We start from the raw sequence: 57189 nt of genomic DNA on the forward strand, positions 1-57189 counted from the left end.
TTGCGCGGGTCGTGAGGGGAACCTTCAGGGACTCAGAGTCCCTGAAGGTTCCCCTCACGGAATGTCGTCAGCGGGTGGTGGGGCGGCGAGGGGGTTCGCAGCAGGCGACTGCGCAGGGGGCGCCGTTGACGGTGCAGCCAGCCGCAGGGAACTGTGAGAGTTTTCGCGCGGGGGCGTCCGTTAGGTGTTCGCGGATCAGTTCGACGACCATTTCCGCGAACCTTGGGTCCGAGTCCGGTGTTGCGGCGCGGGCGAAGGCCATGCCGTGTTCTGCGGCTCGGTCTGCGGCTTCGTTGTCCAGGTCCCAGATCACCTCGAGGTGGTCTGCGACGAAGCCGATCGGGCTCACCACTACCGAAGCCACGCCTTGGGCGTGCAGGGCGTCGATGTGGTCGACGATGTCCGGTTCCAGCCACGGGATCTGCGGTGGGCCGGACCGGGATTGCCAGACGACGTCGTACTCGGCGATTCCGGCTTCGGCGGCCACCAGGCGGGCGGCTTCGGCGATCTGGCTCGAGTAGCGGCGGCCGCCCTCGGAAGGCGGGCCGGAGGCCAGGTCGGCGCTTTCCGGGATCGAGTGGGCGGTGAAGACCGTGCGCGTGCCGGGGCGGTCGCCGAGTTTCGCGTGGGCCGCGCGGACTGCGTCGGCGATCGTCGCGATGAACAGCGGGTGGTCGAAGAATTGGCGCAGCTTGACCAACTCCGGCGCGCCATCGCCGACGGCGGCGCGGGCTCGTTCGATGTCCTCGTCGTACTGGCGGCACGCGGAGTAGCCGCCGTACGCGCTCGTCGGGAACACCAAAGCGCGGCGGACGCCCGCGTCCTTCATTCCGGCCAGCGTGTCTTCGACCATCGGCGTCCAGTTGCGGTTGCCGAAGTGCACCGGAAGTTCGATGTTCTCGGCCGCCAACTGCTTCTCGACCGCAGCGATCGCCGCCCGGTTCAGCCGGTTGATCGGCGAGACCCCGCCGAAATGCTGGTAATGCTCGGCGACCTCAAGCAACCGCTCCCGCGGCACGCCCCGGCCCCTGGTGACGTTCTCCAGGAACGGCATCACCTCGTCGGGCCCCTCCGGACCGCCGAACGAAAGCCATAGCAACGCGTCGTAACCCACGGTGCTTCATCCTGCCCCTGTGGCCCTCCACACGCCTCGGCGACCCAGTTATGTACCGGTCTATCTAAAATGTGCTAGCGTGATCAGCATGCCGAGGCCACGCGAATTCGACGAGACCGAAGCGCTCGAAGGCGCCATGAACGCCTTCTGGGCGCGCGGATACGAATCCACGTCGACCGAGGAACTGTGCGCCGCCACCGGGCTAGGGCGCAGCAGCATCTACAACACGTTCACCAGCAAGCACGAACTCTTCCGCCGCGTACTAGACCACTACTCGCACCGCGGCATCCGACTGCGAGAAACCCTGCTCGACAACGCCCCCGACGGACTAGGCGCCATCCGCCTGCTCCTAACCTCCACAATCGAAGACGAACTAGAAAACGGCAGACGCGGCTGTCTGATGGTCAACGCCATCGCCGAATTCGGCACCACCGACCCAGAAGTCGCCGCGCAGGTGAACGCAGACACCGAAGCACACCTGTCAGCGTTGACCCACTTCGCCCGCACCGGCCAGGCAGACGGCAGCATCACCCGCGACCGAGACGCCACCGAAATCGCGAACTTCATCCACGCCACCATCTCCGGAATCCGCACAATGTCCCGCCGCGGAGCAGAACAAAAAGCACTGACCTCAGTAGCAGAACTAGCGACGAGCGCAGTCTCCCGCCGCTAACCCGCTACCCGCAGCCCGCAGCCGGACACGCCCAATGTGGCATCCGATGCATCCCACGCACCCAATGCCACATTGGGTGCATCTGACGCACCCAATGCCACATTGGGGCGCTAGCCCCACTCAACAAACCGCAGCCGACGCACCCAACAATCGAGGCACCCAGCCCCTCCCCCGCACCCCGATACGAAGCGTCCCTGCGGTCTGAAGGTGCTTGTCAAGGCATCTTTCCCGCCTTGACAAGCACCTTCAGACCGTCAGCACAATCAAGCTTCGGGGTGCCCCACGCAACCACCACGGCAATGTCGCCGCCAGGCGACGAGCCGAACCCCAATTTTGTACTACCGATTCCAGAAAGAGACCCCCGTGCCCCCAGCCGTCTTCGTACTAGGCCTAAGCATCTTCGCCCTAGGCACCTCCGAATTCATGATCACTGGCCTCCTCCCCGGAATGGCCGCCGACCTCGGCGTAACCATCCCAGACGCAGGCCTCCTGATCTCCGCCTTCGCCGTAGGCATGGTCATCGGCGCCCCGCTGCTGGCAGTAGGCACAATCCGCCTCCCCCGCCGAACCACCCTCCTAGCCCTACTCATCGTCTTCAGCGCCTCCCACGTAATAGGCGCAATCGCCGACGGCTACGCCATCCTCTTCGCCACCCGCATCATCAGCGCAGTAGCCTGCGCCGGCTTCTGGGCCGTAGCCGCCGCAACCACCGTCAACCTCGTCCCGGAAGCCCGACGCGGACAAGCCCTCGCAGTCCTAGTCGGCGGCCTAACAGTCGCCAACGTCGTGGGCGTCCCAGCAGGCACTCTGCTCGGACAGCACGCAGGCTGGCGAAGCGCATTCTGGGCAGTAGCCGCACTAACCGTCATCGCCGCCATCGCAGTACTACTGTCGGTCCCCCACACCGCCAAGGAAACCGAAGCTCCACGAATCGCCGAAGAACTACGCGTCTTCCGCCGCAGCCGCCTATGGCTCGCACTAGGCGTGATCGCACTGCTGCAGGCAATGGTCTTCGCGACGTTCAGCTACCTAGCTCCCCTGCTGGTCTCCGTCGCAGGACTCCCCGAATCCGCCGTGCCGGTGGTGCTAGCGCTCTTCGGCGGCGGCGCAGTAATCGGCATCTTCGCCGGCGGCAAACTCGCTGACACGTATCCGTTCGCGACGCTTTACGGCAGCCTAGCCATCGCCGTAGCCGCTCTAGTCGCACTCGCCTTCGCCACCGACGCCGTAGTCGCAGTAGCCGCCGTCTTAGTCCTCGGCGCAGCCGGGTTCGCGGCGAACCCAGCGCTCAACGTCCGTGCCTACGCCGCGGCAGGCGGCACCTCGACACTCGTCGGCGCGAGCACGACATCCGCGTTCAATGTCGGCAACACCGTGGGCCCGTGGCTGGGCGGAACGACGATCAGCGCCGGGCTCGGCTTCTCGAGCGTGGCATGGGTGAGCGTCGCGCTCGGAGCACTCGCGTTGGCGGCCCTGACCTTCGCACTGCGCTTGCACCACCGCGACACCGCACCGCAACTGGTGACGGCGTAAAAGAAAACGGCCCCGCGGGAATGTTCCCGCGGGGCCGTTCCTGCAACAAGCTCAGATCCCGAGCGCGTGCACCCCACCGTCGACCATGATCATCGACCCGGTGGTAGCCGGCAGCCAATCCGACAGCACAGCGCACACAGTCTTGGCAGTAGGCTCCGGATCCGCGGAATCCCAGCCGAGCGGCGCACGGTCGCCCCACCCGGCCTCGAGCTCGCCGAAACCGGGAATGGACTTGGCGGCCATCGTCTTCATCGGACCCGCGCTGACCAGGTTGACCCGGATGCCCCGCGGGCCGAGTTCCTTGGCCAGGTACCGGTTCACCGACTCCAGCGCGGCCTTCGCGACGCCCATCCAGTTGTAGACCGGCCACGCGACGCGCGCGTCGAAGTCCATGCCGACGATCGACGCGCCGGAGCTGAGCAGCGGCAACGTCGCCACCGCGAGCGACTTGAACGAGAACGCCGAGACGTCCACCGCGACCTTGACGTCGTCGCTGGGAGCGTCCAGGAACGGCGCGCCGAGGCAGCTCTGCGGCGCGAAGCCGATCGAGTGCAGCACGCCGTCGAGGCCGTCGACGTGCTCGCGGACCCGGTCGGCGAGCGAGTCGAGGTGCTCCTGGTTCGTGACGTCCAGTTCGAGCACCGGGGCGGGCTCGGGCAGCCGCTTGGCGATGCGCTCCACGAGCGACAAGCGCCCGAAGCCGGTGAGCACGACCTTCGCGCCCTCCTGCTGGGCGATGCGGGCCGCGTGGAACGCGAGCGAGGCGTCGGTGATGACGCCGGTGATCAGCAGCCGCTTGCCTTCGAGCAATCCGGGCAACACGTCCTCCAGGTCGTGGGTGTTCTTCTCGGGAAGGTCAGTGTCCGAGGCCGAGGCCGCCGTCGACGGGCAGCACCGCGCCGTTGACGTAGCCCGCCTCGTCCGAGGACAGGTACCGCACGGCGGCGGCGATCTCGGCCGGTTCGGCGTAGCGGCCGGACGGGACGCTGGCGAGGATCTCCTTGCGCCGGTCCTCGGGCAGCTTGTCGGTCATGTCGGTGTGCACGAAGCCCGGCGCGACCACGTTCGCGGTGATGTTGCGCGAGCCCAGCTCCCGCGCGAGCGAACGCGCGAAGCCGACCAGGCCCGCCTTCGACGCGGCGTAGTTCGCCTGCCCGGCCGAGCCGGAGAGGCCCACCACGGACGAGATGAACACGAACCGGCCCCAGCGGGCGCGCAGCATGCCGCGCGAGGCCCGCTTGGCGACGCGGAACGCCCCGGTGAGGTTCGCGTTGAGCACCCGCTCGAACTGCTCCTCCGACATCCGCATGAGCAGGGTGTCGTCGGTGAGCCCGGCGTTGGACACCAGGACCTCGACCGGCCCCTGGTGCTCCTCCACGAGCTTGAACGCCGTGTCCACCTGCTCGGCGTCGGTGACGTCGGCCCGCACGCCGAAAAGCCCCTCCGGCGCGCCGGACCCGCGGTGCGTCACCGCGACCCGGTGGCCCTGCTCGGCGAGGTCCCGGGCGATCGCCAGCCCGATGCCCCGGTTGCCGCCGGTGACCAAGACCGACCGTCCCACTGCGTTCTCCTCGTCGTCTAAGCGGTTGCGCCCGCCTGAGGCTATCGGCTGCGCTGACCGGCGGCGCACCCGGCACTCCCGTCCTAAGCGACGGTAAGGAACCGCGCCTCGACCTTGATGGTTACTCCCCGGTTGGTCACCGTGAGTCGCGACACAGGAGGTCAAGGATGACTACCCGGATCCAGGACGCCGGCTCGGCGCGGGACGAGCGGCGCGTGGTCGGCAACGTGCTGCGCGGCTCGATCGGAAATCTCGTCGAGTGGTACGACTGGTACGCCTATTCGGCGTTCACCGTCTACTTCGCGAAGGCGTTCTTCCCCGGCGGCGATGCCACGGCGCAGTTCCTCAACACCGCGGCGGTGTTCGCCGTCGGATTCCTCATGCGCCCGCTCGGGGGCTGGCTGCTCGGCCGGTTCGCCGACCGCTACGGCCGCCGGTCCGCGCTCGTGCTCTCAGTTTCGATGATGGCGTGCGGTTCGCTGCTCATCGCGGTGACCCCGGCGTACTCGGCGATCGGCATCGCGGCCCCGATCCTGCTGGTGTTCTCGCGGCTGCTGCAAGGGCTTTCGGTCGGCGGCGAGTACTCCACCTCGGCGACGTATCTGTCCGAAGTGGCCACTCCCGGCAAGCGCGGGTTCTACTCCAGCTTCCAGTACGTGACCCTCGTCGGCGGGCAGCTGCTCGCGCTCGGTCTGCAGCTGATCCTGCAGAGCGTGCTCACCGACAAGCAGATGGGCGACTGGGGCTGGCGGATCGCGTTCGTGGTCGGCGCGCTCGCGGCGGTGATCGTGATGGCGCTGCGGCGGTCGATGGACGAGTCCGAGAGCTACCAGCGGGTCAAGGAAAATACTGCGAACGCGGCAGGTAAAGACAACGAGCGCGGCACGCTGCGTCAGCTCGTCAAGTACCCGCGGGAGATCCTGCTCGTCGTCGGCCTGACGCTCGGCGGCACGGTCGCGTTCTACACCTACGCCACCTACACGCAGAAGTTCCTGGAGAACACCGCGCACATCCCGCGGCGCACGGTCACCGTGATCATGTTCCTGGCCCTGCTGGTCTTCGCGATCCTGCAGCCGCTGGCCGGGAAGCTGTCGGACAAGATCGGCCGGCGGAAGCTGCTGATGTTCTTCGGCATCGCGGGCACCCTGCTGACCGTGCCGATCATGACCCTGATGGCGCGCACCAGCCAGCCGTTCCTCGCGTTCCTGCTGCTGCTCGGCGCGCTGGTGATCGTGACCGGCTACACCTCGATCAACGCGATCGTGAAGGCGGAGCTGTTCCCGACGCGGATCCGCGCGATCGGCGTCGGCCTCCCGTATGCGCTTACCGTCGCGATCTTCGGCGGGACCGCCGAGCTGATCGCGCAGGCGCTGAAGAAGGCCGGTCACGAATCGCTCTTCTTCTGGTACGTCGCGGGCTGCGTCCTCGTGTCGCTGATCGTGTACGCGACAATGCGGGAAACTTCGCGTTCGTCCGCTCTCGAGCGCGGCGAGGACTGATCAGGAGGACGGCCGTGCGCGTGCTGCTCGTCGAGGACGACACCGGGGTCGCCCGGGCACTCGCCGAAACGCTGCACGCGCACGGCCACCCGGTCACCGCGGTCGGCCGCGGGTCGGACGCCCTCACCCGGCACCGGGACGCGGACCTGCTGCTGCTCGACCTCGGCCTGCCGGATCTCGACGGGCTGGACGTGCTGCGCAAGATCCGCCAGGTCTCGCCGGTTCCGGTGATCGTGCTGACCGCGCGCGACGACGAGCGTTCGGTGGTCCGTGCACTGCGCTTCGGTGCGGACGACTATCTGGCGAAACCCGTCCGGATGGCCGAATTGCTGGCCCGGATGGACGCCGTGGCGCGGCGGGCAAGCAACTCCTCCCCAGCTCCGAAAGACCCGGTCGTGCACGTCGAGGACGTCGAGATCGACCTCGGCGCGCGCCGGGTCGTGGTCGACGGCCGGGACATCGGGCTGACCACGAAGGAATTCGCGGTACTGGCGGTGCTCGCCGCCCGGCCCGGCACCGCGGTGAGCCGGCAGCAGCTGATGGACGAGGTGTGGGGCGACGCGTACCTCGCTGTCTCGCGCTCGCTCGATGTCCACATGACGCAGCTGCGCGCGAAACTCGACCGGCCCGGCCTGCTCACCACGATCCGCGGCTTCGGCTACCGGCTCGGCCGGAGCTGATCGGTGCGCACTCGCCTGCTGGCCGTTCTCGTCACGCTCGCGCTCGCCGTCGTGGCGGCGTTCGCGGTGCCGTTGCTGTCCGCGACGGCCGATCAGCGGACGCAGCAGCTGGTGATTTCGCGCAGCAGCGACGTCGACCGCTTCGTGGTGCTCGCGCAACAGGCGGTCGATTCCGGCGACGCGACGGCGCTGAACGCCGACGCGCGAGTGTATTCGTCGTTATACAGCGAAGGCGTGCTGATCGTCGACGCGCAGCGGCAGCCGCTCGTCGAGACCGGTGGCCTGACCAGCAGCGATCCCGCCGCGCGGGCCGTTATCGAGGCGACTCTGCGGAACGAGCCGGAAGCGCCGGTCGAGCGGATCCGGCCGTGGTCGGACGCTCCGGTGCTCTTCGCCCGCCCGGTCGGCACCGGGACGCGAGTGTCCGGGGTGGTCCTGCTGCGGGCTTCGGTGACCGCTGCGGCGGCGGACGTCGGAGCCGCGTGGAGCGCCATCGCGGCCGGGGCGATGGTGGTCGCGGCGTTGTTCGTGCTGCTGGCGGTTCTGCTGTCGCGGTGGATGGTGCGACCGCTGGTGGAGCTGGAAACCGGCGTGCTGGCAGTGGCGGGCGGGCGACGGGCGCAGGTGCCAGAACGGTCCGGGCCGCGCGAGCTTCGGTCGCTCGCGGCGTCGGTGAACCGGATGTCCGACGCCGTCGAGGAGTCGGCGAACCAGCAGCAGCGGCTCGTCGCGGACACCTCGCATCAGCTGCGCAACCCGATGGCCGCGCTGCGCCTCCGGCTCGACCTGCTCGGCACCGAGGTCGAAAACCGCCCGGCTTACGACGCCACGGTCGCGGAAGTCGAACGGCTGGAACGGATTCTCGACGGCCTGCTCGCCCTCGCCACCGCGGAAAGCACCGCGACCCGGCTGGCCGCGCGCGCCGACGACGAGCCCGCTGACCTGGCCGCTGTCGTGGCGGAACGGGTCGACGCGTGGCGGTTGTCCGCCGACGAAGCAGGCGCGACCCTCGTGCCGTGCGCCGGCCACACCGAGCCGCTGCTGGTGCGCACACCGGAAAGCGAACTCGCGCAGATTCTCGACGTATTGCTGGACAACGCCGTCCACCACGCCGGTCAGGGAGCCACCATCACCGCCGCTTGGGAGTCCACTTCGGACACTGTCACGCTGATCGTCACCGACGACGGCCCCGGCCTCCCGCCGGAGGATCTCGCCCGCGCCACCGAACGATTCTGGCGCGCCGGCGGCGACGGCGCTCCGCGCGGAACCGGCCTCGGGCTCGCCATCGCGCGTGAGCAAACCCGTGCCCGGGGCGGGATTCTGGAGCTGCGCTCGGTCGAACCGCACGGCCTCCAAGTCCGGATCACGCTGCCCGCCGAGGCGACGCCATGACCGTCACCCGCCGCGCCGCGCTCCTGGGCAGCCTCGCACTCGCACTCGCCGCCTGCGACGACACCTACCGCGGCCCGGAGCGGCAGATCACCATCGCGTCCGGCGAACCCGGCGGCTTCTACCTGGCCTTCGCCGAGGTGCTGGCCGCCGAACTGTCGCGCGCCGAACCGCGGCTGCACTGCAGCGCGATCCCCACCGAGGCGAGCGTCGAGAACGTCCAACGGGTCAGCGACGGCACCGCCGACTTCGGCCTGACACTCGCCGACGTGGCGCAATCCGCGATCACCGGCGGCACGCCGTTCGGGAAACCCGTTCCGCTGCAAGCACTCGGCCGCGTCTACGAGAACTACCTGCAGCTGGTCGTCCGCGCGGAAGACCACCTCACCGACCTCCGCGCGCTCGCCGGACGCCCCGTCTCGGTCGGCGCGAGCCGCTCCGGCGCCGCGCAACTGGGCGAACGGGTCTTCGCCGCGAACGGCGTCCCGGTCCAGGCACAGCACCTGCCGTTGAACGACGCGGTCGCCGCCCTGCACGACCGCCGGATCGACGCGTTCCTGTGGTCCGGCGGGATCCCGACGCCCGCGCTCGCCGACCTCAACCGCACGACGCCGCTCGCCCTGCTTCCGCTGACGTCGGTGCTACCCCAGCTGCGGAAGGCGTACGGGCCGCTGTACGAGCAGGTGCAAGTGCCTGCTGGGGCGTACCGCGGGGTGGGTTCGCTGCCGACGATCGGCGTCGCGAACCTGCTGGTCTGCTCGCCGAAGCTGCCGTTCGACGTGGCTGCGGCGGTGGTGCGGGTGCTTGTCGAGCGCGCCGCCGAACTCGTGCCCGCGCAGGCCGTCGGGACACAGTTCCTGGACGTCCGCACGCTCATCGGCACCCAGCCCGTCCCGCTGCACCGCGGTGCCGCCGACACCTACCGCGCACTGCACGGGTGATCGCTAGATTGGTCGGGTGACCGAACGCCGACCTCTCGCCGAAATGCCCCTCCGCGTGCGCTACCACGAATGCGATGCGCAGGGCATCGTCTTCAACGCGCACTACCTGGCCTACGCGGACATGGCGGCGTTCGAGGTCGAGAGAGCGCTCTTCGGCTCCCACGACGCGCTGCTCGCGACCGGGGTCGACGTGGTGGTCGCCGAGTCGAACCTGCGGTACTTCGCGCCGTGCCGTTTCGACGACGAGCTGGTCGTCGCGGTGTATCTCGTGCACCTGGGCACCACGTCGATGCAGTTCGAGCTGGAAGTCCGCCGCGGCGACACGGTGACGACCGAGATCCGGCTGCGGTACGTGTTCGTCGACACCGAGAACTACCGCAAGGCCGAACCGCCGCCGGAGGTGCGCGGGGCCTACGCGCAGTACCTCCCCGAGGCGGCGTGATGTTCCGAGTGCTCTTCTACCGCCCCGAAATCCCGCCCAACACCGGCAACGCCATCCGGCTCGCCGCGAACACCGGGTGCGAGCTGCATCTGGTGGAGCCGCTGGGATTCACCTTGGAGGACAAGCAGCTTCGCCGCGCCGGGCTCGATTACCACGACCTCGCGCGGGTCCATGTGCATGCTGATCTGGCTGCCGCGTGGGAAGCCTTGCTGCCGGCGAAGGTGTATGCGTTCAGTGCTACCGCGACGCGGCTTTACACCGAGGTGTCTTACGCGCCTGGGGATGTGCTGATGTTCGGGCCGGAGTCCGCCGGGTTGCCGGACGAGGTTCAGCACGCGCCGGAGGTCACTGACCGGCTGCGGTTGCCGATGCTGCCGAACAACCGGTCGCTGAACCTGGCCAACACAGCCGCCATCGCCGTCTACGAGGGGTGGCGCCAGAACGGCTTCGCCACGCCGTGAAGGGCTCCTTGAGGGAATCTGATTCCCTCAAGGAGCCCTTCACGGACTTACGGAAGTCTCTGGCCGAACACCAGCGCAGTCGCGGCTCCAGCCATCAGGATGATCGTGCCCAGCACCACCCACGGCTTGCTCGCGTCCGCGTTCTTCAGCTCGTACCCGATCTGCTCGCCCAAGTCGGCGTACACGCGTTTCAGCTCGTCCGCGCTCGCCGCCTTGTAGAACTCGCCTCCGGACAGCCGGGCGATCTCGCGCAGCGATTCGTCGTCCACGCGGACGTCCTGCTGCTTGCCCTCGATGTCCACCGACCCGTGCTCGGTGCCGAACGAGATCGACGAGATCGGCATCTGCGCCTGCTTCGCCGCCTGCGCCGCCGTGTACGCGCCGCGCGGGGCGTACAGGTCTTCCGGCACCGTCTGCTTGCCGTCGCTCATCAGCACGATTCGCGCGGGCGGAGGGCCGTCCGCGCCGCCGACTACCGCCGAGAAGCTCTGGATCGACTGCATCGCCGCGTAGATGCCCTCGCCGGTGGCGGTGGACTGGGCGAGCTTCAGGTTGTCGATCGCCTTCGACACGCCTGCCCGATCCGTGGTCGGGTTGACGAGCACGGTCGCGGTTCCGGCGAACGAGATCAGGCCCAGATTGACGCCCGGCGTCATGTTCTGCGCGAACTGTTTCGCCGCGTCCTGCGCCGCCTTCAGCCGCGTCGGGGCGACGTCGGTGGCTTCCATCGACAGCGACACGTCGATCACCAGCATGACCGTCGCCCGGTTGCGCGGCACCTTCTGCTCGGCCGTCGGCCCTGCCAGCGAAACCGTCAGGAACAGCAGCGACAGCACGATCAGCACCGCGGGCACGTGCCGGATCCAGCCCTGCGCTTTGGGCGCGACCTTCTCCAGCAGCTCGAGGTTCGCGAACCGCATCACCCGGCGGCGGCGCTGCCGCTGCGACAGCACGTACGCGCCAGCCACCGCGGCGACCGCGAGCAGCAGCAGGAACCACCACGGCGAACTGAAACCGGCGAGGCTCATGCCGTCGCCTCCTTACTGGTTGCCCGGGCGGTCGCGTGAAGGGCGGTCATGCGACACCCCCGGACCAGCGACGCTTGCGGGCGACCACGAACCGCACCATGTCCGCGATCCAGTCCGAATCCGTGCGCAGCACCAGATGCGCGGCCCCGGCCCGGCGCAAACCGGACGCGACCGCCTGCCGGTGCGCGTTCGCCGCCGCGCCGAATTCCTTGCGCAGCAACGCCGAAGCGTGCACCTCGCGCTGCCGTCCGGTCTCCGGGTCCGCCAGCACGACAGTGCCGACCTCCGGCAGGTCCACGTCGCGCGGGTCGACGATCTCGATGGCGATCAGCTCGTGCCTTCCACCGAGCGCGCGCAACGGGCGCTCCCAATCCAGCGGGCCGAGGAAGTCTGAAATCGCCACCGCCAAGCCGCGCCGGCGCGGAGGACGTCGCAACTGTTCCAGCGCACCAGCGAAATCACCCCGGACGCCCTCGGCGGCCCGAGGCGTTTCGGCCAGCCGCCGGACGAGCCCGCGGGCATGCGGAAGCCCGCCGCGCGCCGGAAGCCGGGTGGTGCCTTCGCCGTTGGACACGAGCGCGCCGATCCGGTTTCCGCCGCCGCCGGTCAGGTGCGCGACCGCTGCGGTCGCGCAGACCACCAGGTCGCGCTTCTCGCACAGCGCGGTGCCGAAGTCGAGGCTCGCCGACATGTCCGCGACGACCCACGTCTCCAGCTCGCGGTCCGCCACCGTTTCGCGGATGTGCGGCGTCGTCGTGCGCGCGGTGACCGCCCAGTCCATCCGGCGCACGTCGTCGCCCGGCTGGTACGGCCGCGCCTCGCCGGGCTCCGAACCCGGGCCCGGAACGAGACCGAGGTGGTTGCCCTGGAGCAAACCGTCGAGGCGGCGGCGCACTTCGAGTTCGAGGGTCCGCAGTCCCGCTTCCATCCGGTCGCCGCGCAGGACCGGCGGCGCCCAGCCGGGACGTCCGCCCGGATCTTTCTCAGAGGTGCCAGCCACGCCGCTACCTGACGGGCGCGCCCGCCGGCACCGGGCCGGCGCCGCCCTGCGGCCGGGCCGAAACCTGCGGCAGCGGCACGGTCTGCAGCACGCGGGTGACGATGTGGTCCACCGGCACGCCGTCGGCCAGCGCGTCGTAGGACAGCACGAGCCGGTGGCGCAGCACGTCCGGCACGACGTCGACGACGTCCTGCGGGAGCACGTAGTCCCGGCCGCGCACGAGCGCCAGCGCCCGCGCCGCGGCGATGATGCCGAGGCTCGCGCGCGGCGAGGCGCCGTAGGACACCCAGCCCGCGACGTCGGACAGCCCGTGGTCGTTCGGGGTGCGCGTGGTGAGCACCAGCCGCACGACGTAGTCGACCAGCGCGTGGTGCACGAACACCTGCGACGCGACGCCCTGCAGCCGGACCAGCTCGGCCGGGCTCAGCACCTCGTGCGGCTCCGGCGGCGTGACGCCCATCCGGTAGATGATCTCGCGCTCCTCCTCCGCGGAGGGGTACTCGACGAGGATCTTGAACAGGAACCGGTCGCGCTGGGCTTCCGGCAGCGGGTACACGCCCTCGTTCTCGATCGGGTTCTGCGTGGCCAGCACGAGGAACGGATCGGGCATCGGGAAGGTCTTGCCGCCGATCGACACGTGCCGCTCGGCCATCACCTCCAGCATCGCCGACTGCACCTTCGCCGGAGCGCGGTTGATCTCGTCGGCGAGCACGAAGTTCGCGACGACCGGGCCCAGCTCGACGTCGAAGCGCTCGGCGCCCTGGCGGTAGATGCGCGTGCCGAGGATGTCGGCGGGCACCAGGTCGGGGGTGAACTGCACGCGGGAGAACGAACCGCCCACGACGCGCGCGAACGTCTCGACCGCGAGCGTCTTCGCGACCCCGGGCACGCCTTCGAGCAGCAGGTGCCCCTTCGCCAGCAGCCCGACGAGCATGCGCTCCACCAGCCGGTCCTGTCCGACGATGACGCGCTTCACCTCGAACACGGTGCGTTCCAGCAGCTGGGCGTCCCGCGCCGGGGTGCCGGGCTGCTGCCCGTTCGCTCCCTCGGCGAAGCCGGGCTCGGTCACTCTTCCTCCAGGGGTTTCCGCGTCTGCGTGCTCGCCCGCGACCCTACTGGGTCGAGAACTTCCCGCGACGGTAGCCAATCGCATCGCCGGTGTGACAGCTGTGAAGCCCCTGTCAGCGATGCTTTTCCAGGTCCTCCGGCGTGTCGATGTCGTCGCTCTCGCCGGGCTCGGCGGCGACTTCCGCGATGCGCAACCCGCCGAGCGTCCGGCGCAGCGACGCGTTCTCCGGATGCTCTGGCATCGCCTCGCGCAACGCGGCGGCGCGCCAAGCGCTCACCAGCCATTGCCGCTCCCCCGCTGCGTCAACGAGGACGCCGCCGTCTGCTGTGCCCACAGTGGACCTCAGCCGGTCCACTGTGGAGCGGCGGATCCCCGGCAGGTCAGCGGCGAGCAGCACGACGATCTCGGCGTCCCCTGCTGCCTCCAGCCCCGCGGCCAGCGCGGCGACCGGCCCCGCGCCAGGGACCGCTTCACGGGTCCAGACGACGTCGTATCCCGGTCGCCGCGGCCCGCACACTACGACCGGATCCGCCCCGGCCAGCGCCTCGACCGCCCGGCCCAGCAAGGACATCCCGCCGACCCGCAGCTCCGGTTTGTCCACTCCGGACAGCCGGCGCGCGGACCCGCCGGCGAGCACGATCCCCGCGAACCGGGGGCGTTCAGTCATGGTCTCAGGGTGCCCGCCGCCGGAAAGAGGAAGCGGCGGGGGGTGGGTGCTCGGCTCTCCGCCGCGAAAACCCGCGCGCGCCTCAGCGACGCTCGGGTTAGGTTGCTGACGTGCCCGACGCCGCGCGGCTGCTCGCCGCCTACGACCGCGAAGTCCGCCAAGCCGAGCTGACGCAGGCCGAACCCGGACAACAGCTGACTCTCGACGGCCCGCTCGCCCGCCTCACCGGCGGCCGCCGCGGTTTCGTCTCCGGCCCGCCCGACCTCGGCGTGACCGGCGCCGCGCTCGACGAGCTGATCGCCCGCCAGCGCGCGTTTTTCGCCGCCCGCGGCGAGGAGTTCGAATGGAAAACCCGCGGCCACGACCGTCCCGCGGACCTTCCCGAACGCTTGCTGGCGGCCGGATTCGTCCCGGAGGAGACTGAAACCGTCCTGATCGCGCCGCTGGACGATGTCGCCGCCTCGGCCCCGCCGTCCGCCGACATCGTCGTGCGCGAGGCCGGCGGCCACGACGACCTGCTGCGCATCGCGACGCTCTCGGCGACGGTGTTCGGGCACGACGAGGCCGCCGTCGCCGCGGACTTGCTCGCGCGGGCCCGCGCCGATTCCGGGACCACCACGCACGTCGTCGCCGAAGCGGACGGCCGGTTCGTGGCCGCGTCCCGGCTGGAACTGGTGCCCGGCACCGGATTCGCCGGGCTCTGGGGCGGCGCGACGCTGCCCGAATGGCGCGGACGAGGCCTGTACCGCGCGCTCGTGGCGCACCGGGTCGGCGCGGCGCGGGCTCGCGGAGTGGACTACCTGCAGGTCGACGCGCTGCCTACCAGCCGCCCGATCCTTGAACGGCTGGGCTTCACCGCAGTCACCGAAACGACGCCTTACGTGTGGAGCCCGCTCAGCCGATGAGGCGCGTCGCGTACGGCATGATCCCGCCGTACCGGACCGAAACCACGCGCACGTACGAACCCGACTGCGGGGCTTCGACCATCTGCCCGTTGCCCAGGTACAGGGCGACGTGGTGGATGCCGCCCGAACCGCCCCAGAAGAGCATGTCGCCGCGGCGCATCTGCGACAGCGGCACCCGGCGGCCCGAGGTGTACTGGTAGCCGCTGAAGTGCGGCAGGCCCTGCACGCCGGCGAAGGCGTAGATCATCAGGCCGGAGCAGTCGAAGCCGATCTTGCGGTAGTCGCCGTACTGGTCGGCCACGCCGCCGTCGCGGATGCCGCGGGTCGGGCCGCTGCCGTTGCCGCCGCCCCACGCGTACGGCATGCCCACCTTGGACAGCGCCCGCGCGATCACGGCTTCGATCGAGCTTCCCGCCGCCGGGGACGGACGGCCGCGGCTTCCGCCGCCGTTGTCGTCCCCGCCGTCGTCGTTGTTGTTGGCCGCCGCGGCTGCCCGCAGCGCCGCCTGCCGCGCGCGCTCCTCGTCCTCGCGCTGCTTCTGCGCGACCCAGTCCTGGTAGCGCTGGCGCTGCCCCTGCAGGCCGTTGACCTTCGCCTGCGCGGCGTACAGCTGCTGCTCGACGGAGTTCTTGTTGGCTTCCAGCTGCGTGTTCTGCGCGGCCTGGGCCTGCTGCGCGGACACGGCGGCGGACTGCGCGGAGTCCGCGGCGCCCTTCGCCTGGGTGGCCGCGTCCTGCTTCTGCTGCGCGAGCTCCAGCGCCTTGCGCGCGGCGGAGTCCTTGTTGGCCTTGTCGGTCTGGGCCTGCTGGAGCCGGTCCATCGCGTTGATCCGCGAGCCGCCGATGGCGTTGAGCAGCTGGGCGCGGGCGAGCAGGTCCTTCGGGCTGTCCGACGTCAGGTACGCCGAGACCGACCCGATCGTGCTGCCCTGCTCGAAGCTGGCGGCGGCGAACTTCTTCGCGTCCGCGCGGGCCTTCTCGATCGCGCCGACCGCCGCGTCCGCCTCCTGGCGCGCGGACTTCGCGTCGTTCTGCGCCTGGGTGGCCTCGTCCTGCGCGGTCTGCAGGTCGACCAGGGCCTTCATCGCCTGTTCCTGCTTCAGCTCGACGTCGTCCTGCAGCGAGCTGAGCTTCTGCTCGGCCTGCGCGAGCTGGTTGGTGAGCCGCCCGACCTCGCCCGCTTTCGCGTTGGCGTCGCCCTTGGCCGAATCGATCGAGGAGTCGCTCGGGTTCGGCGGCGGAGGGGGAACCGCGAGCCCGGTGCTGGTCGCGCCGAGCAGCGCGACCAGGGCGACCGTCGTCACCGTCAGGCCGCGCCGGGCTCCGGCGCCGCGCGCCGGCGCACCCGCCGTCCCGGACCGTCCCCGCCTGGCCATCACGCCCCGCCACCTCCGCTCGCTGGCCGCCCGCGCGCCGTTTCGGACAAGCACGGACACACCGCGTACCACTGCAGTCACACCACTATCACAAGCAACAGGAAGAACTTACACACCGCGGAGATCATTTCCCCTGTTCGGGGGACCTGGCGGAGCGGCGTGTCCGGATGGCGCACGTCACTCCGCGTGTCGTCTTGAACGAAATACAGGACACGCGTACTGTTTGGGGCGACGGACGAGGTGTGCCCTCCCGGTTCCGGTTCTACGGTGGGGGTGCGCAACACTCGCCTGGGTCGACCCGACGACCCGGAGAACGACACCGAACTGACCCGGGAGGACACGCCGGCGGCGGCGTGGAATCCATGCCACTGGAGTTAGACGTGACTGCACCTAGCAAGGACAGCTTCGGCGCCAAGGACACCTTGCAGGTGGAAGAGAACTCGTACGAGATCTTCCGCCTGGACAAGGTCGAAGGCGCCGCCCGGCTGCCCTACAGCCTGAAGATCCTCCTCGAGAACCTGCTGCGCACCGAGGACGGCGCGAACATCACCGCCGACCACATCCGCGCGCTCGGCGGCTGGGATCCGAACGCGGACCCGTCGATCGAGATCCAGTTCACGCCCGCCCGGGTGATCATGCAGGACTTCACCGGCGTGCCCTGCGTGGTCGACCTGGCCACCATGCGCGAGGCCGTGACCGCGCTCGGCGGCGACCCGGACAAGGTCAACCCGCTCGCCCCGGCCGAGATGGTCATCGACCACTCGGTGATCATCGACGTGTTCGGCCGCGCGGACGCCTTCGAGCGCAACGTGGAGATCGAGTACGAGCGCAACCGCGAGCGCTACCAGTTCCTGCGCTGGGGCCAGGGCGCCTTCGACGAGTTCAAGGTCGTCCCGCCGGGCACCGGCATCGTGCACCAGGTCAACATCGAGCACCTGGCCCGCACCGTGATGGCCCGGAACGGCCAGGCCTACCCCGACTCCTGCGTCGGCACCGACTCGCACACCACCATGGTCAACGGCCTCGGCGTGCTGGGCTGGGGCGTCGGCGGCATCGAGGCCGAGGCGGCCATGCTGGGCCAGCCGGTCTCCATGCTGATCCCGCGCGTCGTCGGCTTCAAGCTGACCGGCGAGATCCCGGCCGGCGTCACCGCGACCGACGTCGTCCTCACGATCACCGAGATGCTGCGCCGCCACGGCGTGGTCGGCAAGTTCGTCGAGTTCTACGGCGAGAGCGTCGCGCAGGTGCCGCTGGCCAACCGCGCCACCATCGGCAACATGAGCCCGGAGTTCGGCTCCACCGCGGCGATCTTCCCGATCGACGACGAGACCGTCCGCTACCTCAAGCTCACCGGCCGCTCGGCCGAGCAGGTCGCGCTGGTCGAGGCGTACGCCAAGGAGCAGGGCCTCTGGCACGACCCGGCGCACGAGGCGCAGTACTCGGAGTACCTCGAGCTGGACCTGTCGACGGTCGTGCCGTCGATCGCCGGCCCGAAGCGCCCGCAGGACCGCATCGAGCTGACCGACGCGAAGTCCTCGTTCCGCAAGTCGGTGCACGACTACGCCGAGGACGAGCAGCCCACCCCGCACACCAACGTCGACGAGACCGTCGAGGAGACCTTCCCGGCCTCCGACCCGGCCGCGCTGTCGTTCAAGGACGAGACCGCGGTGCCGGTGCAGTCCGCGGCGAACGGGGCCACCGGGCGCCCGACCAAGCCGGTCAAGGTGTCCACCGCCGACCGCGGCGAGTTCATCCTCGACCACGGCGCCGTGGTGATCGCCTCGATCACCTCGTGCACCAACACCTCCAACCCGTCGGTCATGCTGGGCGCGGCGCTGCTCGCGCGCAACGCGGTCGACAAGGGCCTGTCGGTCAAGCCGTGGGTCAAGACGTCGATGGCGCCGGGCTCGCAGGTCGTCACCGACTACTACACCAAGGCCAACCTCTGGCCGTACCTGGAGAAGCTGGGCTACCACCTGGTCGGCTACGGCTGCACCACCTGCATCGGCAACTCCGGCCCGCTCTCGGACGAGATCTCCGCGGCGATCCAGGAGAACGACCTCACCGCGGTCTCGGTGCTCTCGGGCAACCGGAACTTCGAGGGCCGGATCAACCCGGACGTCAAGATGAACTACCTGGCGTCCCCGCCGCTGGTCATCGCCTACGCGCTGGCCGGGACGATGGACTTCGACTTCGCGACCCAGCCGCTGGGCCAGGACACTGACGGCAACGACGTCTTCCTGAAGGACATCTGGCCGTCCGCGCAGGAGATCCAGGAGACCATCGACTACGCGATCACGCAGGAGATGTTCACCAAGGACTACGCCGACGTCTTCGACGGCGGCGAGCGCTGGAAGTCGCTGCCCACCCCGGAGGGCAAGACCTTCGAGTGGGACGCCGAGTCCACCTACGTCCGGAAGCCCCCGTACTTCGACGGCATGGCCGCCGAACCGGCCCCGGTGCAGGACATCTCGGGCGCCCGGGTGCTGGCGAAGCTGGGCGACTCGGTCACCACCGACCACATCTCCCCCGCCGGCGCCATCAAGGCGGGCACCCCGGCCGCGCAGTACCTGGTCGAGCACGGCATCGAGCGCAAGGACTTCAACTCCTACGGCTCGCGCCGCGGCAACCACGAGGTCATGATCCGCGGCACCTTCGCGAACATCCGGCTGCGCAACCAGCTGCTGGACGACGTACAGGGCGGCTACACCCGCGACTTCACGGTCGAGGGCGCCCCGCAGGCGTTCATCTACGACGCGGCCCAGAACTACGCGGCGGCGGGCACCCCGCTGGTCGTGCTGGGCGGCAAGGAGTACGGCTCCGGTTCGTCGCGCGACTGGGCGGCCAAGGGCACGTCGCTGCTGGGCGTGCGCGCGGTCATCACCGAGTCGTTCGAGCGCATCCACCGCTCCAACCTGATCGGCATGGGCGTCATCCCGCTGCAGTTCCCGGCGGGCGAGTCGGCGTCGTCGCTGAAGCTGGACGGCACCGAGACGTTCGACCTCGAGGGCATCACGAAGCTGAACGACGGCGAGACGCCGCGGACGGTGCACGTGACCGCCACGAAGGACGACGGCTCGAAGGTGGAGTTCGACGCGGTCGTCCGCATCGACACCCCGGGCGAGGCGGACTACTACCGCAACGGCGGCATCCTGCAGTACGTGCTGCGGAAGATGACTCAGTCCTGACGGCCTGATCTTGTTCGGAAGCCCGTTCCCGTTTTCCCGGGGGCGGGCTTCCGGCGTTTCGGGGGTCCGGAAAACAGTCCGGTGCCGCCAGCCCCGGCCGCTACGCTCGAAGGCGGGACCTTCGGAGGGGGCGACGATGACGGTCGGCACGGTGGCGCTCGGCGACGGCGAACTCGCTTACGAGGAACGAGGTTCCGGCCGCCCGGTGGTGTTCCTGCACGCGGGCGCGATGACCCGCGCTATGTGGGACCCGCAGTTCGCGCAGTTCGCCGAAGGTTTTCGCGTGATCCGGTACGACGGACGCGGCCACGGCGGGTCGACCAGTGCGGAATCCGCGTTCTCCCACCACGAGGACACCGCGAAACTCCTCGACGCGCTCGACGTCGAGCAGCCGGTGCTGGTCGGCTGTTCGTTCGGCAGCCGGGTGTTCGCGGACTTCGCGCTCGCATATCCGGATCGCGTCGGCGCGTTGGTCCTCTCCTCCCCCGGGCTCAGCGGGATGGAGTTCCACGATCCCTACATCCTGGGCCTCGAACGGGAGATGGCTTCGGCCACCAGCCGCGAGCAGGTGGTCGAATGCCTGCTCCGGTCGTGGGTCGACGGCCCGCACCGGAGCGCGGACGAGGTCGATCCGGCGGTACGGGAGGCGTGCCGCTCGATGGTGCGGGAGACCATCGCGCGCGAGCACTCCGCGCCGGTGACCGCCGAGGAACTCCGCGCGGTCGACCAGGTCGCCGAGATCCGGGTCCGCACGCTCGTGATCACCGGAGAACTCGACTCCTCCGACATCGTGCGGACCGCCGAACTGCTCGACCGCGAAGCACCCGGCACGCGCTGGATCCGCGTGCCGGACGCCGGGCACCCGGTCAACCTCGAACAACCCGAACAGTTCGGCGATCTGCTCGACGAATTCCTGCGCGGCTAACCCACCACCGCGCCCGTCTTCGGATCCAGTTTCAGCGGTTTCGCCTTCGGGTGCGAGAAGTCGAACATCCCGGTCAACGGCGCCGCCATCGCGTCGAAGGAGCCGCCGCCGATGCGGCCCAGGTGCCAGTTGTCCTCGATGAACCGCAGCACCGACGTCTGGTCCGTCATCGTGTGGTCGACGTGATTCACCTTGCTGTACGGCGAAATCACCAGCAGCGGCAGCCGCGGGCCGTAGCCGCACCGATCCGCGAAGCCGCCCAGCTTCACCGGTTTCGACGTGCACACCGAAGCGTCCTGGGCCGAATCGTGCGAGCCGTTGAGGATCTTCGGCGCGACGTGGTCGTACCAGCCGTCCGAATCGTCGTACGCCAGCACGATCGCGGTGTTCTTCCACTGCGGCGACGCCTGGATCCGGTTGATCTCGTCGGCCACGAAAGCCTGCTCGTCCAACGGATCCGAGTAGCCAGCGTGCCCGTCCTGGTACTCCGGTGCCTTCAGGAAACTCACCGCAGGCATGGTGCCCGCGGCGAGTGCGTCGTTGAAGTCGCGGACGTCGTACTGGTGGTTCGCCTGGTCTTGCTGGCCCACTGCGTGCAGCGAGGACGGCGGAAGGTGCTTGCGGTTCGCGGTCGACTGGTAGTACTGGAACGGTTCGTGGTGCGGGCTGTAGTCGACGGACGCCTGGCCGCCCACGTTCGGGTGTTTCGTCCCGCAGACGGCGTACCCGTTCGCCTCGCCGGTGGGCCGGAAGCCGCCCTCGAACCAGCCCCACGTGACGCCGCGCGCGTTCAGCAGGTCGCCGACGTTGCGGCCCTGGAACGCGCCGAGGTTGTCCTTAGCGGTGTGGTTCTTGTCCGAGCAGTCGTCGAACGCCGGGTCCGGGTCGGTGATCATCGTGCCGACGCCGCGGGAGTCCGGCGAGGCCGCGGTGTGCGGGTCGACCTTCGGCTCGCCGGTGACCGAATCCACCGGCTGCAGGCCGTGCGTCTGGCCGGAGACGAGGTTGATCGCGCCGGGGCTGGACGGGCCGAAGACGGTGTTGAAGGAGTTGTCGTTCAGCGCGTAATGCTGGGCGTAGTTCCACATCGCGGTGACGGTGTTGCCGTCGAAGTAGTTCATCACCAGGCCGGGCTCGCCGAACAGCACGGGCTGGCCGGTGCACTTGTCCTTCTCGGTGTACTCGACGAACTTGTCCATCTTGCCGCCGTTGAACGCGGCCTGTTCCTTCTTGTAGTCGTGCGCCTGGTCGCAGGTGAGCGCCTGGTCCGGGCTGAGCCGCTTCGGGTTGTAGGCGTTCGGGTTGTGCTGCAGCAGGTCCGGGGTGAGGCCGTTGACCTTCGGGGTGCCGGGCGCGGCGTGGAACGGGGTGCCGTTTTCGTTGGTGGCGTTCGGATACGTGCCGAAGTAATGGTCGAAGGAGATGTTCTCGCCGAAGATCACCACGACGTTCTTGACCGGCGTCGACGTCGTGAACGTCTCGGCGGCGATCGCGTGCGCCGGCGCCGAGGTCGACGCCGCGCTGCTCGCGCACGCCGCGGCCAGCGCCGCGGTCGCCGCCAGCGCGGCCGCCGCGGTGGCCCGCTTCCTGGTCCGCTTCACTGCAGAACTCCTTCCGCTCAGCCCAGCACTGCCCGGCCGTAGTGGTCGGCCGGATCCGTCACGCCCGGGAACAGGTGGAAATACCCGCCCCCGAACGGCGAGACGTAGTCGGTGAGCGGCTCCCCGGCGAGCCGCTTCTGCACGGCCTCGAACTGCTGCTCGAGGTCGCGCTGGTAACAGGTGAAGACGAGGCCCATGTCGAGGTTGCCGTTGGCGTCCACGCCGCGGTCGTAGTTGACCGCGCGGCGCAGGATCCGCTGTCCGTCGGTCTGCGGGGTGCGCGGGTTCGCGAGCCGGATGTGGCTGGTCAGCGGGATGACGGTGCCGATCGGGTCCTCGGCGTAGCGCGGCGCGTCCTGCTCGGCCGCGCCGTCGAGCGGCGCGCCCGTGTCGCGGCGGCGGCCGATCATGTTCTCCTGCTCCGACATCGACACCCGGTCCCAGAATTCGACCAGCATCCGGATCAGCCGGATGACTTGGTAGCTGCCGCCGTCGTCCGTCCACACGAGACTGTCCGCTTCGGACGGTGCCGGGTTCGCGGTGCCGTCCTTGAAGCCGAGCAGGTTGCGCGGCGTCCCGGCCGGACGCGGCGGCGAGCTGAACCCGTCGATCTTCCAGCGCAGCTGCATCCCGCCCCGGGTCGCGCGGGCGATGTCGCGCAACGCGTGCAGCACGGTGTCCGGTTCGGCGGCGTTGAGCACGAGACTCAGATCCCCGTGGCACCACTGCGGATCGAGCGCGTCGTCCGGGAACATCGGCATCTGCTTGAGCTTCGGCGGTTTGCGCGCGGCGAGCCCGTAGCGGTCGTCGAACAGCGACGCACCGGCGCCGACGAGCACCGACAACTGTCCTTTCGGGACTTCCGGACCGAGCACGCCGGAATCCGCGGGCGGTCCGGTGATCCCGACCGACGCGGGCGCGCCGCCGCTGGTGAGGAACCGCGCGCGGTCGGTGAGTTCCTTGAGCAGCGCGGCGAGTTCGGTGCGGTTCTCGGCGACGACGTCGAACGCGGCGACGATCGAATGTCTCGCGGGTTCCGCCAGCACGGCCGGCTGACGGGGACCGTGGAACGGCACCGCTCCCCCGGCCGCCGTCGCGCTTCCGGACAGCCCGACCAGGCCCGCACCCGCCCCGGCGGCGGCCGCTCCGCGCAGGAACGCGCGCCGCCCCAGGGTCACGAGGTCCTCCTCGGTTCCGCGATCGCCGCGACCGGGGCCAGGCGTTCGGTCAGCTCGGAGACGTCGGCGTTGATCCGCTGCCGCTGTTTCCGGTCCAAGGTGGACAGTGGTTTGCCAGCGACTGTCCGCAGATCGCGATCGGTGCGGGCGATCCAGGCGTCTAGGTCCTTCAAGCCGGGGAACCGGGTGGTCAGGAGCGGACGCAGCACGTCGAGGACCGCACGGGTGCCGGTGAGGTTCGCGCCCGCGGTCGCGAGGTTCGAGCCGCTGCCGTAGTCGGTGCGGCCGGTCAGCTCGAACTGGAGGGTGTTCTCCATGATCTCGTGCGCGCGCAGGCCGAGGTCGTTCTGGTCGATCTGGGCGTCGGCGAACGACGTGCGCAGCTTCTGGACGGCTTGGTCGAGCCGGTCGGCGACCGGGCTCAACGCGGGCATCGCTTCGTTGTGCCACAAGCCGTTCTCGAGCCGGTGGAATCCGGTGAAGCCCGGATCGGCGACCCCTTCCGGCAACCCCGCGGCGGTGCCGTTGATCGCGCCGTCCGAATCCCCGAAGGCGTTGTAGGCCGCGCCGAGCCGCTCATAAGTGAGGTGCGCGCTGAGCCAGGCCTGCTGCGCCGCACCACGATTCCCGGAACGGACGGCTTGCGCCAGCGCGGCGGTCTGGCCGGTGAGCGTGCCGAGGCCGTCGGCGACGTAGCCGTGGTACTGCTTGAGCGGCCCGAGCAAATCGGCGTTGGTCACCGGCACCACCGCCGGTCCCGGGCGGTCCGCGCCGCCGGTGACCTGGACCGTCGGGCCGACGAACGGCGTGCCGTCCTCGGGCGCGCAGCGCAGGGCGTACGCGCCGTTGGCGAAGTTCACCGGCAACGCGCGCGTCGTGCCCGGGCCGACGCCTTCCAGCTCCCCGAAGGCCGTGCCGGTGGCCGGGTCGACGAGGTCGATTTCCATCGTGACGGCGGCGTCGTTGCGGACCTGCAGGGTCTGCGGCCCGGCCGGCGGCGCGGCCCAGCCGTCGCCGCAGGCCGAGCGCGAAACCGAGACCGGACCGGGCTGGGCGGGCGAGCCGGAACAACCGGCGAGCACCGCGGTCCCGGCAAGGACCGCGGCCGCGCCGAACCCGCCCGCCCAGCGCCGCACGTCAACTCCCCTCAGGTGAACTTCTGGCGGACACTTTCACCGATCCGCCGACCGCTGACAAGAGGGTTGTGCCGTTATGCCCGGTTCTGACAGAAGATCGACCGATAGATCAACCGATCAGCCCTTCGCGGGCGGGGTGAAGGGCTGCCGGTCCGGCTGGAACACCTGGCCGTCCGCGGGCACCTTCAGGTCGATCAGGTACGCGGCGGTCGCGTCGTCCACGCCCCGCGCGCTGCCGAGGATGCAGTGGCCGAACGAGTCGACCGACAGCAGCCGCGAGTTGCCCAGCTCCTCGGCCATCCGCTGGCCGAACCGGTACCGCGTGGCCGGGTCGTAGAAGTTGCTGACCACCAGCACCGGCGTCGCGGTGTTCGCGCGCCACGGCCCGCGGTACGGGTCGGACGTCTTCGCGGCGGGCCACACCGGGCAGGCGGCGATGTCGGAGAACACCTGGTAGCGGGCCGAACGTCGGCGATTCCCGGTCCGCCTTGCCCGCGATCCCCGGCACCTGCTCCTGCTTGATCCGCATCGGCTTGTCCGCGCAGTTCACCGCGAGGTACGAGTCGTTGCCGGCGTACGGGCTGTCCGGGACGAGGTCGAGCAGACCGCCGCGGCCGGCGGAAAGGGCGACGTTCCGCGCGGACTGGGCCTGCAGCGACGGGTGCAGCACCGAGTACGCCTGCTGCAGGCCCTCGGCCAGCTCGCCGAACGAATCCGGCGAGTACATCGCGCTCGACGCCGCGCCGATCAGCCTGGCCAGGTCCAGCTTCTGGCCGCCGGGCAGCGTGATCGGGTCGGTCCGCACGTGCTCGCGCAGTTCGTCGAACTTCGCCCGCGGGTCGCCCGCGCTGAACGCGCATTTGCCGCCGGCTTGGGCGCAGCGCTTGAGGAAGCCGTCGAGCGCGATCTCGAAGCCCTGCGCCCGCGCCAGGTCGTAGGTGACGCCGTCGTTGGTGCGCAGCTGCGGGTCGACGTTCCCGTCGATCACGATCGCCCGCGTCTGCTTCGGGAACATCGCGGCATAGGTGGACCCGACGAGGGTGCCGTAGGAGAAGCCGGTGTAGGTCAGCTGCTGGTCGCCGACCGCGGCGCGCAGCTGGTCGAGGTCGCGCACGACGTCGCGGGTGGACATGTGGTCCAGCAGCGCCCCCGCGTTGCGGCGGCAGAACTGGCCGTAGTCGCGGTACCCGGCGAGCGTGCTCGAGATTTCCTTGCGCGACAACGGAACCGGCAGCAGCTGGCTCTGGACGTCCTGGGCGTCCTCGGCCGTGGTGAAGCAGCGCAGCGGATTGCTGGCGCCGACGCCGCGCGGGTCGAACCCGACGAGGTCGAAGCGGTCCATCACCTGCGGGCGGAAAAAGCGGTCGCCGGAGATCGGCATCCGCAGCCCGGACCCGCCCGGGCCGCCCGGGTTGAGGAACAGCGACCCGATCCGCTGCCCGGGGATTTTGGCGGCGCGCTTCATCAGCGCGATGTCGATGCTGCCGAGCGACGCGTCGTCGTGGTCGATCGGCACGCGGTAAAGCGAGCAGCTGTACAGCTTCACCTGGTCTTCCGGGACGCCGCGCAGCTGTTCTTTGGTGCAGTCCTCCCACTTGACCGGCGCGGTGCGCGCGATCTCCGCGGGTTTGGCCGGTCGGGCCTGCGCCGCCGGGCCGGCGGGCGCCGCGACGGCAGTGCCCGCCAACCCGGTCAGTGCGGTCGCGATCGCCGCGACCAGCGCTCCGGTTCGTGCTCTTTTCGATCCGCGCACGTGGATTCTCCCCTGGTTGCGCACCCGTCTGATTACGGGGCGTCACCGAGACTGGCATAATCCGGCCAAGCCGGGCACCGGCAAAAGGAGGAAGTGCGGGGGTCTGCCGAGCGACCGCCGATCAGGGGTCCTCGACGACCGGCTGGAGCGGCGAAAGGAACGGGTCCGTCCGGACGCTGATCTCGCCGCGCGCCATGACCCGGACCCGGTAACCGTAAGGCCAGGGCCACTCGCTCGACTCTTCGTCCCACTCGTACAAGATGCCGTGGGAGCCGGGAAGCACCCGGGCGATGTACCCCAGCAGTTCGTCCAGTTCAGCTCGGTGTACCCCGGTGTGGTTCGGCATGCCGTTCACCCACAAGACAAACATGCCGTTGAAGACCTTCAGCCGCGCTTCGCCGGACATCCAGTCGACCGCGTCGACACGCTCGCGGACGTCCTCGATCAGCTCGTCGAACTTCTCCTCGCCCCACTCCGGCTCGCCCGGGGATTCCGCCAGGTCGAACCAGCCGTGAAACTTGTACATCGGTTCTCCCCCTCCACGGCCCGCTCAGCAGCGGGTAAGGACGAACACCGGAAAGTCCCGCTTCGCCTCGTCCCGTTCCATCTGGTAGCCCGGCCAGAATTCGAGCAGTTCCGCCCACATCCGGTCGTACTCCGCGCCTTTCAGCTCCCGCGCCTTGACCTCGATCTCGCGCCCGCGCAGCGCGACCGTCGCCGCCGGGTTGTCGCGCAGGTTGTGCGTCCAGGCCGGGTTCTGCGGGCGGCCCCAGTTGGAGCCGGTGAGCACGAACTCGCTGCCGTGCGGGTAGTACAGCAAGTTCGTGCTCCTCGGCAGGCCGCTGCGCCTTCCGGTGGTGGTGAGCCGCAGCGACGGCAGGCCGGCCAGGCCCACCAGGCTGATCCGGCCGCCGAACCACCGGTGCAGCTGCCGGTCGGTCGCGATGACGGCGCGCGACGCGCCCATCAGCCTGGGCTGGGTGCCGAGCTTGCGGGCGAGCGCCGCGAGAGGGTTACGCACGCACTGATCTTGCCAAACTCACCCCGAACCGCTGCTGTGAGTCTGTCCACCATTGTTCGAGCGCGAACCCGGCGGCGTTCAGCTCCGCCTCGACGCCGCCGGGGCGGAACTTCGCCGACACCTCGGTGCGGATGTGCTCGCCCTCGGCGAACGGCACGGTCAGGTCCGCGCCCGGGATGCGCACCTGCGTCCGGCTCCGCGCGCGCAGCCGCATTTCGATCCACTCGTGATCGGCGTCCCAGTGCGCGACGTGGTCGAACTCGTCCGGGTCGAAGTCCGCGCCCAGTTCGGCGTTGATCACGCGCAGCACGTTGCGGTTGAAGGCCGCGGTGACGCCCGCCGCGTCGTCGTAGGCCCGCTCCAGCGTTTCCCGTTCTTTCACCAGATCGGTGCCGAGCAGCAGCCACTCCCCTTCGCCGAGCACGTCCCGCACCGAGCGCAGGAATTCGGAGCGCTCGCCGGGCAGGAAGTTGCCGATCGTGCCGCCCAGGAACGCGACGACGCGCGGCGCGGTGCCGGGCAGCAACTGCAGGTGTTGCGTGAAATCGCCGACCACCCCGCGCACGTCGAGCTTCGGGTAGTCCGCCGTGATCGCCGCGGCCGCCTCGGCGAGCGCGGTCTCCGACACGTCCATCGGCACGAACGCCTCCAGCGTCCCGTGCGCGGTGAGCGCGTCCAGCAGCAGCCGGGTCTTTTCGCTCGATCCGGAACCCAGCTCGACGAGCGTGTGCGCGCCGGTGCGTTCGGCGATCTCAGCCGCCCGCTGCGCGAGCACCTCGCGCTCGCTGCGGGTCGGGTAGTACTCCGGCAGCGCGGTGATCTTCTCGAACAGCCTGCTGCCTTCGGCGTCGTAGAACCACTTGGGCGGCAACCATTTCTGGTCGGCCGTGAGCCCCTCGCGCACGTCCGCGCGCAGTTCGGCCGTCACGTCGCGGCGATGGCTCTCCAGGTCCGCTTCGGTCATCGGGCGGTGCTCCGTTCCAGGGTCAGGGGAAGAACGTCGACGTCGGCCGCGGTGACGCGCACGGCGTGGTGGTCGGGCACGGCGGTCCAGGCCGGGTCCGGATCGCACGGCTCGGACGCCAGCACCACGCCGGTTTCGGTGCGGCGCACGGACAGCGCGTGCGTCCAGGCGGTGCCGACGAGCAGTTCGCCGTCGGTGAGCAGCAGGTTCAGCCGCGAGCCGGCGGCGACGGCCTCGACCTCGCGCACGAGGCTGGTCACCGCTTCAAGCGGCTCCTCCCCCGCGCGCAGCCGGGCACGCAGCAGTGCCCACAGCAGCGCGGAATCCGTCGGCGCTTCGAGCGTGAACAGCTCCGTGACGTCCAGCCGTCCGGCGAGCCCGCGCATCGAACCGGGCCAGCCGCGGACCACGCCGTTGTGGCTGAACAGCCAGCGGTCCTCCAGGAACGGCGCGGCGGCCGCTTCGGTGACCGGCATGCCGGTGGTGCCGTTGCGCACCGCCGCGACGAACGCGCGAGTGCGCACCGAAGCGGCCAGCGCGGGCAGCGTCTGGTCGGTCCACAACGGTTCGCGGCGACGGTAGCGCTGCGGGGGCGCGCCCGGTTCCGGGTACCAGCCGAGGCCGAAGCCGTCGGCGTTCACCGAACCGCCGCCGCGCATGTCGAGCGGCGCGTACGACTGCACGAGCAGCGCGTGCGGCGCGGCGAACATCAGCTCGGCCGGGGAGACCGGCACGCCGAGATAGGCGAGATGACGGCACATCCGGCTAGCCCGCCTCGCCCGGGCGCGGATCGCGCGCGCACCGGAAGCCGGAGAAGATCTGCCGCCGGATCGGGTAGTCCCAGTTGCGGAACGTGCCCCGGATCGCCGCCGCGTCGGTGCCGAACGACCCGCCGCGCAGGATCTTGTGCTCCGGTCCGAAGAAGACCTCCGAGTACTCCCGGTACGGGAACGCCGAGAAGCCCGGGTAGCCGTGGAAATCGGTGCTCGTCCATTCCCAGACGTCGCCGATCAGCTGGTGCACGCCCAGCGGCGACGCGCCGGCCGGATACGCGCCCGCCTCGGCCGCGCGCAGGTGGCGCTGTCCGAGGTTGGCGTGCTCGGCGGTCGGTTCCTCGTCGCCCCACGGGAATCGCCGCGACCGCCCGCTCGCCGGGTCGTGCCGCGCGGCCTTCTCCCACTCCGCCTCGGTCGGCAGCCGCTTGCCCGCCCAGCGCGCGTACGCCTCGGCCTCGTAATACGAAACGTGCACGACCGGTTCGTTCTCCGGAACGCGCTCGTGCACGCCGAAGCGGGTGCGCCACCAGCCGTCCGGTTCGCGACGCCAGAACCGGGGCGCGGTGATGTCGTGCTCTTGCAGGTACGCCCAGCCGGGCTCGCTCCAGAACCGCTGCTCCCGGTAACCGCCGGACTCCAGGAACGCGACGTACGCGCCGCAGGTGACCGGGGTGGTGTCCAGGACGAACGCGGGCACGTCGATCTCGTGCGCCGGGCGTTCGTTGTCCAGCGCCCACGGTTCGGCGGTGGTGCCCATGGTGAAGCGGCCGCCGGGCACCAGCACCTCGGCGGGCAGCTTGCGGGCGGGCGCGCGCGGCGGCTCCGGGGCGTGCAGCACCGGTTCGCCCTTGCGCAGCTGGTGGGTGGCCAGCATGGTCTCGTCGTGCTGCTGTTCGTGCTGGGTGATCATGCCGAACGCGAACGCGCTCTCGGTGAGCCGCCGTCCGTCCAGCGGTGCGGTTTCCAGGACGTCGAACGCTTTGTCGCGAACTTCCTTCACGTACGCGCGGGCCTCCGCCGGGCCGAGCAGCGGCAGCGCCGGACGGTCCGCGCGGGCGTGCTGGAAGGCGTCGTAGAGGTCGTCGATGTCCGGCCGCAGCGGCTCCCGGCCGCCGACGTCGCGGACCAGCCACAGCTCTTCCTGGCTGCCGATGTGCGCGAGGTCCCACACCAGCGGCGACATCAGTTTCGAATGCTGCCGCACGAGGTCCTCGTCGTCGACCGCGTCGGTGAGGGCCACGCTGCGCTCGCGCGCCCGGGTGAGGGCGGCGGCCGTGTGCGCCCGCAGGTCTTGCGGGCTCAGCTCCAGCAACGGGTTCTGTTCGGGGATGGTGCTCATCGGTCCTGACTCCTCGAGTCCGGTTCGCCGGGCGGCCCGGCGGTGATCTCGGTCCTGCTCATCGGTCCTGGCGCGGCACTCCGGCGGCCCGGGCGCGCAGCCCGGCCGCCAGCCCGTGCACGGTCTCGTCGGGAAGCCCGGTGGCGGGAAGCTCGGCGACGCCCAGCTCCACCAGTTCCCTGGCGACCGCCGCCAGTTGCGCGTCGGCCATTCCGCGCCGCGCGGCATCGACCCAGCGGCCCGCCGCAGGCGCGCACACCTCGCGCACTTTGTCCACTGTGGACTGATTCGCCAGCAGCGCGGTGACCAGCGCTACCGGCGGCAGCCATTCCCCCGGCGGCTGCCCGTCCAGGTACCTCAGTTCGAGGTAGCCCTGCGGCCGCACCGGGGTGAACATCGTGGTGAGGTGGTAGTCGAGGTCCGCGACCGTCGGGCGGCGCAGCACCGTGGCCGCGCCCCGGCCGCCGATCCACTCGGCGAAGGTGAGCCCCTCCGGCGCGTCCCACGGCCGTTCGCCGCGCGGGAACACCATCAGCGGCGTGTCCATCATCCGGCGCGCCCATTCGCGCGCCGGATCGTCGCCGGGCTCGGGCGACTGGCTGCGGACCGGTTCGGTTTCCAGCACCGCGAGCCAGCGCGCCGAGGCGAATCCGGTGTCCGCTCCGGCGTGCACGCGGGAATTCGCGAACAGCGCGAGAAGCGGCGGACCCATCGCGTGCGCGGCCGCCCAGCGCGCGGCGACCTCGTGGGCTTCGCCCGCGTCCACGCAGATCTGCAGGCCCGCGGTGCTGCACATCATGGTGATGCCGCCCGCCCCGATCGGGGCGAACCGGCGTTCCATGGCGGCGTAGCGGGGCGTGCGCAGAATGCGCCGGGGCGGCCGGTGCTCGTCGATGCCCGCGGCGCCGAGTTCGAGGCCGTGGCGGGCGAGAAGACCGGTGAGATGAGCGAGATCGGCCTCCACAGCCGCGTGCAGATCACGCAGCGAGGCCTGCGGCGGAGCGGAAATCTCCACCTGGCACCCGGGCTCCAGGCTCACCGGCGCACCGGCCGGGAGCGGGATCGCGGGGCTGTCGGGGCGCAGCGTCCGCGGGGTGTGCGGGCCGAGCGCCGTGGCGAGGACATCGGGGTCGAGAGGGCGGACCGGGTCGCCGGTGTGGTGCACGGTGAACTCCAGTTCCACCCCGAGCAGTCTCGGCGGGCCGTGCTTGAAACACACCGAAGCGACGTACTGTTCCCCCTCCGCGCGGTCGGCAAGCACCCGCGCGGTCAGGTTCGCCGCGCTCCCGGATCTGTCCGGAAAATCGTGCACTGCAGTCATCTGTCGCCGTCCGGATCAGGAGGTCCGCGGGGCCGGACCTCGTCGCTTCGCGACGCTACACGCGGGGTCTGACAAAAACAGGGCCGCGAAGCTTCGGCGGCGATCGATAAGGAACCCGTAATCCATGTTGACCTGGGAGTTCACCGGACAGATCACACTCGCGGCCACTGCTCCATCCGGGGCACCCCGGATCAAGGCAGGGCGGGTTCGGTGCCCAGCCCCAGCTCGGCCGCGGCGTCCTGCACCGCGGCGACCACCAGATGCAACGCCGGACGCCGGATCTCCGTGCGGCGATAGGCGATCGACACCGTCCGCAGCAACGGCGGCGCGAGCGCGACCACGTCGATCCCCGGCGGGCGCAGCAGCCGCAGGCCCAGATCCGACACCAGGGTGACGCCGAGCCCGGCGCCCACCATCGCCATCGCGGTCGACTGTTCCTCGACCTCGTGATTGATTTTCGGCTGGAAACCGTGCCGCTGGCAGGCAATCCGGATCGCACGGCCGAAATGGGACTTAGGGCTCGCCAGGATCCACGGGTGCTCGGCGAGCGCGTCGAGCGGCGCCGTGGCGGACGGCAGCGCGCCCGCCGGGACCGCGGCGTGCAGCCGTTCCACCGCGACGACCGCGCGCTCCAGCCCGTCGCTCCACTCCATCGGGGCATCGGAGTAGTCGATGACGAACGACAGGTCCAGCGTGCCGTCCCGGACCGCGTCCGCGGTCGCTTCCGGGGCCAGTTCCTTCGTCCGCACTTGGATTCCCGGGTAATCCGCGGCCAACGAGGTGAGCGCGGTCGGCAGCAAACCGGACGCTACGGACGCCCAGACTCCCGCGGTGAGCCGCGCGGACATCGAGCCCTGCGCTTCCTCCAGCGCGAGCGTCGCGCGCTCGACCGACCCCAGGATCTCCTCGGCGTGCTCGGTGAGCAGAATGCCGAGTTCGGTGAGCTGCACGCGGCGGCCGAGCCGTTCGAACAGCTTCGCGCCGACGTCGCGTTCCAGCTGCGCGAGTTGCTGCGACACCGCCGAAGCGGTGTAATGCAACGCCGCGGCAGCCGCGGTGACCGTGCCCCTGCGGTGCAGTTCGCGGAGCATCCTCAAGCGGTGCAACGAAAGCTCCATGTACGAACCCTAAACAACTTCGTGCACATTCGGTAAATGGACGCGGGCCCCGATCGGGCAGCACCCTCGGAAGCAGGCGGCGACACGCGCCGCCGGCGGACCCGAGGAGGTGAGTGGCTCGATGGACACGCGGATCGCCGAACCGCTGATGAAGCTCACGTGGACGGACCCGGTCACGGGCGCGCGCGGCTACCTGGTCGTGCACAGCCTGGTCTCCGGCGTCGCCACGGGCGGCACGCGAATGCGCGCCGGCTGCACGGTCGACGAGGTGGCCGACCTCGCGCGCGGCATGGCGAACAAGACGGCCGCGTTCAACCTCCCGGTCGGCGGCGCGAAGGGCGGCATCGACTTCGACCCCAAGGACCCGCGCGCGACCGGCGTGCTCACCCGCTTCTGCGAGTTCCTGCGGCCTTGGCTGGACGCCAGTTGGGTGACTGCGGAGGATCTCGGGGTGCCGCAGCACCTCATCGACGAGGTTTTCGCGAAGCTGGGGCTGGAGCAGTCGTACCACGCTGCCATCCGCCGGTCGGCTGATCCGGCTCGGACGCTCCGGCGGGTTCAGGCTGGGCTCAATGCGCCTGTTCCCGGGGGGCAGTTGCTGGGGGACGTGATTGGTGGCTATGGCGTGGCGCAGGCTTGTCTTGGCGCCGCGAATACGTGGGGATGGGGGGTTGCCGAGACTTCGGTCGCGATTCAGGGGATCGGGACTATGGGAGGTGGCGCGGCTTGGTACCTGCATGAAGCGGGGATGAAGGTCGTCGCTGTCGCGGATGCTGCTGGGACGTTGTATGACCCGGAAGGGTTGGACGTGCCTGCGTTGCTGGAGTTGCGGGACCGGTTCGGGGAGGTTGACCGGGGGCGGTTGCCTGACGGGGTTCAGTTGCTTCCTCGGGAGGCTGTCGTTTCTGTGGAGGCGGATATTTTTGTTCCTGCGGCTATTTCTTATGCGTTGCGGGTGGATAATGAGAATCTCGTGAAGGCCAAGGTTGTGGTTGAGGCGGCTAATGCTGCTACTACGCCTGAGGCTGAGGCTGCTCTGTCCGCGCGTGGGGTGGCGGTGATTCCGGACTTTATTGCCAATGCCGGGGCTGCTGCTTGGGCTTGGTGGTTGTTGCTTGGCGAGGTGGGGGCGGATCCGGCGGATTCGTTCTTGCGGTTGCGGACTGAGATGCAGGCTAAGGTCGCGTTGGTGTTGGCGGAGTGGCATTTGGATCGGGTTCCGCCTCGGGTTACTGCGTTGCGGCAGGCTGAGGCTGCTCGGGAGGCTCGGAATGCGGAGGCGCTTAGTTCTGTGGGGGTGCCTGCGTTGATGATTCCCTGAACGGCTCGTCGCCTGGCGGCGACATCGCTGGGGGTTGCGTGGGGCACCCCGAAGCCTGATTGTGATGACGGTCTGAGGGTGTTTGTCAAGGCTGGAAAGATGCCTTGACAAACACCCTCAGAACGCATTTTGGCTTCGTATCGGGGTGCGGGGGTGGTGTGGGTGCCTCGATAGTTGGGTGCTTCGGCTGCGGTTTGTGGGTGTGCTGGTGAGTTGGGTGCGGCGGCTGCGGGTTCGTTCGTGGGCGGGTGGGTGGTTCGTGAGGGGAACCCTGAGGGACTCTGAGTCCCTCAGGGTTCCCCTCACGGACGGGTGGCGAATTTGTTCGTGGCTGTGATTAGGGCGTTTTCCATGTTCGGGACTGCGGTGGTGTGGCCTGCGCCGCCTACCAGGATTAGTTCTGCGTCTGGGATTGCGCGTTCCAGCAGCCAGGGGGTGCCTGCCAGGCTGCTCAGGTCCAGGATTCCTTGTACTAGGACTGTGGGGATTCCGGCTAGTTTGCCTGCGTTGCGGAGGATTCCGCCGTCTTCCAGGAAGCAGCCTTGGCAGAAGTAGTGGGTTACCAGGCGGGTGAAGGCGAGGGTGAAGCGGGGGTCTTCGAATTTCGGAGAGGGTGGCACGCCGGGGAGCATCGCGGATTCCCAGTCGCTCCAAGCTTGTGCGGCGGGACCGTGCACTGCGGGGTCCGGGTTGGTGAGGAGGCGGTAGTAGGCGGCTGCCAGGTCGCCGTCTCGGTCGGTTTCCGGTACGCCGTCACGGAATCTCGCGTAAGCCTCTGGGAACATTCCGGCTAGGCCGCCGGTCAGCAGGTCGATTTCCAGCTGGCGGTCGGTGGCCAGGCCCATCATGACGATTTCTGTCACTCGGTCGGGGTGGCGTTCAGCGTAGGCCAGGCCTAGGACGCAGCCCCACGAGCCGCCGAAGAGTTGCCAGCGTTCGATGTCCAGTTTTTCCCGCAGCAGTTCCAGGTCTGCGATCAGGTGGCCGGCGGTGTTCGCCTTCAGTGCGTCGAGGGTGTCGCCTGCGTGCGGGGTGCTTCGGCCGCAGCCGCGTTGGTCCATAAGGACTATTCGGTATCGCGCCGGGTCGAAGAATTGGCGCATGCCTTCGCTGCAGCCGGTTCCTGGGCCGCCGTGCAGGACGGCTACTGGTTTGCCATCCGGGTTGCCGCAGGTTTCCCAGTACACGTGGTGGCCGTCGCCGACGTCCAGCAGGCCGCGGTCGTACGGTTCGATTTCCGGATAGCGCAAGGAGCGTCCCCTCAGTTCAGGGTGCGCTCCAGAGCCCGCAGCGCACCGCACAGCTCGGCCGGGCCGGCCGGCCCGATCCGGATTTCCGCGTCCGGTCCGGCCCCGACGGTGTAGCTCAGGTACCGGCCCCAGTCCGTGTCCGCGTAGTGCAATGGTTCTTCCAGCCGGACGTACCGGCCGACGTCGTCGCGTCGTCCCGCGTACAGCTCTCCGCTGCCGTGCACCGGACGCTGCACCAGGGTTAGCACGTCCGACAACACCGGGTCCAACGGAAAAGCGTCCTCGCCGCGGCGCGCGGCTTCGGTCAGGTCCGCGACGCGCACGCTGCGTACGTACCCGCCGCCCGGGCCGACCGCGGGCAGCTGTTCGACGAGCGTTTCCAGCACGCGTTCGCGGTCGATCTCCTGGACGCCGACGTGTTCGCCGTCCGACACCGCGAGCACTGCCTGCAATCCGCTGGCCGCGGCGAGTACGCCATAGGTCCGGTCGCCGGTCGCGACCCAGCCGTAGTACTCGATTACCGGGCGCACGAGCAGCGGGAGCCAGTCGAGGAAGTCCACGGTGGCCCGGCCGCGCGAGTCGACCAGGCCGGCCAGCGCGAGCGCGTCGTCCACTCGCTTCGCCGCTTCGTCGCGTTCGGTTTCCGACAGCCACGCCGGATCCGGGCGCAGCGTCACGTGCAGCCGGCCCACCTGCTCGCGTTCGGCCAGCGCCGCGAGCGCTTCGACCGGGACATCCACTCGTCCCGCCGGATCGGCCACCGGCTACTCCTCCTCGTCGCCGAGAACCGGCAGGGTCGCCGAACCGTCCACGCCGAAAGCGCCCTCGGGATCGGACTCGAGGAGGTAGTCCGGCCGCCAGTGCAGGCCGTCGCCTGGGCCGCCCTGCCCGACGGGGGCGCCGCCGATCGCCGCACCGGAGCCGCGTTGGGACGGTTCGCTCACGGGGGTCGGCAGGACGGCGGCCCCGGGGCCGCTGCGGTCGTGGCTCGTGGCGGCTTGCGTGGCGGTGCTGTCCGAAGTGGTCCGACGGACTGCGGCGCTGTCGGGGACGACCGGGCCGTATTGCTTCGGCAGCACGCGTTTCGTGTTCGCGGTGACGCCGTGGTACTGCTCCATCACCCGGACGTTGTTCTCGTTCGCGCCGTGGAACCGGTCGATTCCGTCCTGAAAGGACACTGGCGCGGCCGAAGCGGGCAGCACCGCCCGCAGCGGCCCGGCCCACGGCTGCGGGCGCTCCGGGCGGGGCGGCACGTCGACGACCGCGTGCCGGGAGCTTTCGAAGCTGCTGGCCTGGGTGTCCATGGACGCGCTGGTGAGGTCGAGCGGGTCGGCGGACTCCCGGAACCCGGCCTCGACCGGCCCCGCGCCGGCTTTCGCCGCGTCCGCGGAGTCGCCGGTCCACGAGCGAGCCATCCGCTCCTGCAGGTCTTTTCACGCTCTGTGCGCGCTCCAGGTAGGCCGCCGAAAGCTCCTGGACCTTCGCCGCGGCGGCACGCAGGCCGGACGTGTCGCCGCCGCGGAAGTTGTCGAAGATCTGCTTGCCGTCCACCTGGTTCCCTTCGTGCGCAGCCGGGGGTCGTCCGCTTACCGGCCGCGGCCGAGATCGGCGCCGGCCTGGTCCGCCTCGGCCGTCCGGTCGCGCGCCGTGCGCAGCTTGCCGAGGTAACCGGCGGCGTACCGGCGCAGCGCCTCGTTCTGGTCGCGCAGCGTGCGCAGCGAATCCGCGCCGGCCGCGGCGTACTCCGCGCTCGCCGGGTCGGTTCCGGGGGCGGCGAACACCGCGAGGATCTCGTCGATCGCGCGGCCGTCGGCGTCGATCTTGCCGAGCTGGTCCTCCCACAGCCGGATGACGGCGGTCAGCTCCGCCGCGTCCATGGCGAAACCGCCGCGCGCACGGCCCGACTCGCCGATGACCAAGGCCGCTCCCTTTCCCGGTGCTCACGTCGTGAGATGCCAGTCGTGATGTGCACAGCGTAGTCAACCGGCCCGGTCGTGTCAGCCGAGAACCCGGCAGTGTGACGGCGCGCATGCGTTCCGCCGTCTCGTCACAGTACGTACGTACGGATTGCGAGAACCCGGTCCTCGATGTCAGGATTTCAGGATGCCACGGGTCAGCCAGGATCACCTCGACGCACGCCGGCGCCAGATCCTCGACGGCTCGCGCGTGTGTTTCGCACGCTACGGCTACGAGGGTGCCACGGTTCGCCGTCTGGAAGAAGCCACCGGTTTGTCGCGCGGGGCGATCTTCCACCATTTCCGCGACAAGGAGTCGCTCTTCCTCGCCCTCGCCGAGGACGACGCGGTGCGGATGGCCGACGTCGTCGCCGAACAGGGCCTGGTCCAGGTCATGCGCGACCTGCTGGCGGGCAACAGCGAGCATCCGGCGGACTGGCTCGGCACCCGGCTGGAGGTGTCCCGGCGGCTGCGCACCGACCCGGAGTTCCGCGGCCGGTGGGCGGAACGCTCGCAGCAGCTGACCGAGGCGACCCGCGACCGGCTCGAATGGCAGCGCAAAGCCGGCAACCTGCGCGACGACGTCGACGTCAGCGTGCTGACCGCGTTCCTGGAACTCGTGCTCGAAGGGCTCGTCTCGCACCTCGCGATGGGCCTGCCCGGCGACGACCTCGGCCCGGTGCTCGACCTGGTCGAGGAGACCGTGCGGCGGCACCGGCCGGGCGCGCGGAGCTAGCCTCCGACGCGATCGGCCGGGTTCGTGTTCAATGTGCCCCGTGGATCTCCTCGCCGCCCACGGCAGCGCACTGGACGTGTTCGACGCAGCCGTGCACGCCGCCGGCTCCGGCGACTGGGCCCGCGCCACGCCGTGCACCGACTGGTCAGTACGCGATCTGGTGAACCATCTGGCCGTCGAACAACTCTGGGTACCGCATCTGCTCGCCGGGGCGACGCTCGACGAGGTCGGCACCCGCTACGACGGCGACGTGCTCGGCGACGACCCGCTCTCGGTCTGGGAGAAAGCCTCCGCCGCCGCGCGCGAAGCGTGGCTCTCCCCCGGCGCGCTGCGCCGCACCGTGCACGTCTCGTTCGGGCTGGTGCCCGCCGAGGAGTACGGCTGGCAGATGACGCTCGACCTCGCCGTGCACGGCTGGGACCTCGCCACCGCGCTCGGCAGGCCGAATCCGGTGCCCGGCCCGCTGGCCGGACGGCTGCTCGACGTGCTGCGCCCGATGATCGACGACTGGCAGGGGCTCGGGCTGTTCGACCCGCCGGTCGCGGTGGGCCGCACCGCCGCGGCGCCCGATCGGCTCGTCGCGCTGCTCGGCCGCCGTCCGCGCTGAACCACCACAGTGGACAGGTGGCTCCGTTCCGGCGAAAGTCCGTGAGGGGAACCCTGAAGGACTCAGAGTCCCTCAGGGTTCCCCTCACGGACCTCGGCGGCCCGCGCATCGCGTCCGGGCCGGAAGAGCGCTGGCTGAGCGGCGGCGGGAGCGAAAAACCGGCGCCGGGTTCGCGTCCTGTCGCGGCAAGGCTGTCCGGACCCGGTACGATTGTCGGCATCGTCGCACTACAAACCCGTTATGCCGAGGAGTGACTTCCATCCGTGCGCGCTGCGCCATCGCCCGGTGACAGTACCGGGCCGGGTCCCGCCCGACCCGGCTTCCCGCCCGCCGTCCGTTCCAGCGTCCCGGACGGTGCGCTGTGATCCACGTCCTGCTTTCCGTGCTCGGCGTGCTGCTCTTCCTTCTTCTCACGATCGGCACCGGCCTCGCCGTGGCCGCCGAGTTCTCGCTGACCGCGCTCGAGCGCAGCACTGTCGACGCGGACGTCCGCCAGGTCGGTGACAAGCGTTCGCGCACCGTCCAGAAGGCGCACCGCACGCTGAGCTTCCAGCTGTCCGGCGCGCAGGTCGCGATCACGCTCACCACGCTGATCACCGGTTTCCTCGCCGAACCGCTCATCGGCGACCTGGTCCGCCCGCTGCTCGACGCCGTGGGCCTGCCCGAACCGGCGGCGTCCGGGGTCGCGGTGGCGGTCGCGCTGGTGCTGGCCACGTTCCTGTCGATGATCCTCGGCGAGATGGTGCCGAAGAACCTCGCGATCGCCCGGCCGCTGCCGACCGCGCGCGCGGTTTCCGGCTACCACGCCCGGTTCTCCGCGCTGTTCCGCTGGCTCATCACGCTGATGAACAACAGCGCGAACTTCCTCGTCCGCAAGTTCGGCATCGAACCGCAGGAGGAGCTCCGGTCCGCGCGCTCGCCGCAGGAGCTGGGCTCGATCGTCCGCTCCAGCGCGGAAAGCGGGAAGCTCGACACGTCCACCGCGGAACTGCTGGACCGCTCATTGCGCTTCGGCGACCGCACCGCGGACGAGCTGATGACCCCGCGCGTGCAGGTCGAATCGCTCACCATGGACGACACGATCGACGACCTCATCGACATCTCCCGGCGCACCGGGTTCTCGCGATTCCCGGTCTACACCGAGGATCTCGACGACGTCCAGGGCGCGGTGCACGTCAAGCAGGCGTTCGCCGTGCCCGCCGCCGACCGCGGGACCACCCGGATCCGCTCGGCGATGCGCCCGGTGCCGACGGTGCCGGAATCGCTGCCCGGCGACGATCTGCTGAACCGGCTGCGCGATTCGCGCTACCAGCTCGCGATCGTGGTGGACGAGTACGGCGGCACCGCCGGGCTGGTCACGCTCGAGGACGTGGTCGAGGAGATCATCGGCGACGTCCGCGACGAGCACGACGACCGCGAGGCCCCGGCCGCGCAGCAGCTCGGCGCGGACCGCTGGCTGGTGTCCGGGCAGCTGCGCGCGGACGAGGTCCGCGACGTCACCGGCTTCCGGATGCCCGAGGGCGACTACGAAACCATCGCCGGGCTGATCCTGGAGCGGCTCGGCGCGATCCCGGCCGAGGGCGACGAGGTCGAGGTCGACGGCTGGCGGCTCGCCGTCACCAGCATGGACCGGCACCGCGTCGCCGAGGTCCAGGTGCGCCCGGCCGAACGCGAGGTGACCGCGTGAGCGACTGGCTGAACATCGCACTGGTCGTGGTCCTGCTGCTGGCCAACGCGTTCTTCGTGGGCGCGGAGTTCACCCTGATCTCCTCGCGCCGCGACCGGCTGGAAGCGTTGCTGGAGCAGGGAAAGACCCGCGCGCAGATCGTCATCAACGCGAGCAAGCACGTGTCCCAGATGCTCGCCGGGGCGCAGCTCGGGATCACCATCTGCTCGCTGCTGCTCGGCCGGCTGGGCGAGCCCGCGGTCGCGCACCGGCTGTCCGGGTTCTTCGACCTGCTCGGCCTGCCCGACCAGCTGCTGCACCCGATCTCGTTCGCGATCGCGCTGGCGTTCATCACCATGCTGCACGTGCTGATCGGCGAGATGGTGCCGAAGAACCTCGCGATCGCCGAGCCGGAGCGGCTGGCGCTGTGGCTCGTGCCGGTGCACGTGGCGTGGGTCAAGGTGGCGAACCCGATCATCGCGTTCCTCAACTTCGTCGCGAATTCCTTGCTGCGCCTGATGAAGGTGGAGCCGAAGGACGAGCTGGAGACCGCGTACAGCTCGGACGAACTCGCCGAACTGCTCAGCGAATCGCGCCAGGAGGGGCTGCTCGACCAGTCCGAGCACCAACGGCTTTCGCAGACGTTGTCGTCGGTCGCCAAGACTGTCGCGGACGTGCTGGTGCCCACCTCGGAACTCACGACGCTCCCCTGCGGGCCGACGCTCGGCGACGTCGAGCGAGCGGTGTCCACCACCGGGTTCTCGCGGTTCCCGGTGTGCACAGAGGACGGTTCGCTCACCGGCTACATCCACGTGAAGGACGTGCTGGACCTCGTCGGCCAGGACCCCGGCACGGTCGTGCCCGACGACAAGACCCGGCCGCTCACCGAATTGCGCTCGGACGCGCGGCTCGACGTCGCGCTTTCGGCCATGCGCAAGGAAGGCAGCCACCTCGCGAGGGCGCTCGACGCTTCCGGCGCGGCGGTCGGCGTGGTGGCGCTGGAAGACCTCGTCGAGGAATACGTGGGCACCGTGCGCGACGGCACCCATGTGGCGGCATGAGCGCAGCTTGCAAGCGAATCATCGGCACTCATGCCGCCGCCTCCCCAACAGCCAGCGTGAAACGCGACAAGGAGGCGGCGGCATGAGCGCGCCGGTCGTACTCGCCGAGGCGGACTGGCAGGCCCGGGAGCGAGCGCACGCCGAGCGGATGCGCGCGTGGACCGTCCCGCACCAGGAACGCCGGGCGCGGGACGAGAAACATCCGGTGCTGGATTTCCTGTTCACCTACTACTCGCACCGGCCGGGGCATCTCGAACGCTGGCAGCCGGGTCCGGGCGTGGTGCTCGCGGGCGCGTCCGCGCGGCGGTTCCTCGACCGTCCGGCCTACGCCGAGACCGACGCCGGAGTGCTGCTCGACCCGGCGGCCTTCACCGGACGCCGGGCGCGCACCGCCGAGTTCGTGCTGAAGCTGCTGTCGGCCACCGCGTCGAGGTCGCCTCGGTTGAGCTGCTTCGGGCTGCACGAATGGGCCATGGTCTACCGCGAACCCGCGGACTCGGTGCGGCACGCGCAGGTCCCGCTGCGGCTCGGGTCCGCCGGAACCGACGAGGTCGTGGAATCGATGGACATCCGGTGCGGGCACTACGACGCGTTCCGCTTCTTCACCGACCCGGCGCGGCCGCGCAACACGCTCGAACCGACGCGGGAATCCCAGGTCGCGCTGGAACAGCCGGGCTGTTTGCACGCCAACATGGATCTTTTCAAATGGGCGTACAAGCTCGATCCGTTCGTGCCCGCCGAACTGGTCGGCGACTGTTTCGCGCTCGCCGCGGACGTCCGTGAACTGGACATGCGGGCCAGCCCGTACGATCTAGCGGACTACGGCTACCGGCCGGTGCCGATCGAGACCCCCGAAGGGCGGGCCTCCTACGCCCGCGCCCAGGCCGGATTCGCCGAGCGGGCCGCGCCGCTGCGGGCCCGCCTCATCGGCCTCTGCCGCGGGCTTCTCGCCGACCCGGCGAAGCCGCCGGAGTCGCCCGAACACCGAGCCGACAACTCTGCGTAACAATGTTCACCGCAGGTCGCTGGCCTGATAGAGTGATAACGGTTTGGTTGCATGACTGAGCGTGTTGTGCACATCACGAAAGGACAACGATGGGGCGTCACAACCTGCCCGAGGAGCCGGTGCCGCACCCCCTCGATCCGCCGCTGCGGCCCGCGGGCCGCAGCGAGACGACCGGATCGCACCGGATCGTCGCCAAGAAGGCTCCCCGCAGGCGGATCGCGAAGTGGCCTCTCGTGGCCCTCGGGCTCGTGGTGCTGGCGACGCTCGGCGTCGTCGGGTGGAACTGGGCCGACAGCGTGCTCAACAACCGCGCCGAGGCGCAGGCCGCCAGCTGCAACGGCGGCCGCACCGACATCCGGATCGTGGTGACCCCGCAGATCGCCAAGCCGGTCGAGACGGCGGCGGCGCGCTGGAACCAGGACCTGACGCAGGTGCACGGCAGCTGCGTGCACGTGGCCGTGCAGAGCAAGCCCGCGTCCGACGTGCTCAACGCGCTCACCGGCAAGTCCTCGCTCGACTCCATCGGCGGCCTGCCCGACGGCTGGATCCCCGAATCCTCGTACTGGGTCTCCCAGCTGTCGAAGGCGAAACCGGACGTCATCGGCTCCCCGGCGATGCCCATCGGCTCCGGCCCGCCCGCGGACTACCCGTTCGTCGGCCTGTCCGGCACGTCGATCGACGAGGTCCAGCAGCGCGGCACGCAGAGCTTCCGCACGTTCCTCAAGGAACCGGCCCAGCTGGCGGACTTCGCGGCGGCGGGGATTCGCGCTTCCTGATTTCTCGTCCTCGGCACCGCCTCAGCCCGCGTTGGGCTGGGGCGGTGTTGTGTTTTCGGGGCGCGCCGCCTGACCGCGCCGGGGCGCGGGGGCTAACGGCCCGGCTGGATCGGCTTCGCCGCAGCGGGGAGGCGTGCTTCCCGGCTTCCGCACATGTTCTTCACCGAATCAATCATCCAGCGGTTCTGTTCCCTGGCCGGCTCGGGCGAGCACGGCCGCGCCCAGTTCCCGCACAAACGGCGAAGCCGCCGGATCGCCTGATCGATCACTTCGGCTGCGCATGGAAATCCCTCAGCACCGCCGCGGACCGACGGTCGGCCTCGTCGTACAAGTTCGCCGACAGGTGCAGGTTTTCGGCGAGCCGGGAGGTCCGGTTGATCAGCTCGGCGAGGTGCGCCGACCAGGCGCCGGCGCATTCGGCGAGCGGGCCGGACGAGGTCCACCCGGGATTCGCAGCAGCGGCGCCGGCGCTCGGGCCGAGACAATTCCCCAAGTCCGCCAAGGCGTCCCGCGCGACCTGAGCGGCGGCGTTTCCGGCCGCGTTCACCCCGGGCGGTTGCTGGTGCATGAAGGTGAAGCCCATGGCGTCCTCCTCGTCTTCATCGCTGAGCAGGCGGGTAAGCCGGCCTCGGGTCCACGCGGACGAACGTGACCGGTTGTCCGCCGGAGACCCGGGCGCGGCCGTTCATGCTGGCGTTGACCGCCGGTTCGGAGTGCTGGGAATAGTGGATGTCGCCGTCCGGAGTGACGGAGGTGACCACGGCGACGTGATGGATCCCGTCCTGGTCGTTGGACCAGAAGACGACGTCGCCAGGCCGGGCGTCCTGGCGCGGCACCACCTCGCTGAAGGTGTCCTTGAGCAGGTAGTCGTGCAGTGCCGAGGCTCCGCCCCAGCTGGGTGTCGCCGCGTCGTGGTCGCCGGTGATCAAGTTGTGCAGCTCTCGCAGCACCTCCTTGTTCGTCCAGCTCTCGTTTTCCGGCATCCCGGCCGCGGCCAGCGAGGTCGAGACGTAGTTCGCGCAGTTGTCCTTCTCGTGGTTGCTCGGGGTTTTGTCCTTGAAGTCGGTGCTGGGGTCGTTCCAGTGGCCGGCCGCGTACTGGACGAGGGCGACCCGGTCGAGCGGCCCGGAACCGCGGAGGCTCTTCTTGACGTCGGCGGGAATCCCGTCCAGGCCGGCGAGTTCGACCGGAACCGCGCGTTCGAGATCGGTTTTTTCCTTGTCGCTGAGCGAATTCCACCACGCGCGGACCGCCTCGGGGCTCTGCCCGCGCGGAAGCGAATCCCGGATCATCGCGATCTCGTCCTGGGCCGCCGCGGTCTGTTCCTTCAGCGCGTCGTCGGGGTTGGTGATCTTCACGTCCCCGGCGAGCCGGTGAAACTCTTGCGCGGCAATGCCGTCCGCCTCGGTCGCGGCACGGAGGGCGTCCCGGAACACCGGATCGAGCTTCGCCTTCCACTCGGCCGCGTCCTTGTCGCCGGCATCCACCGGCGTGGTGCTGCCGTCGTCGTTCACCAGCAGGTGGTGGGCCTCCGCCAGCCGCAGTGCGCTGCTCAGCTCCTGCTGCGCGACCTCCACCGCGTCGCCCAAGCCGACCAGGACCATCACGACGCCGTTCATCAAATCCGAAGCCGAGTCGTACTCGTTGGCGAGATCGCCGAGCACGGTGCGCGCGTCGCTGCCGGCGGAATCCTTCCACTCGGTCTCGACTTTCGCGATGACCTGGCTGCGAATGTCCGCACTGGCCTGCGCCGATTGGCAGGCGAACTCGCGCCACCCTCGCGCGGCGTCCACCCAGACCCCCGGCTTCACGTCCCGCAGTTGCCCCACCGTGACCACGACGCCTCCCTTCGTCCACGGTCGAGGCTAGGGTCGCCGCGCGGTCGATCCCAGGCGCTGACCTCAACCGGCCACTCGGCCGGGTGGCGTTGCCGCTGCGTCGTGAGAGGTGGAGCCGGGCCTCCGCTCAGGAGTCGAGTTCGGCCAGCGCCAGCAGATCGTCCTCGGCCAGTTCGAAGTCGAACACCGCCGCGTTCTCCCGGATCCTCGAGGGTGTCGCGGATTTCGGGATCACGATGATCCCCAGCTGCAGATGCCACCGCAGCACGAGCTGGGCGGGCGTCTTTCCGTACTTCGCGGCCAGCGACGTGATCACCCGGTCGTTCAAATACCTGCCGCGGGCCAGCGGGCTCCACGCTTCGGTCGCGATGCCGTGCTCGGCGTGGAAGGCGCGCAGCGGGGCCTGCTGCTGCCACGGGTGCAGTTCGACCTGGTTGACCACCGGCACGACGTCGGTCTCGTCGAGGAGCCGGCGCAGGTGGTCGATGCCGAAGTTCGACACGCCGATCGCCCGCACGCGGCCCTCGTTGAGCAGCAGCTCCAGCGCGCGCCAGGTCTCGACGTAGCGGTCCAGTTCCGGTTTCGGCCAGTGAATCAGGTACAGGTCGACCGGGCCCACCCCGAGCGCTTCGGCGCTGCGGTCGAACGCGCGCAGGGTGTTGTCGTAGCCGTGGTCGGTGTTCCAGACCTTCGTGGTGACGAAGACGTCCTCGCGCGGCAGTCCGGACTCCCGGACCGCCGTGCCGACCTCGGCCTCGTTGCCGTACATCGCGGCGGTGTCGATGCTGCGGTACCCGGCTTCGAACGCGGTCGCGACGACCTTCGCGACCTGGTCGGGCCGGACCTGGTACATGCCGAGTCCGAGTTGCGGGACGGTGACGGAGTTGTTCAGCGTGAGCAGGGGCGGCACAGCCATGCGGCGATCCTCACTGCGGGTCTGCGGTGTTCCGGGGAACGGGGTCTCCTGAAGAACACCGCAGATCTTGCCATTCCCCGGCCACCGCCGCTTTCACACCCCGCTGTGCGCGCCCGAGCGCACCGCCTCCGTCACCCGCGCGGCCCGTTCGGTCACCGCATCAGCACCGACTGCGAAACCGTTTCGCGATTCGACCGCGACGGACGCTGTCCTCGCCGAGGAGCCTGCCATTTCGGCGGCCGCGGAGACGTCTGCCAGCGCCGCTGGGTCCACAGTGGACAGAAGGCGTTCCGCCACTCGGACCACCTCTCCTGCCGCCGCGACGACGTCCGCGGCGGGCTGGGCCCGGTCGGGCACGTCGTGGGTGACGGCGTGGGCGTCGATTTCGGCCAGCCGCAACGCATGCCGGGTGAGGTGGTCTGCTTCGGCGTCGCCGCCGGCCGCCCGGCTCAGGAGTGCCGCCGCCTGCGCGAGGGCGAGGGCCGCGACCGTCGCTCCGGCCGGCGCCGGGATCGCGGGGCGGGCGAGGGTGTTCAGGAAGTCGCTCACGATCTGGTCCCGCATGGCAGGTTTCCTTCCGCTCAGCGCCGGATGCGCTCCATCCCGGGGTCGACCAGCGGTTCCGCGGCCACCGTCGCGGAGACTCGCCTGCCGAAGTACTCGATCTCCACTGCGTCGCCGATCTCCACTGAGCCCGGCAGCCAGGCGTACGCGATCGGACGGCCGATGGTGTAGCCGTAGGCCGCGCTCGTGACGTATCCCGCCGGGATGCCGGCCACGAACACCGGTTCCTTGCCCAGCACGACAGTCCGGCCGTCGTCCACGGTGAGACAACGCAGCCGCCTAGCCGAGGTCTCTTCGCTGCGGCCGTCGATGGCCGCCCGCCCGGCGAACTCGCCCTTCGCCGGGCGCACCGCGAAGCCGATTCCGGCCTCGTACGGGTCGTGTTCGGTGGTCATGTCGGTGCCCCACAGCCGGTAGCCCTTCTCCAGCCGGAGGCTGTTGAACGCGCCGCGCCCGGCCGCGATGACGCCTAACGCTTGTCCGGCGCGCCACAGCGCGTCCCACAGGCGCTGGCCGTTGTCCGCGGACGTGTAGATCTCCCAGCCGAGTTCGCCCACATAGGACAGTCGCAGGATCGTCACCGGGACCCCGGCGATCCGGGCCCGGCGGCCGCGGAAGTACTTGAGGCCGGTGTGCGAAAGGTCTTCCGCGGACAGCGGTTGCACCAGGTCGCGGGCGAGCGGGCCCCACACGCCGACGCAGCAGGTGCCGCCGGTGGTGTCCTCCACCCGGACGCCTTCCGGGGCCCGGCTGCGCAGGTACGCGACGTCGATGTTGCCGTTGATGCCGACCTGGAACAGCTCCGGTTCCAGCCGGGCCACGGTGATGTCGCTGCGGACTCCCCCGGCGTCGTCGAGCATCAGCGTGTACGTCACCGAGCCGACCGACTTCGCCAGCTGGTTCGTCGTGAGCCCCTGCAGGAACTCCAGCGAACCCGGTCCGCTGACCTCGACGCGCTTGAGCGGGGTCATGTCGTACATCGCGACGCGGTTTCGGGTGTGCCAGGCTTCGGCGGCCACGATCGGCGAGTGGAACTGCCCGGCCCAAGCATCGCGCGCGGGCGGAAGGAAGTCGTGCGGCAGGTCTTTCAGCAGCGACGCGTTGGCCTCGAACCAGTGTGGCCGTTCCCAGCCGCCCGCTTCCAGGAACACCGCGCCCAGCTCCCGCTGCCGCGCGTGGAACGGGCTGACCCGCAGGTCGCGCGGCGAAAGCCGGGGCTGCAGCGGGTGCAGGACGTCGTAGATCTCCACGAAGTTCTGTTGCGCGGTCTCGCGGATGTACTCCGGGGCGAGCTGGATGTCCTCGAACCGGTGCACGTCCAATTCGTGGAGGTCGGTCTCGGAGCGACCGTCCACAATAGATTCCGCCACCGCCTTCGCGATGCCCGCGGAATGCGTGACCCAGATGGCCTCGGCGATCCAGAATCCGCGCACGTCGGAGGATTCGCCGACCAGCGAGCCGCCGTCCGGGGTGAAGGAGAAGATGCCGTTGAAGCCCTCCTCCGCCTTGGTCTGGCCGAGCGCGGGCAGCAGGAGCTTGCTTTCCTCCCACGACGGCGCGAAATCGTCCTCGGTGAACGGCAGCATCGACGGCATCGCGGACGCCGTGACCTCGCCGGGTTCGGCGAACTTGTCCACCGGCATCGGGCGGTGCGCGTACGAGCCGATGCCGAGCCGGTCGCCGTGCTGGCGGAAGTAGAGGTCCTGGTCCTGGTGGCGCAGGATCGGCAGCGCCGGGTGCACCGGGTCGGCTCCGGCCAGTTCGGCGAGCTGGCCGGTCTTCGCGTACTGGTGCGCCAGCGGCAGCAGCGGCACGGTCATGCCGACCATCTCGCCGATCTCCCGGCCCCAGAATCCGGCGCAGGACACCACGATGTCGGCCGGGATCACGCCGTCCGCGGTTTCGACGCCGGTGACGTGGCCGTGGGCCTGCTGGATGCCGGTGACCCGGGTCGAGCCGACGAAGCGCGCGCCGCGAGAGGAAGCCCGTTTGATCAGCTCGTCCACCGCACGCGAGGCAACGGCGAGCCCGTCAGTCGGGACATACAGGGCGCCGAAGATCTGGTTCTGGTCCAGCATCGGCCAGCGGCGGACGCACTCGTCCGGGTCGATCAGCCGCGCCTCGACGCCCCACGACGTCGCCAAGCCGTGCTTGCGTTTCAGGTCCTCCCAGCGCGCCGCGGTGCTGGCCACCTCCATGCCGCCGACCTGCTCGAAGCAGCCGAGGTCGAGCAGTTTCGCGACGGTGTAGCCGGCGAATTCGGTCATCGCCTTCGACGGGTTGGTCTGGAACACCAGGCCCGGCGCGTGCGACGTCGAACCGCCGGTCAGCGGCAGCGGGCCCTGGTCGAGCACGGTGACGTCGGTCCAGCCGCGCAGGGTCAGCTCGTCGGCGAGGTTCGCGCCCACGATTCCGGCGCCGATGATCACGACACGGGTCATGAGAACTCCCTGGGATAGGTCAGCGGAAGACGACGGTCCGGGTGCCGTTGAGGAGGACGCGCCGCTCGCAGTGCCAGCGCACCGCGCGGGAAAGGGCGAGGGCTTCGGCGTCGCGGCCGACGGTCGCGAGCGCGCGCGGCGAGTGCGAGTGGTCCACTCGCTGCACTTCTTGCTCGATGATCGGGCCTTCGTCGAGTTCGGGGGTCACGTAGTGCGCGGTCGCGCCGACGTACTTCACGCCTCGGTCGTAGGCCTGCGCGTACGGTTTCGCGCCCTTGAAGCCAGGCAGGAACGAGTGGTGGATGTTGATCGCGCGGCCCTGCAGTTTCTGGCACAGCTCGTCCGAGAGGACCTGCATGTACCTGGCCAGCACGACGAGGTCGATGTCGTGCTCCCGCACCAGGTCCAGCAGCCGCTGTTCGGCCTCCGGCTTCGTCGCCGGGGTCACCGGGATGTGCACGAACGGCAGCCCGGCGGCCTCGGCCATCGGGCGCAGGTCCTCGTGATTCGACGCCACGAGCGCGATTTCCGCGCCGAGCGCGCCCGCGCGCCAGCGGAAGAGGAGGTCGTTGAGGCAGTGCCCGGCCTTCGACACCATCACCAGCAGCCGGTCCGGGGTGCGGTCGGAGAACCGGTACCGCATGGCGTAATCCCTCGCCACTAGGTCGAACTCGCGGGTCAGATCGTCCACAGTGGCCGGTCCGGCGCAGGTGAATTCGGTGCGCAGGAACAGCTCCCCGTGCACGTCGTCGTCGAACTGCTGGTGCTCGACGATGTCGCAGCCGTTGCCGACGAGGAACGTCGTCACGGCGTGCACGATCCCGGAGCGCTCGGGGCAGTGCAGGGTCAAGGTGAACTGGGTCAAGACTCCTCCTCTCGGTATTCCAGCGCCGCGTCGGCGAGCCAGGCGGCGAAATAAGGGGCGAACGACTGGCGCACGAGCACGGTGAACTCGTCCGCTTCCCGCACCAGCAAGACGATTCCGGTGCGGGCCAGCAACGTCTGCACGCAGGTGCCCGGCGGAGCGGCCTTCGGGTGGAGATCGATCGCGCAGCCGTGCGCCAGGACGTCGCGGGCCGCCGGTCCGCCGAGCTGCACGGTGGTGCGCTGCGCGGACACATCGGTGACAGCGCCGACGGTGATTGCTTCTCGCAGTGCCGCTTCGGTGCCTTCGGGAGCGCCGAGCACGAGGTACTCGTCGGGGCCGAGCCACAGGACGTCACCGATGCCGCTGGTGAACTGGCAGACGTCCGGCAGTTCGGTGCCGAGCACAACGGCCGCGGCGTCGTGGCCTTCGCGGATGCGGACGTTGAGCTGCGAGACGAACGGGCGTTCCTCAGCAAGCACGGCTGGGGCGCTGCTGGCAAGCAGGCCCGCGTGCTCCGCGAGCGGAGACAGGGTCTTAGCCGTCACGGCGGGTCCCCTCCTTGTCATAGAGCACGGATTCGGTCACTGTCACCGGCACGACCTCGTCGCCGACCGGGACGTACAGCGTCTCGCCGATCCGCTCCCGGCCGGAGCGGACGACCGCGAGCGCGAAGGTGCGGTCCAGCGCGGCGCTCGGGTAGCTGGAGGTGACGTGGCCGAGCATGCGCACCGGCGGGCACGGGACGTGCGCGGTCTCGATGACCTGCGCGCCCTCCGGCAGCAGCACGGTGGGATCCACCGGCAACAGGCCGACGAACTGTTTCCGGTCCGGGCGCAGGTTCTCCGCCCGGGAGAAGGACCGTTTGCCGAGGAAGTCGGCCTTCTTCTTGGACACCGCCCAGCTCATGCCGAGGTCGTGGGGGGTGACCGTGCCGTCGGTGTCCTGGCCGATGATCGGGTAGCCCTTCTCGGCACGCAGGACGTGCATGGTTTCGGTGCCGTACGGCGTGATTCCCCGCTCCGCCAAGGCTTCCCAGAGCGCCAGGCCGTACCAGGACGGCACGTTGATCTCGTACGCCAGCTCGCCGGAGAAGCTGATCCGGCACACCCGCGCGGCGATCCCGGCCACTTCGGCGTCGCGCCAGGCCATGAAACCGAACGCGTCGTTGCTGACGTCCAGCTCCGGCGCGAGCCCGGCCAGGATCTCGCGCGACCGCGGGCCGACGAGCGCCACGGTGGCCCAGTGCTCGGTGACCGAGGTGGCGAACACGCGCAGGTGCGGCCACTCGGTTTGCAGCCACTCCTCCATCCAGTCCAGCACCATCGCGGCGTTGCCGGTGGTCGTGGTGACGAGGAAGCGCTCCTCGGCCACCCGGATGACGGTGCCGTCGTCGATGACCATGCCGTCGACGCCGCACATCACGCCGTAGCGGATCCGGCCGACCTTGAGCGTGCTCATCAAATTCGTGTAGAGCAGGTCGAGGAATTCGGCGGCGTCCGGGCCTTGGACGTCGATCTTGCCGAGCGTGGAGCCGTCCATCATCGCCACGTCGGTGCGGGCGGCAAGGCACTCCCGCCGTACGGCCGCGTGGAGATCCTCGCCGGGCTGCGGGTAGTACCGGGGGCGCTTCCACTGGCCGACGTTCTCGAACTCCGCGCCGTGTTCGACGTGCCAGGAGTGCAGTGCGGTGACGCGGACCGGGTCGTGCAGCTCGCCGCGGTTCCGACCGGCCAAGGCGGCGAAGGCGACCGGCGTGTACGGCGGCCGGTAGGTGGTCGGGCGGCGGTCCGCGAGGTCGACGCCGAGGGCTTCGGCGGTGAGGCCGGCGGCGAGCATGCCGGAGGTTTTGCCCTGGTCGTGTGCGGTGCCGATGGTGGTGTAGCGCTTGACATGCTCCAGCGAGGTGAGACCCGCGCCGGTCGCGCGGAGCACGTCGGAGACGGTGGCGTCGCGCTGCAGGTCCACGAATCGGGTGTCCACATCGGACTCCGGGCCGGGGATCTGCCATTCGACCGCGGGGGCCAGCTCGCGCGGTCGAGCGTCGGAGACCGGGAGCGGGATTTCCACTGGTGCTTTCCCGGCGGCGGCGCGGCCTTCTCGCACGCAACCGGCGAAGTCGAAGGTGCCGTTCGCGCTGCCCGCCACCCGTGCGGTCGGGAGTTCTCCGTCTGGGAGATACGCGCCGAGCGCGGGTTCGTAGCGCAAGGCGCCGCGCAGCTGGCTGAACAGGTGGACTGCGGGGGTCCAGCCGCCCGAGACCAGGAGCGTGTCGCACGGGACAAGTTCCCCGGCGGCTCGTACGCCGGTGACGCGCTCAGTGCCCTCGGTTCCGGTCACCGCGGCATCGGTGCGGACTTCGATCCCGCGTTCCGCACACGCCGCGGCCCAGTTTTCCGGTGCGGCTGGGCGGACGTCGACCACCAGCGGGACCGCCACGCCGGCGTCGGCGAGGTCGATCGCGGTGGCGTAGGCGGAGTCGTCCATGGTGAACACGACGGCGCGGCGGCCGGGCAGGACGACGTAGCGGTGCAGGTACGTCCGCGCGGCGCTGGCGAGGAGGATGCCTGGGCGGTCGTTGTCGGGGAACACGATCGGGCGTTCGTGCGCGCCGGTCGCGAGGACGATCTGCTGCGCGCGGATCCGCCAGACGCGCTGCCGGGCCGCACCGGAGGTCCGGTTTTGCACGGCCAGGACGAAACCGTCGTCGTAGGCGCCGAACGCAGTGGTCCGGTCGAGCACGTGCACGTCCGGGGTCGCGCGCAGTTCATCGGCGATCGCGCGGGCCCACTCGACGGCGGGCTTGAGGTCCACATACTCGTTCGAGCCGAGCAGCGAACCGCCGGGCTCGGGCTGGTCGTCCACCAGCACCACGCGGGCTCCTGCCTGCGCGGCGGTGCGAGCGGCGACCAGACCGGCCGGTCCCGCGCCGATCACCAGCACGTCGCAGTGCAGGTGCTTCGCGTCGTACCGAGCCGGATCCGGTTCGGTCGCCAACCGGCCTTGCCCGGAGAGACTGCGCGCGACCAGGCCGTCGAACAGCTCGACGGTGGTGGCGGTCCGCATCGGCTCGGGGAACGGCTTTTCCAGCTGCACCACCGCGTTCGGCTCTTCGACGCCCGCCGCCATGATGCCGCGCGGGCGGCCGAGCTTGACGCTCCTCGCCACCTGGTGCACGCCGTTGGCGAGCAGTGCGGACGCGAGCGTGTCGCCCGGGTGCCCGGTGAGGACCCGGCCGTCGAAGGTGAACTGGAGCAGGGTGTCGCGGTCGACGTGGCCGCCGCTGGGGAGGCGGAAGGTCATGGGATCACCGGCCGGGGTTCGTCGAGGCGGTAGACCGCCGCGAGTTCGTGGGTGCGGGTGTCGCGGACGGCGTTGAACCAGCGGCGGCAGCCCGCGCTGTGCGTCCAGCGCTCGGCGAGCGGACCGCTCGGGTTGGCGCGGAAGAACACGTACTTCGCCCATTCCTCATCGGACAGCGCTGCCGGCTCCTGCGGGTACGCGACGTGGGCTTGGCCGCCGTAGTGAAATTCGGTCTCCTCGCGGGGACCGCACCAGGGGCAGGGAATCAGCTGCACAGTGGCTCCTAATGCGCGACGGCAGCGGCGCCGTGCTCGTCGACGAGCGCGCCGGTGGTGAACCGGTCGAGGGTGAAGGGTTCGGCGTAGGGGTGCGGCTTGCCCTTCGCGACGGTGTGCGCGAAGCAGTCGCCGACGCCCGGCGTGGCCTTGAATCCGCCGGTCCCCCAGCCGCAGTTGAGGTAGAGGTTCTCCACCGGGGTCAGCCCGACGATCGGCGAGGCGTCCGGGGTCACGTCGACGATGCCCGCCCAGGTCCGCAGCAGGTGCGCCCGCGCGAACACCGGGAACAGCTCCAGCGCGGCGGCCATCTGGTTCTCGATGATGTGGAACGCGCCGCGCTGGCCGTAGCCGGCGTAGGAGTCGATGCCCGCGCCCATCACGAGTTCTCCCTTGTGCGCCTGGGAAACATAGACGTGCACGGCGTTCGACATCACCACCGTCGGGTGCACCGGTTCGAGCAGTTCCGACACGAGCGCCTGCAGCGGATGCGACACCAGCGGCAGGTCGATCCCGGCCATCTTCGCCAGCACCGAGCTGTGCCCGGCCGCGCACAACGCGACCTTCCCTGCGGCGATCCGGCCCCGGCTGGTTTCGACCGCGACCACCTTGCCGTCGCGCGTCTCGATGCCGGTGACCGCGCAGTTCTGGATGAGATCGACGCCCATCTCGGCGGCCGCGCGAGCGAAACCCCAAGCCACGTAATCGTGTTTGGCGATTCCGGCGCGCGGCTGGTAGGTCGCGCCGAGCACCGGGTAGCGGACGTCCGGCGAGGTGTTGACGATCGGGCAGAGTTCCTTGACCCCGTCCGCGTCGACCCATTCCGCGTCGATCCCGTTGAGCCGGTTGGCGTTCACGCGGCGCACGCTGTCGCGGACGTCCTGCAGGCTGTGCGCGAGGTTGAGCACGCCGCGCTGGCTGAACAGGATCGGGTAGCTGAGGTCTTCCTCCAGGCCCTCCCACAGCTTCAGCGAGTGCTCGTAGATGCCGGAGCTTTCGTCCCACAGGTAGTTGGACCGGATGATCGTCGTGTTGCGGGCCATGTTCCCGCCGGCGAGCCAGCCCTTCTCCAGCACCGCTACGTTCGTGATGCCGTGCACCTTGGCGAGGTAGTAGGCGGTCGCGAGGCCGTGTCCGCCGCCGCCCACCACGACGACGTCGTACGCGCGCCGCGGCTCCGGGTCCCGCCACAGGAAATCCGGGTGCTCCGGAAGATCCGCGCCCGGGGAACGCGGCTGGTCCGTCGTGGTCATTCCCGCTGGCCTCCCGTATCGGGCAACTGGTCGACTACTGATATATCAATCTTCGCTGTAGAGTAAGGCGGGTGAGCAACCCGGTCAACCACGTCATCCCGGCCACCGCCCCGTCGCTGGCCGAACGCGCCTACGAGTTCCTGCGCGACCGCCTCGTCATGCTCGACATCAAGCCGGGCGACCCGATCAACGAGGAATGGGCGGGCGGCGTGCTCGAAATGGGCCGCACGCCGATCCGCGAAGCGCTCAAACGACTCGAGACCGAACGCCTGGTGGTCGCGTACCCGCGCCGCGGCACGTTCGCCACCGACGTGAACATCTTCGACCTCGCGCACATCTCCGAGGTCCGGCGCACCCTCGAACCGGCGGCCGCCGCGTCCGCCGCCACGCGCGCGACCGACGCGGATCGCGCGCGGCTGGCGCAGCTGCGCGATCAGCTGGATTCGGCCGCACAGAAGGAAAACGCCGACCTCCTGCGCATCGACCTCGAGCTTCACCGCGCGATCTACCAGTGCGTGCACAATCCGTTCCTCGAGGACACTCTGATCCATTACGACAACCTCGCGACCCGGATCTGGTGCGTGTTCCTTCCCCGGCTGCGCGGGATGGCCGGACACGTGGACGAGCATTCGCCGTTGCTGACGGCGATCGTGGAGGGGGACGCCGACAAGGCGTCGGAGCTGACGCTCGACCACGTGACCGGCTTCGAGAAAGCGATCCGCGCGCTGATCTAGTCCCCGGCCTTCGCCCGCACCCACTCGTGGAATTCGCCGATGTGGTGCTCGCTCGGCACCAGGACGCCGCCGCGGGCGTAGGCGCGGGATCCCATCGCCTGCTGACACCGTTCGCACGCCTCGAAATCCTGCTGGTTCACCCGGTGGAACAGCTCCACCGAACGGTCGAGGTCCGCGCCGGAGTCGACCACCTCGGGCAGATACAGCCAGTCGCAGCGGACCAGGGTGCGGTCCGGGGCCAGCGGGAACATCCGGTGCACGATCACGTGGTCCGGCACCAGGTTCACGAACACCTGCGGCCGGATCGTGATCGCGTAGTACCGCCGGTCCTGGTGCTCGCCGACGCCCGGCAGCCGCTGCAGGCCGTCGCCGCCGTCCACCGTGAACCCGGTGACGTCCGACCCGAATTCCGCGCCGTGGCCGACGAAATACTGCGCGGCGTACCCGTCCGCGAACTCCGGGAGCACCTCGGTGAGCTCCGGATGGATCGTCGCGCAGTGGTAGCACTCCATGAAGTTCTCGATGATCTGCTTCCAGTTCGCGCGCACGTCGTACTCGATGCGCCGGCCCAGCGACAGATTCTCGATGCCGTACGCCTCGATTTCGCCCGGCCCGCCGAGGCGTTCGCTCACGTCGGCCTGCACAGTGTCCGCAAAGGACGGTGCGTCCTCGGCGAGGCAAACCCAGGCGTAGCCGAGCCATTCGCGCAAATGCACCTTCGTCAGGCCGTACTCGACGCGGTCGACGTCCGGCATTCCGGTCAGATTCGGTGCTGCGACAAGCTTTCCGTCCAGGCCGTAGGTCCAGGCGTGGTACATGCACTGGAAAGCGCGCTTCACCGAACCCTTCTCGTCGGTGCACAGCCGCGCGCCGCGATGGCGGCACACGTTCAGGAACGCGCGCAAGGCCCCGTCGCGGCCGCGCGCGATCAGCACGCTTTCGCGGCCGACCTGCACGGTCTCGAACGAGCCGGGCGACGGCAGGTCGGCGCTGCGCACCGCGCAGAACCAGCCCGTTTCGAAGATCCGCTCCTGCTCCCGGGCGAAGATCGCCGGGTCGGTGTAGTGCGGCCCGGGCAGAGTCGGCAGCAGGCTCTGCGGGAGGTCGATAGCGGTCACCGGCAGGGCTCCTCTCGAACACACTCGATGTTGCGTATTACGCGTCTGGTTGCCCTCTACGGAACAAGATGAGGCTCGGCCGGGGCGCTGTCAAGCACCCTTCCCGGTGCCGCACCGTGCGCCGGAACCGCCTTCGACCACGGCTTTCACCCGGAACGGCGCTCCGCAAAACTCCACCCCGGAACCTCTTGACGGCACCCCTCCGGCGCGCTCAAACTCTGTTGCGTATCACGTCGGGTGTTCCTCAATACGCAACAATCCCCAGCTTCGGAGGAATCAATGCTGCGCGCGTGCTCAGTGGACGAACTGCCCCCGGGCGAGTCCGTCCGGATCGCGGGGCCCGAGCCCATCGCCGTCTTCAACGCCGACGGCGAGTTGTACGCGATCGGGGACACCTGCACTCACCAGGACGCGTCGCTCGCCGACGGCTGGCTCGAAGGCTGCTTCGTGGAGTGCCCGCTGCACGCGGCGCTCTTCGACCTGCGCACCGGCCTGCCGTCGTGCCTGCCCGCGAAGCAGCCGGTGCGCACGTACCAGGTGCAGGTCGACGAGGGCGTGATCTACGTGCTCGCCGACGCCGCCGAGGACGCTGCGTGAAAACGGTCGCGATCGTCGGTGCCTCGCTCGCCGGTGCCCGCGCCGCGCAGGAGCTGCGCGCACAGGGGTTCGACGGTCGCGTGGTGCTCATCGGCGAAGAGCCGCATCTCCCCTACGACCGGCCGCCGCTGTCGAAGACCTTCCTCACCGGAACCGCGTCGCGTGAGTCGCTGGATTTGCTCGACGCCGACGACCTCGCGTCCTTGGACGTCCGGCTCGGCACCCGCGCGGAACGGCTCGACCCGTCGAC

The 57189-nt window shown here is 69.9% G+C and carries 54 protein-coding genes and 1 pseudogene (1 of these 55 only partly in view); 21 read left to right on the forward strand and 34 right to left on the reverse strand.

Annotation, left to right across the window (positions count from 1 at the left end):
• Positions 1–67 precede the first annotated feature (67 nt).
• The gene (locus ACFXI3_RS02445; protein WP_378397575.1) at positions 68–1114 is read right to left on the reverse strand and encodes a ferrochelatase; all 1047 of its coding nucleotides are present in this window, start codon (positions 1112–1114) and stop codon (positions 68–70) included.
• An 88-nt stretch (positions 1115–1202) separates the two neighbouring features.
• Between ACFXI3_RS02445 and ACFXI3_RS02450 the strand changes: the two genes are divergently transcribed.
• Together ACFXI3_RS02450 and ACFXI3_RS02455 are read left to right on the forward strand one after the other, a co-directional pair.
• Entirely contained in the window at positions 1203–1787 is a 585-nt protein-coding gene (locus tag ACFXI3_RS02450; protein WP_378397817.1) for a TetR/AcrR family transcriptional regulator, read from the forward strand.
• A 363-nt stretch (positions 1788–2150) separates the two neighbouring features.
• Positions 2151–3320, forward strand: coding sequence for a Cmx/CmrA family chloramphenicol efflux MFS transporter (locus ACFXI3_RS02455; protein WP_378397576.1), 1170 nt, complete (start codon positions 2151–2153; stop codon positions 3318–3320).
• A 51-nt stretch (positions 3321–3371) separates the two neighbouring features.
• Here ACFXI3_RS02455 and fabI read toward each other — a convergent pair whose 3' ends face one another.
• A complete protein-coding gene (gene fabI / locus ACFXI3_RS02460) occupies positions 3372–4139 on the reverse strand; it encodes an enoyl-ACP reductase FabI (protein WP_344274082.1) in 768 nt (255 codons plus the stop codon).
• Between the two features lie 37 nt (positions 4140–4176).
• Positions 4177–4881, reverse strand: a complete 705-nt coding sequence (locus ACFXI3_RS02465; protein WP_344274079.1) for a beta-ketoacyl-ACP reductase — start codon at positions 4879–4881, stop codon at positions 4177–4179.
• Positions 4882–5048: 167 nt separating this feature from the next.
• On the opposite strand from ACFXI3_RS02465, the gene ACFXI3_RS02470 reads away from it, so the two are divergent.
• From ACFXI3_RS02470 to ACFXI3_RS02495, 6 genes are read left to right on the forward strand one after another with little or no spacing between them, the layout of a single operon-like run.
• On the forward strand, positions 5049–6380 hold the full coding sequence (locus tag ACFXI3_RS02470) for an MFS transporter (protein ID WP_378397577.1): 1332 nt from the start codon (positions 5049–5051) through the stop codon (positions 6378–6380).
• Positions 6381–6394: 14 nt separating this feature from the next.
• Positions 6395–7060, forward strand: coding sequence for a response regulator transcription factor (locus ACFXI3_RS02475; RefSeq protein WP_378397578.1), 666 nt, complete (start codon positions 6395–6397; stop codon positions 7058–7060).
• Positions 7061–7063: 3 nt separating this feature from the next.
• On the forward strand, positions 7064–8452 hold the full coding sequence (locus ACFXI3_RS02480; RefSeq protein WP_378397580.1) for a sensor histidine kinase: 1389 nt from the start codon (positions 7064–7066) through the stop codon (positions 8450–8452).
• Entirely contained in the window at positions 8449–9390 is a 942-nt protein-coding gene (locus tag ACFXI3_RS02485; protein WP_378397582.1) for a TAXI family TRAP transporter solute-binding subunit, read from the forward strand. Before ACFXI3_RS02480 ends, ACFXI3_RS02485 begins: the two co-directional genes overlap by 4 nt.
• 16 nt (positions 9391–9406) lie before the next feature.
• Complete coding sequence (locus tag ACFXI3_RS02490) at positions 9407–9832, forward strand: thioesterase family protein (RefSeq protein WP_344274064.1); 426 nt, start codon at positions 9407–9409, stop codon at positions 9830–9832.
• The gene (locus tag ACFXI3_RS02495; protein ID WP_378397583.1) at positions 9832–10293 is read left to right on the forward strand and encodes a tRNA (cytidine(34)-2'-O)-methyltransferase; all 462 of its coding nucleotides are present in this window, start codon (positions 9832–9834) and stop codon (positions 10291–10293) included. Before ACFXI3_RS02490 ends, ACFXI3_RS02495 begins: the two co-directional genes overlap by 1 nt.
• Before the next feature lie 47 nt (positions 10294–10340).
• Here ACFXI3_RS02495 and ACFXI3_RS02500 read toward each other — a convergent pair whose 3' ends face one another.
• The 4 genes from ACFXI3_RS02500 to ACFXI3_RS02515 all read right to left on the reverse strand — a co-directional run bounded on the left by ACFXI3_RS02500 (position 10341) and on the right by ACFXI3_RS02515 (position 14057).
• Positions 10341–11321 carry a VWA domain-containing protein gene (locus ACFXI3_RS02500; protein WP_116206855.1) on the reverse strand — a complete coding sequence of 327 codons (981 nt, stop codon included), beginning with the start codon at positions 11319–11321 and terminating at the stop codon, positions 10341–10343.
• A 46-nt stretch (positions 11322–11367) separates the two neighbouring features.
• Positions 11368–12249 (reverse strand): DUF58 domain-containing protein, encoded by an 882-nt coding sequence (locus ACFXI3_RS02505; protein ID WP_344274505.1) that lies wholly within the window; start codon positions 12247–12249, stop codon positions 11368–11370.
• 76 nt (positions 12250–12325) lie between these two features.
• On the reverse strand, positions 12326–13390 hold the full coding sequence (locus tag ACFXI3_RS02510) for a MoxR family ATPase (protein ID WP_037806526.1): 1065 nt from the start codon (positions 13388–13390) through the stop codon (positions 12326–12328).
• A 112-nt stretch (positions 13391–13502) separates the two neighbouring features.
• Positions 13503–14057: a molybdenum cofactor guanylyltransferase gene (locus ACFXI3_RS02515; protein ID WP_378397585.1), complete on the reverse strand. Its 555-nt coding sequence runs from the start codon at positions 14055–14057 to the stop codon at positions 13503–13505.
• 110 nt (positions 14058–14167) lie between these two features.
• Here ACFXI3_RS02515 and ACFXI3_RS02520 point away from each other — a divergent pair, with 110 nt between their 5' ends.
• The gene (locus ACFXI3_RS02520; protein ID WP_378397587.1) at positions 14168–14962 is read left to right on the forward strand and encodes a GNAT family N-acetyltransferase; all 795 of its coding nucleotides are present in this window, start codon (positions 14168–14170) and stop codon (positions 14960–14962) included.
• Here ACFXI3_RS02520 and ACFXI3_RS02525 read toward each other — a convergent pair.
• On the reverse strand, positions 14952–16337 hold the full coding sequence (locus ACFXI3_RS02525; RefSeq protein ID WP_378397588.1) for an NlpC/P60 family protein: 1386 nt from the start codon (positions 16335–16337) through the stop codon (positions 14952–14954). The genes ACFXI3_RS02520 and ACFXI3_RS02525 overlap by 11 nt on opposite strands.
• 362 nt (positions 16338–16699) lie before the next feature.
• On the opposite strand from ACFXI3_RS02525, the gene acnA reads away from it, so the two are divergent.
• Together acnA and ACFXI3_RS02535 are read left to right on the forward strand one after the other, a co-directional pair.
• Positions 16700–19525 carry an aconitate hydratase AcnA gene (gene acnA, locus ACFXI3_RS02530; RefSeq protein ID WP_378397589.1) on the forward strand — a complete coding sequence of 942 codons (2826 nt, stop codon included), beginning with the start codon at positions 16700–16702 and terminating at the stop codon, positions 19523–19525.
• 136 nt (positions 19526–19661) lie between these two features.
• Positions 19662–20450 carry an alpha/beta fold hydrolase gene (locus ACFXI3_RS02535; protein WP_378397590.1) on the forward strand — a complete coding sequence of 263 codons (789 nt, stop codon included), beginning with the start codon at positions 19662–19664 and terminating at the stop codon, positions 20448–20450.
• Here the strand turns inward: ACFXI3_RS02535 and ACFXI3_RS02540 are convergent.
• The 11 genes and pseudogenes from ACFXI3_RS02540 to ACFXI3_RS02590 form a co-directional block, all read right to left on the reverse strand.
• Positions 20447–22051, reverse strand: a complete 1605-nt coding sequence (locus ACFXI3_RS02540) for a phospholipase C (protein ID WP_378397591.1) — start codon at positions 22049–22051, stop codon at positions 20447–20449. The genes ACFXI3_RS02535 and ACFXI3_RS02540 overlap by 4 nt on opposite strands.
• Positions 22052–22068: 17 nt before the next feature.
• Positions 22069–23229, reverse strand: coding sequence for a Dyp-type peroxidase (locus ACFXI3_RS02545; protein ID WP_378397593.1), 1161 nt, complete (start codon positions 23227–23229; stop codon positions 22069–22071).
• A complete protein-coding gene (locus tag ACFXI3_RS02550; RefSeq protein ID WP_378397594.1) occupies positions 23226–24365 on the reverse strand; it encodes an EfeM/EfeO family lipoprotein in 1140 nt (379 codons plus the stop codon). The genes ACFXI3_RS02545 and ACFXI3_RS02550 overlap by 4 nt, the downstream gene beginning before the upstream one ends.
• 117 nt (positions 24366–24482) lie before the next feature.
• Positions 24483–26118 (reverse strand): annotated as a pseudogene (locus tag ACFXI3_RS02555) (alpha/beta hydrolase).
• Between the two features lie 121 nt (positions 26119–26239).
• Entirely contained in the window at positions 26240–26644 is a 405-nt protein-coding gene (locus ACFXI3_RS02560; RefSeq protein WP_378397595.1) for an Imm7 family immunity protein, read from the reverse strand.
• Between the two features lie 24 nt (positions 26645–26668).
• Positions 26669–27139: a nitroreductase family deazaflavin-dependent oxidoreductase gene (locus ACFXI3_RS02565; protein ID WP_378397596.1), complete on the reverse strand. Its 471-nt coding sequence runs from the start codon at positions 27137–27139 to the stop codon at positions 26669–26671.
• The gene (gene egtD, locus ACFXI3_RS02570) at positions 27132–28103 is read right to left on the reverse strand and encodes an L-histidine N(alpha)-methyltransferase (RefSeq protein WP_378397597.1); all 972 of its coding nucleotides are present in this window, start codon (positions 28101–28103) and stop codon (positions 27132–27134) included. Before egtD ends, ACFXI3_RS02565 begins: the two co-directional genes overlap by 8 nt.
• Positions 28100–28864 (reverse strand): ergothioneine biosynthesis protein EgtC, encoded by a 765-nt coding sequence (gene egtC / locus ACFXI3_RS02575; protein WP_378397598.1) that lies wholly within the window; start codon positions 28862–28864, stop codon positions 28100–28102. The genes egtD and egtC overlap by 4 nt, the downstream gene beginning before the upstream one ends.
• 4 nt (positions 28865–28868) lie before the next feature.
• The gene (gene egtB, locus ACFXI3_RS02580) at positions 28869–30218 is read right to left on the reverse strand and encodes an ergothioneine biosynthesis protein EgtB (RefSeq protein WP_378397599.1); all 1350 of its coding nucleotides are present in this window, start codon (positions 30216–30218) and stop codon (positions 28869–28871) included.
• 58 nt (positions 30219–30276) lie between these two features.
• Positions 30277–31539, reverse strand: a complete 1263-nt coding sequence (locus ACFXI3_RS02585) for a glutamate-cysteine ligase family protein (RefSeq protein ID WP_378397600.1) — start codon at positions 31537–31539, stop codon at positions 30277–30279.
• 191 nt (positions 31540–31730) lie between these two features.
• On the reverse strand, positions 31731–32657 hold the full coding sequence (locus tag ACFXI3_RS02590) for a LysR substrate-binding domain-containing protein (protein WP_378397601.1): 927 nt from the start codon (positions 32655–32657) through the stop codon (positions 31731–31733).
• 121 nt (positions 32658–32778) lie between these two features.
• Here ACFXI3_RS02590 and ACFXI3_RS02595 point away from each other — a divergent pair, with 121 nt between their 5' ends.
• On the forward strand, positions 32779–33978 hold the full coding sequence (locus tag ACFXI3_RS02595; protein ID WP_344274011.1) for a Glu/Leu/Phe/Val dehydrogenase dimerization domain-containing protein: 1200 nt from the start codon (positions 32779–32781) through the stop codon (positions 33976–33978).
• Positions 33979–34280: 302 nt separating this feature from the next.
• On the opposite strand, the gene pip is transcribed toward ACFXI3_RS02595, so the two are convergent.
• The 4 genes from pip to ACFXI3_RS02615 form a co-directional block, all read right to left on the reverse strand.
• On the reverse strand, positions 34281–35228 hold the full coding sequence (gene pip, locus ACFXI3_RS02600) for a prolyl aminopeptidase (protein WP_378397602.1): 948 nt from the start codon (positions 35226–35228) through the stop codon (positions 34281–34283).
• Positions 35229–35239: 11 nt separating this feature from the next.
• Positions 35240–35968 carry an ESX secretion-associated protein EspG gene (locus ACFXI3_RS02605; protein ID WP_344274499.1) on the reverse strand — a complete coding sequence of 243 codons (729 nt, stop codon included), beginning with the start codon at positions 35966–35968 and terminating at the stop codon, positions 35240–35242.
• Positions 35969–35992: 24 nt separating this feature from the next.
• Complete coding sequence (locus ACFXI3_RS02610) at positions 35993–36643, reverse strand: hypothetical protein (RefSeq protein WP_378397603.1); 651 nt, start codon at positions 36641–36643, stop codon at positions 35993–35995.
• A gap of 171 nt (positions 36644–36814) precedes the next feature.
• Positions 36815–37147 carry a hypothetical protein gene (locus ACFXI3_RS02615; protein ID WP_344274003.1) on the reverse strand — a complete coding sequence of 111 codons (333 nt, stop codon included), beginning with the start codon at positions 37145–37147 and terminating at the stop codon, positions 36815–36817.
• 184 nt (positions 37148–37331) lie between these two features.
• Between ACFXI3_RS02615 and ACFXI3_RS02620 the strand changes: the two genes are divergently transcribed.
• From ACFXI3_RS02620 to ACFXI3_RS02645, 6 genes are all read left to right on the forward strand, one after another.
• The gene (locus ACFXI3_RS02620) at positions 37332–37919 is read left to right on the forward strand and encodes a TetR/AcrR family transcriptional regulator (RefSeq protein WP_037814298.1); all 588 of its coding nucleotides are present in this window, start codon (positions 37332–37334) and stop codon (positions 37917–37919) included.
• Positions 37920–37959: 40 nt separating this feature from the next.
• Complete coding sequence (locus ACFXI3_RS02625; RefSeq protein WP_378397604.1) at positions 37960–38526, forward strand: TIGR03086 family metal-binding protein; 567 nt, start codon at positions 37960–37962, stop codon at positions 38524–38526.
• Positions 38527–38887: 361 nt separating this feature from the next.
• Positions 38888–40213, forward strand: a complete 1326-nt coding sequence (locus ACFXI3_RS02630) for a hemolysin family protein (protein WP_378397605.1) — start codon at positions 38888–38890, stop codon at positions 40211–40213.
• Positions 40210–41253 carry a hemolysin family protein gene (locus ACFXI3_RS02635; protein WP_344273990.1) on the forward strand — a complete coding sequence of 348 codons (1044 nt, stop codon included), beginning with the start codon at positions 40210–40212 and terminating at the stop codon, positions 41251–41253. Before ACFXI3_RS02630 ends, ACFXI3_RS02635 begins: the two co-directional genes overlap by 4 nt.
• Before the next feature lie 82 nt (positions 41254–41335).
• Positions 41336–42259, forward strand: coding sequence for a 3-methyladenine DNA glycosylase (locus tag ACFXI3_RS02640; protein WP_378397606.1), 924 nt, complete (start codon positions 41336–41338; stop codon positions 42257–42259).
• Between the two features lie 89 nt (positions 42260–42348).
• Positions 42349–43035: a hypothetical protein gene (locus tag ACFXI3_RS02645; RefSeq protein ID WP_378397607.1), complete on the forward strand. Its 687-nt coding sequence runs from the start codon at positions 42349–42351 to the stop codon at positions 43033–43035.
• 265 nt (positions 43036–43300) lie between these two features.
• Here the strand turns inward: ACFXI3_RS02645 and ACFXI3_RS02650 are convergent, their stop codons facing one another.
• The 10 genes from ACFXI3_RS02650 to ACFXI3_RS02695 all read right to left on the reverse strand — a co-directional run bounded on the left by ACFXI3_RS02650 (position 43301) and on the right by ACFXI3_RS02695 (position 54490).
• The gene (locus ACFXI3_RS02650; protein WP_344273982.1) at positions 43301–43618 is read right to left on the reverse strand and encodes a hypothetical protein; all 318 of its coding nucleotides are present in this window, start codon (positions 43616–43618) and stop codon (positions 43301–43303) included.
• Positions 43619–43634: 16 nt separating this feature from the next.
• Positions 43635–44873 (reverse strand): amidase domain-containing protein, encoded by a 1239-nt coding sequence (locus tag ACFXI3_RS02655; RefSeq protein ID WP_378397609.1) that lies wholly within the window; start codon positions 44871–44873, stop codon positions 43635–43637.
• Positions 44874–45000: 127 nt separating this feature from the next.
• Positions 45001–45789: an aldo/keto reductase gene (locus tag ACFXI3_RS02660; protein WP_378397610.1), complete on the reverse strand. Its 789-nt coding sequence runs from the start codon at positions 45787–45789 to the stop codon at positions 45001–45003.
• Between the two features lie 93 nt (positions 45790–45882).
• Positions 45883–46353: a hypothetical protein gene (locus tag ACFXI3_RS02665; protein ID WP_378397611.1), complete on the reverse strand. Its 471-nt coding sequence runs from the start codon at positions 46351–46353 to the stop codon at positions 45883–45885.
• A gap of 17 nt (positions 46354–46370) precedes the next feature.
• On the reverse strand, positions 46371–48794 hold the full coding sequence (locus ACFXI3_RS02670; RefSeq protein WP_378397612.1) for an FAD-dependent oxidoreductase: 2424 nt from the start codon (positions 48792–48794) through the stop codon (positions 46371–46373).
• A gap of 19 nt (positions 48795–48813) precedes the next feature.
• Positions 48814–49659, reverse strand: a complete 846-nt coding sequence (gene purU, locus ACFXI3_RS02675) for a formyltetrahydrofolate deformylase (RefSeq protein WP_378397614.1) — start codon at positions 49657–49659, stop codon at positions 48814–48816.
• On the reverse strand, positions 49656–50207 hold the full coding sequence (locus ACFXI3_RS02680; RefSeq protein ID WP_378397616.1) for a sarcosine oxidase subunit gamma: 552 nt from the start codon (positions 50205–50207) through the stop codon (positions 49656–49658). The genes purU and ACFXI3_RS02680 overlap by 4 nt, the downstream gene beginning before the upstream one ends.
• Positions 50197–52962: a 2Fe-2S iron-sulfur cluster-binding protein gene (locus ACFXI3_RS02685; protein ID WP_378397618.1), complete on the reverse strand. Its 2766-nt coding sequence runs from the start codon at positions 52960–52962 to the stop codon at positions 50197–50199. The genes ACFXI3_RS02680 and ACFXI3_RS02685 overlap by 11 nt, the downstream gene beginning before the upstream one ends.
• Positions 52959–53237, reverse strand: a complete 279-nt coding sequence (locus ACFXI3_RS02690) for a sarcosine oxidase subunit delta (RefSeq protein WP_037814329.1) — start codon at positions 53235–53237, stop codon at positions 52959–52961. Before ACFXI3_RS02690 ends, ACFXI3_RS02685 begins: the two co-directional genes overlap by 4 nt.
• A gap of 8 nt (positions 53238–53245) precedes the next feature.
• Positions 53246–54490, reverse strand: a complete 1245-nt coding sequence (locus ACFXI3_RS02695; protein ID WP_378397619.1) for a sarcosine oxidase subunit beta family protein — start codon at positions 54488–54490, stop codon at positions 53246–53248.
• A gap of 71 nt (positions 54491–54561) precedes the next feature.
• Here ACFXI3_RS02695 and ACFXI3_RS02700 point away from each other — a divergent pair, with 71 nt between their 5' ends.
• Positions 54562–55224 (forward strand): GntR family transcriptional regulator, encoded by a 663-nt coding sequence (locus tag ACFXI3_RS02700; RefSeq protein ID WP_378397621.1) that lies wholly within the window; start codon positions 54562–54564, stop codon positions 55222–55224.
• Here ACFXI3_RS02700 and ACFXI3_RS02705 read toward each other — a convergent pair.
• Positions 55221–56342, reverse strand: coding sequence for an aromatic ring-hydroxylating dioxygenase subunit alpha (locus ACFXI3_RS02705; protein WP_378397622.1), 1122 nt, complete (start codon positions 56340–56342; stop codon positions 55221–55223). The genes ACFXI3_RS02700 and ACFXI3_RS02705 overlap by 4 nt on opposite strands.
• Positions 56343–56621: 279 nt before the next feature.
• Here ACFXI3_RS02705 and ACFXI3_RS02710 point away from each other — a divergent pair, with 279 nt between their 5' ends.
• Both ACFXI3_RS02710 and ACFXI3_RS02715 read left to right on the forward strand, forming a co-directional pair.
• Positions 56622–56939, forward strand: a complete 318-nt coding sequence (locus ACFXI3_RS02710; protein ID WP_344273947.1) for a bifunctional 3-phenylpropionate/cinnamic acid dioxygenase ferredoxin subunit — start codon at positions 56622–56624, stop codon at positions 56937–56939.
• Positions 56936–57189, forward strand: the 5' portion of a protein-coding gene (locus tag ACFXI3_RS02715; protein ID WP_378397623.1) for an NAD(P)/FAD-dependent oxidoreductase. 904 nt of this gene lie beyond the right edge of the window; 254 of the gene's 1158 nt are visible here — the first part of the coding sequence; it begins with the start codon at positions 56936–56938; its stop codon lies off the right edge, out of view. The genes ACFXI3_RS02710 and ACFXI3_RS02715 overlap by 4 nt, the downstream gene beginning before the upstream one ends.

The organism is Amycolatopsis sp. NPDC059235 (assembly GCF_042754125.1).
Taxonomy (GTDB): domain Bacteria; phylum Actinomycetota; class Actinomycetes; order Mycobacteriales; family Pseudonocardiaceae; genus Amycolatopsis; species Amycolatopsis albidoflava.

Coding starts and splice junctions, on each gene's coding strand:
- ACFXI3_RS02685 (WP_378397618.1), bottom strand. CDS start 52,962: ATGACCTTCCGCCTCCCCAGCGGCGGCCACGTCGACCGCGACACCCTG.
- ACFXI3_RS02590 (WP_378397601.1), bottom strand. CDS start 32,657: ATGGAGCTTTCGTTGCACCGCTTGAGGATGCTCCGCGAACTGCACCGC.
- ACFXI3_RS02710 (WP_344273947.1), top strand. CDS start 56,622: ATGCTGCGCGCGTGCTCAGTGGACGAACTGCCCCCGGGCGAGTCCGTC.
- ACFXI3_RS02500 (WP_116206855.1), bottom strand. CDS start 11,321: ATGAGCCTCGCCGGTTTCAGTTCGCCGTGGTGGTTCCTGCTGCTGCTC.
- ACFXI3_RS02585 (WP_378397600.1), bottom strand. CDS start 31,539: ATGACTGCAGTGCACGATTTTCCGGACAGATCCGGGAGCGCGGCGAAC.
- acnA (WP_378397589.1), top strand. CDS start 16,700: ATGCCACTGGAGTTAGACGTGACTGCACCTAGCAAGGACAGCTTCGGC.
- ACFXI3_RS02645 (WP_378397607.1), top strand. CDS start 42,349: ATGGGGCGTCACAACCTGCCCGAGGAGCCGGTGCCGCACCCCCTCGAT.
- ACFXI3_RS02515 (WP_378397585.1), bottom strand. CDS start 14,057: ATGACTGAACGCCCCCGGTTCGCGGGGATCGTGCTCGCCGGCGGGTCC.
- ACFXI3_RS02610 (WP_378397603.1), bottom strand. CDS start 36,643: ATGGCTCGCTCGTGGACCGGCGACTCCGCGGACGCGGCGAAAGCCGGC.
- ACFXI3_RS02695 (WP_378397619.1), bottom strand. CDS start 54,490: ATGACCACGACGGACCAGCCGCGTTCCCCGGGCGCGGATCTTCCGGAG.
- ACFXI3_RS02660 (WP_378397610.1), bottom strand. CDS start 45,789: ATGGCTGTGCCGCCCCTGCTCACGCTGAACAACTCCGTCACCGTCCCG.
- ACFXI3_RS02670 (WP_378397612.1), bottom strand. CDS start 48,794: ATGACCCGTGTCGTGATCATCGGCGCCGGAATCGTGGGCGCGAACCTC.
- ACFXI3_RS02535 (WP_378397590.1), top strand. CDS start 19,662: ATGACGGTCGGCACGGTGGCGCTCGGCGACGGCGAACTCGCTTACGAG.
- ACFXI3_RS02470 (WP_378397577.1), top strand. CDS start 5,049: ATGACTACCCGGATCCAGGACGCCGGCTCGGCGCGGGACGAGCGGCGC.
- egtD (WP_378397597.1), bottom strand. CDS start 28,103: ATGACCGAAGCGGACCTGGAGAGCCATCGCCGCGACGTGACGGCCGAA.
- ACFXI3_RS02525 (WP_378397588.1), bottom strand. CDS start 16,337: ATGGCCAGGCGGGGACGGTCCGGGACGGCGGGTGCGCCGGCGCGCGGC.
- ACFXI3_RS02495 (WP_378397583.1), top strand. CDS start 9,832: ATGTTCCGAGTGCTCTTCTACCGCCCCGAAATCCCGCCCAACACCGGC.
- egtB (WP_378397599.1), bottom strand. CDS start 30,218: ATGAGCACCATCCCCGAACAGAACCCGTTGCTGGAGCTGAGCCCGCAA.
- ACFXI3_RS02560 (WP_378397595.1), bottom strand. CDS start 26,644: ATGTACAAGTTTCACGGCTGGTTCGACCTGGCGGAATCCCCGGGCGAG.
- ACFXI3_RS02665 (WP_378397611.1), bottom strand. CDS start 46,353: ATGCGGGACCAGATCGTGAGCGACTTCCTGAACACCCTCGCCCGCCCC.
- ACFXI3_RS02505 (WP_344274505.1), bottom strand. CDS start 12,249: ATGGAAGCGGGACTGCGGACCCTCGAACTCGAAGTGCGCCGCCGCCTC.
- egtC (WP_378397598.1), bottom strand. CDS start 28,864: ATGTGCCGTCATCTCGCCTATCTCGGCGTGCCGGTCTCCCCGGCCGAG.
- ACFXI3_RS02620 (WP_037814298.1), top strand. CDS start 37,332: ATGCCACGGGTCAGCCAGGATCACCTCGACGCACGCCGGCGCCAGATC.
- ACFXI3_RS02450 (WP_378397817.1), top strand. CDS start 1,203: ATGCCGAGGCCACGCGAATTCGACGAGACCGAAGCGCTCGAAGGCGCC.
- ACFXI3_RS02595 (WP_344274011.1), top strand. CDS start 32,779: ATGGACACGCGGATCGCCGAACCGCTGATGAAGCTCACGTGGACGGAC.
- ACFXI3_RS02485 (WP_378397582.1), top strand. CDS start 8,449: ATGACCGTCACCCGCCGCGCCGCGCTCCTGGGCAGCCTCGCACTCGCA.
- ACFXI3_RS02650 (WP_344273982.1), bottom strand. CDS start 43,618: ATGGGCTTCACCTTCATGCACCAGCAACCGCCCGGGGTGAACGCGGCC.
- ACFXI3_RS02640 (WP_378397606.1), top strand. CDS start 41,336: ATGAGCGCGCCGGTCGTACTCGCCGAGGCGGACTGGCAGGCCCGGGAG.